The sequence below is a fragment of the Streptomyces sp. NBC_00457 genome (assembly GCF_036014015.1).
Classification (GTDB): Bacteria; Actinomycetota; Actinomycetes; order Streptomycetales; family Streptomycetaceae; genus Streptomyces.
The window spans coordinates 4,131,143-4,187,782 of record NZ_CP107905.1 but is presented as its reverse complement, the minus strand read 5'-3'; the positions used below and the strand labels follow the sequence as shown (position 1 = coordinate 4,187,782).

57 protein-coding genes and 2 pseudogenes (1 of these 59 running past the window's edge) are annotated in these 56,640 nt (G+C 69.0%); 39 read left to right on the top strand and 20 right to left on the bottom strand.

Annotation, left to right across the window (positions count from 1 at the left end; genetic code table 11):
- Positions 1–30 carry the 5' end (the start) of a chitinase gene (locus OG828_RS18850; protein ID WP_328501783.1) on the bottom strand. It extends 1,656 nt beyond the left edge of the window, so 30 of the gene's 1,686 nt are visible here — the first part of the coding sequence; its start codon is at positions 28–30; its stop codon lies beyond the left edge, outside the window.
- Between the two features lie 233 nt (positions 31–263).
- Between OG828_RS18850 and OG828_RS18845 the strand changes: the two genes are divergently transcribed.
- The 22 genes from OG828_RS18845 (at position 264) to OG828_RS49560 (ending at position 19,450) form a co-directional block, all read left to right on the top strand.
- On the top strand, positions 264–1,166 hold the full coding sequence (locus OG828_RS18845; protein WP_328501782.1) for a hypothetical protein: 903 nt from the start codon (positions 264–266) through the stop codon (positions 1,164–1,166).
- A gap of 55 nt (positions 1,167–1,221) precedes the next feature.
- A complete protein-coding gene (cpaB, locus tag OG828_RS18840) occupies positions 1,222–1,929 on the top strand; it encodes a Flp pilus assembly protein CpaB (protein ID WP_210577078.1) in 708 nt (235 codons plus the stop codon).
- A 9-nt stretch (positions 1,930–1,938) separates the two neighbouring features.
- Positions 1,939–3,180, top strand: coding sequence for an AAA family ATPase (locus OG828_RS18835; protein ID WP_328501781.1), 1,242 nt, complete (start codon positions 1,939–1,941; stop codon positions 3,178–3,180).
- A complete protein-coding gene (locus tag OG828_RS18830) occupies positions 3,177–3,545 on the top strand; it encodes a TadE/TadG family type IV pilus assembly protein (protein ID WP_328438795.1) in 369 nt (122 codons plus the stop codon). The genes OG828_RS18835 and OG828_RS18830 overlap by 4 nt, the downstream gene beginning before the upstream one ends.
- A gap of 1 nt (position 3,546) precedes the next feature.
- The gene (locus OG828_RS18825) at positions 3,547–3,909 is read left to right on the top strand and encodes a TadE/TadG family type IV pilus assembly protein (RefSeq protein WP_328438794.1); all 363 of its coding nucleotides are present in this window, start codon (positions 3,547–3,549) and stop codon (positions 3,907–3,909) included.
- Positions 3,910–3,921: 12 nt separating this feature from the next.
- A complete protein-coding gene (locus OG828_RS18820; RefSeq protein WP_328357854.1) occupies positions 3,922–5,259 on the top strand; it encodes a CpaF family protein in 1,338 nt (445 codons plus the stop codon).
- A gap of 10 nt (positions 5,260–5,269) precedes the next feature.
- On the top strand, positions 5,270–6,211 hold the full coding sequence (locus OG828_RS18815; protein ID WP_328357853.1) for a type II secretion system F family protein: 942 nt from the start codon (positions 5,270–5,272) through the stop codon (positions 6,209–6,211).
- 16 nt (positions 6,212–6,227) lie between these two features.
- Positions 6,228–7,115 (top strand): DUF5936 domain-containing protein, encoded by an 888-nt coding sequence (locus OG828_RS18810; RefSeq protein WP_328501780.1) that lies wholly within the window; start codon positions 6,228–6,230, stop codon positions 7,113–7,115.
- A 22-nt stretch (positions 7,116–7,137) separates the two neighbouring features.
- A complete protein-coding gene (locus OG828_RS18805; RefSeq protein ID WP_443062507.1) occupies positions 7,138–8,493 on the top strand; it encodes a sensor histidine kinase in 1,356 nt (451 codons plus the stop codon).
- Complete coding sequence (locus tag OG828_RS18800) at positions 8,463–9,272, top strand: response regulator transcription factor (RefSeq protein WP_328501779.1); 810 nt, start codon at positions 8,463–8,465, stop codon at positions 9,270–9,272. Before OG828_RS18805 ends, OG828_RS18800 begins: the two co-directional genes overlap by 31 nt.
- 112 nt (positions 9,273–9,384) lie before the next feature.
- Positions 9,385–9,573, top strand: a complete 189-nt coding sequence (locus OG828_RS18795; protein ID WP_328442649.1) for a Flp family type IVb pilin — start codon at positions 9,385–9,387, stop codon at positions 9,571–9,573.
- Positions 9,570–10,190: a pilus assembly protein TadG-related protein gene (locus OG828_RS18790; RefSeq protein WP_443060280.1), complete on the top strand. Its 621-nt coding sequence runs from the start codon at positions 9,570–9,572 to the stop codon at positions 10,188–10,190. Before OG828_RS18795 ends, OG828_RS18790 begins: the two co-directional genes overlap by 4 nt.
- Before the next feature lie 16 nt (positions 10,191–10,206).
- The gene (locus OG828_RS18785; RefSeq protein ID WP_328438790.1) at positions 10,207–10,791 is read left to right on the top strand and encodes a hypothetical protein; all 585 of its coding nucleotides are present in this window, start codon (positions 10,207–10,209) and stop codon (positions 10,789–10,791) included.
- Positions 10,792–10,799: 8 nt separating this feature from the next.
- Entirely contained in the window at positions 10,800–11,447 is a 648-nt protein-coding gene (locus OG828_RS18780) for an OmpA family protein (protein ID WP_328438789.1), read from the top strand.
- A gap of 100 nt (positions 11,448–11,547) precedes the next feature.
- Entirely contained in the window at positions 11,548–12,027 is a 480-nt protein-coding gene (locus OG828_RS18775; RefSeq protein WP_210577088.1) for a hypothetical protein, read from the top strand.
- 177 nt (positions 12,028–12,204) lie between these two features.
- The gene (locus OG828_RS18770; RefSeq protein WP_328438787.1) at positions 12,205–12,405 is read left to right on the top strand and encodes a hypothetical protein; all 201 of its coding nucleotides are present in this window, start codon (positions 12,205–12,207) and stop codon (positions 12,403–12,405) included.
- Between the two features lie 182 nt (positions 12,406–12,587).
- The gene (locus OG828_RS18765) at positions 12,588–12,992 is read left to right on the top strand and encodes an SseB family protein (protein ID WP_328357832.1); all 405 of its coding nucleotides are present in this window, start codon (positions 12,588–12,590) and stop codon (positions 12,990–12,992) included.
- Entirely contained in the window at positions 12,989–13,606 is a 618-nt protein-coding gene (locus OG828_RS18760) for a hypothetical protein (RefSeq protein WP_328501778.1), read from the top strand. Before OG828_RS18765 ends, OG828_RS18760 begins: the two co-directional genes overlap by 4 nt.
- Positions 13,606–18,393: a putative T7SS-secreted protein gene (locus OG828_RS18755; protein WP_328501777.1), complete on the top strand. Its 4,788-nt coding sequence runs from the start codon at positions 13,606–13,608 to the stop codon at positions 18,391–18,393. The genes OG828_RS18760 and OG828_RS18755 overlap by 1 nt, the downstream gene beginning before the upstream one ends.
- Positions 18,390–18,875 carry a hypothetical protein gene (locus tag OG828_RS18750; protein ID WP_328501776.1) on the top strand — a complete coding sequence of 162 codons (486 nt, stop codon included), beginning with the start codon at positions 18,390–18,392 and terminating at the stop codon, positions 18,873–18,875. Before OG828_RS18755 ends, OG828_RS18750 begins: the two co-directional genes overlap by 4 nt.
- A 156-nt stretch (positions 18,876–19,031) precedes the next feature.
- Positions 19,032–19,220 (top strand): DUF7919 family protein, encoded by a 189-nt coding sequence (locus OG828_RS49565; protein WP_443062417.1) that lies wholly within the window; start codon positions 19,032–19,034, stop codon positions 19,218–19,220.
- 122 nt (positions 19,221–19,342) lie between these two features.
- The gene (locus OG828_RS49560) at positions 19,343–19,450 is read left to right on the top strand and encodes a DUF7919 family protein (protein WP_443062416.1); all 108 of its coding nucleotides are present in this window, start codon (positions 19,343–19,345) and stop codon (positions 19,448–19,450) included.
- A gap of 186 nt (positions 19,451–19,636) precedes the next feature.
- On the opposite strand, the gene OG828_RS18745 is transcribed toward OG828_RS49560, so the two are convergent.
- Positions 19,637–19,828 carry a hypothetical protein gene (locus tag OG828_RS18745; protein ID WP_328501775.1) on the bottom strand — a complete coding sequence of 64 codons (192 nt, stop codon included), beginning with the start codon at positions 19,826–19,828 and terminating at the stop codon, positions 19,637–19,639.
- Positions 19,829–19,840: 12 nt separating this feature from the next.
- A complete protein-coding gene (locus OG828_RS18740; protein WP_328501774.1) occupies positions 19,841–20,692 on the bottom strand; it encodes a helix-turn-helix domain-containing protein in 852 nt (283 codons plus the stop codon).
- 282 nt (positions 20,693–20,974) lie between these two features.
- On the opposite strand from OG828_RS18740, the gene OG828_RS18735 reads away from it, so the two are divergent.
- Together OG828_RS18735 and OG828_RS18730 are read left to right on the top strand one after the other, a co-directional pair.
- Positions 20,975–21,484, top strand: coding sequence for an ATP-binding protein (locus OG828_RS18735; RefSeq protein ID WP_328501773.1), 510 nt, complete (start codon positions 20,975–20,977; stop codon positions 21,482–21,484).
- Between the two features lie 267 nt (positions 21,485–21,751).
- Positions 21,752–21,895, top strand: coding sequence for a hypothetical protein (locus OG828_RS18730; protein ID WP_328501772.1), 144 nt, complete (start codon positions 21,752–21,754; stop codon positions 21,893–21,895).
- A gap of 43 nt (positions 21,896–21,938) precedes the next feature.
- Here the strand turns inward: OG828_RS18730 and OG828_RS18725 are convergent, their stop codons facing one another.
- Positions 21,939–22,361: a winged helix-turn-helix transcriptional regulator gene (locus OG828_RS18725; protein WP_328501771.1), complete on the bottom strand. Its 423-nt coding sequence runs from the start codon at positions 22,359–22,361 to the stop codon at positions 21,939–21,941.
- Positions 22,362–22,449: 88 nt separating this feature from the next.
- Between OG828_RS18725 and OG828_RS18720 the strand changes: the two genes are divergently transcribed.
- The 3 genes from OG828_RS18720 to OG828_RS18710 all read left to right on the top strand — a co-directional run bounded on the left by OG828_RS18720 (position 22,450) and on the right by OG828_RS18710 (position 25,917).
- Positions 22,450–23,271, top strand: coding sequence for an NAD(P)H-binding protein (locus OG828_RS18720; RefSeq protein ID WP_328501770.1), 822 nt, complete (start codon positions 22,450–22,452; stop codon positions 23,269–23,271).
- An 88-nt stretch (positions 23,272–23,359) separates the two neighbouring features.
- The gene (locus OG828_RS18715; RefSeq protein ID WP_328501769.1) at positions 23,360–24,412 is read left to right on the top strand and encodes an alpha/beta hydrolase; all 1,053 of its coding nucleotides are present in this window, start codon (positions 23,360–23,362) and stop codon (positions 24,410–24,412) included.
- Between the two features lie 140 nt (positions 24,413–24,552).
- Positions 24,553–25,917, top strand: coding sequence for a cytochrome P450 (locus OG828_RS18710; protein ID WP_328501768.1), 1,365 nt, complete (start codon positions 24,553–24,555; stop codon positions 25,915–25,917).
- Positions 25,918–25,933: 16 nt separating this feature from the next.
- On the opposite strand, the gene OG828_RS18705 is transcribed toward OG828_RS18710, so the two are convergent.
- Positions 25,934–26,311 (bottom strand): DUF192 domain-containing protein, encoded by a 378-nt coding sequence (locus OG828_RS18705; protein ID WP_328501767.1) that lies wholly within the window; start codon positions 26,309–26,311, stop codon positions 25,934–25,936.
- A gap of 80 nt (positions 26,312–26,391) precedes the next feature.
- Here OG828_RS18705 and OG828_RS18700 point away from each other — a divergent pair, with 80 nt between their 5' ends.
- Both OG828_RS18700 and OG828_RS18695 read left to right on the top strand, forming a co-directional pair.
- Positions 26,392–27,270, top strand: a complete 879-nt coding sequence (locus OG828_RS18700; RefSeq protein WP_328501766.1) for an LLM class flavin-dependent oxidoreductase — start codon at positions 26,392–26,394, stop codon at positions 27,268–27,270.
- A 323-nt stretch (positions 27,271–27,593) separates the two neighbouring features.
- Positions 27,594–28,337: a class I SAM-dependent methyltransferase gene (locus OG828_RS18695; protein WP_328504891.1), complete on the top strand. Its 744-nt coding sequence runs from the start codon at positions 27,594–27,596 to the stop codon at positions 28,335–28,337.
- Positions 28,338–28,341: 4 nt separating this feature from the next.
- Here OG828_RS18695 and OG828_RS18690 read toward each other — a convergent pair whose 3' ends face one another.
- Positions 28,342–29,499, bottom strand: coding sequence for a winged helix DNA-binding domain-containing protein (locus OG828_RS18690; protein ID WP_328501765.1), 1,158 nt, complete (start codon positions 29,497–29,499; stop codon positions 28,342–28,344).
- A 686-nt stretch (positions 29,500–30,185) separates the two neighbouring features.
- Here OG828_RS18690 and OG828_RS18685 point away from each other — a divergent pair.
- The 4 genes from OG828_RS18685 (at position 30,186) to OG828_RS18670 (ending at position 35,251) form a co-directional block, all read left to right on the top strand.
- Positions 30,186–30,959, top strand: a complete 774-nt coding sequence (locus OG828_RS18685) for an isoprenyl transferase (RefSeq protein WP_328357758.1) — start codon at positions 30,186–30,188, stop codon at positions 30,957–30,959.
- Positions 30,960–31,283: 324 nt separating this feature from the next.
- On the top strand, positions 31,284–32,609 hold the full coding sequence (locus tag OG828_RS18680) for a PhoH family protein (protein ID WP_210577099.1): 1,326 nt from the start codon (positions 31,284–31,286) through the stop codon (positions 32,607–32,609).
- Positions 32,610–33,037: 428 nt separating this feature from the next.
- Positions 33,038–33,733, top strand: coding sequence for a transglycosylase SLT domain-containing protein (locus tag OG828_RS18675; protein WP_328357754.1), 696 nt, complete (start codon positions 33,038–33,040; stop codon positions 33,731–33,733).
- 141 nt (positions 33,734–33,874) lie between these two features.
- Positions 33,875–35,251 carry an AI-2E family transporter gene (locus tag OG828_RS18670; protein ID WP_328501764.1) on the top strand — a complete coding sequence of 459 codons (1,377 nt, stop codon included), beginning with the start codon at positions 33,875–33,877 and terminating at the stop codon, positions 35,249–35,251.
- A 54-nt stretch (positions 35,252–35,305) separates the two neighbouring features.
- On the opposite strand, the gene OG828_RS18665 is transcribed toward OG828_RS18670, so the two are convergent.
- The gene (locus OG828_RS18665) at positions 35,306–35,839 is read right to left on the bottom strand and encodes an alkyl hydroperoxide reductase (protein ID WP_328501763.1); all 534 of its coding nucleotides are present in this window, start codon (positions 35,837–35,839) and stop codon (positions 35,306–35,308) included.
- Positions 35,840–35,844: 5 nt separating this feature from the next.
- Positions 35,845–36,003, bottom strand: a pseudogene (locus OG828_RS18660) (peroxiredoxin); the annotation flags it as partial.
- Between OG828_RS18660 and OG828_RS18655 the strand changes: the two are divergent.
- Positions 36,004–36,282 (top strand): annotated as a pseudogene (locus OG828_RS18655) (LysR substrate-binding domain-containing protein); the annotation flags it as partial.
- Positions 36,283–36,433: 151 nt separating this feature from the next.
- Here the strand turns inward: OG828_RS18655 and OG828_RS18650 are convergent.
- The 5 genes from OG828_RS18650 to OG828_RS18630 form a co-directional block, all read right to left on the bottom strand.
- Complete coding sequence (locus OG828_RS18650) at positions 36,434–38,788, bottom strand: ABC transporter permease (protein ID WP_328501762.1); 2,355 nt, start codon at positions 38,786–38,788, stop codon at positions 36,434–36,436.
- On the bottom strand, positions 38,785–39,471 hold the full coding sequence (locus tag OG828_RS18645; RefSeq protein ID WP_328357743.1) for an ABC transporter ATP-binding protein: 687 nt from the start codon (positions 39,469–39,471) through the stop codon (positions 38,785–38,787). The genes OG828_RS18650 and OG828_RS18645 overlap by 4 nt, the downstream gene beginning before the upstream one ends.
- Positions 39,468–39,992 (bottom strand): PadR family transcriptional regulator, encoded by a 525-nt coding sequence (locus tag OG828_RS18640; protein ID WP_328357740.1) that lies wholly within the window; start codon positions 39,990–39,992, stop codon positions 39,468–39,470. Before OG828_RS18640 ends, OG828_RS18645 begins: the two co-directional genes overlap by 4 nt.
- A gap of 105 nt (positions 39,993–40,097) precedes the next feature.
- Positions 40,098–40,421 (bottom strand): hypothetical protein, encoded by a 324-nt coding sequence (locus tag OG828_RS18635; RefSeq protein ID WP_328357737.1) that lies wholly within the window; start codon positions 40,419–40,421, stop codon positions 40,098–40,100.
- Positions 40,367–41,296, bottom strand: a complete 930-nt coding sequence (locus OG828_RS18630) for an SPFH domain-containing protein (RefSeq protein ID WP_328501761.1) — start codon at positions 41,294–41,296, stop codon at positions 40,367–40,369. The genes OG828_RS18635 and OG828_RS18630 overlap by 55 nt, the downstream gene beginning before the upstream one ends.
- Before the next feature lie 253 nt (positions 41,297–41,549).
- Between OG828_RS18630 and OG828_RS18625 the strand changes: the two genes are divergently transcribed.
- On the top strand, positions 41,550–43,877 hold the full coding sequence (locus tag OG828_RS18625) for a transglycosylase domain-containing protein (RefSeq protein WP_328501760.1): 2,328 nt from the start codon (positions 41,550–41,552) through the stop codon (positions 43,875–43,877).
- A 143-nt stretch (positions 43,878–44,020) separates the two neighbouring features.
- On the opposite strand, the gene OG828_RS18620 is transcribed toward OG828_RS18625, so the two are convergent.
- The 4 genes from OG828_RS18620 to OG828_RS18605 all read right to left on the bottom strand — a co-directional run bounded on the left by OG828_RS18620 (position 44,021) and on the right by OG828_RS18605 (position 50,055).
- Positions 44,021–45,484, bottom strand: coding sequence for a catalase (locus tag OG828_RS18620; RefSeq protein ID WP_328501759.1), 1,464 nt, complete (start codon positions 45,482–45,484; stop codon positions 44,021–44,023).
- 99 nt (positions 45,485–45,583) lie between these two features.
- Entirely contained in the window at positions 45,584–47,602 is a 2,019-nt protein-coding gene (locus OG828_RS18615) for a SpoIIE family protein phosphatase (RefSeq protein ID WP_328357727.1), read from the bottom strand.
- A 302-nt stretch (positions 47,603–47,904) separates the two neighbouring features.
- The gene (gene fomD, locus OG828_RS18610; protein WP_328501758.1) at positions 47,905–48,597 is read right to left on the bottom strand and encodes a cytidylyl-2-hydroxypropylphosphonate hydrolase; all 693 of its coding nucleotides are present in this window, start codon (positions 48,595–48,597) and stop codon (positions 47,905–47,907) included.
- 72 nt (positions 48,598–48,669) lie between these two features.
- Positions 48,670–50,055, bottom strand: a complete 1,386-nt coding sequence (locus OG828_RS18605) for a class II fumarate hydratase (protein WP_328501757.1) — start codon at positions 50,053–50,055, stop codon at positions 48,670–48,672.
- A gap of 141 nt (positions 50,056–50,196) precedes the next feature.
- Between OG828_RS18605 and OG828_RS18600 the strand changes: the two genes are divergently transcribed.
- Complete coding sequence (locus tag OG828_RS18600; RefSeq protein WP_328501756.1) at positions 50,197–50,682, top strand: hypothetical protein; 486 nt, start codon at positions 50,197–50,199, stop codon at positions 50,680–50,682.
- A gap of 393 nt (positions 50,683–51,075) precedes the next feature.
- Here OG828_RS18600 and OG828_RS18595 read toward each other — a convergent pair whose 3' ends face one another.
- Complete coding sequence (locus tag OG828_RS18595) at positions 51,076–52,743, bottom strand: fumarate hydratase (protein WP_328501755.1); 1,668 nt, start codon at positions 52,741–52,743, stop codon at positions 51,076–51,078.
- A gap of 145 nt (positions 52,744–52,888) precedes the next feature.
- Here OG828_RS18595 and OG828_RS18590 point away from each other — a divergent pair, with 145 nt between their 5' ends.
- Both OG828_RS18590 and OG828_RS18585 read left to right on the top strand, forming a co-directional pair.
- Entirely contained in the window at positions 52,889–53,584 is a 696-nt protein-coding gene (locus OG828_RS18590; protein ID WP_328357715.1) for a DUF1707 SHOCT-like domain-containing protein, read from the top strand.
- A 174-nt stretch (positions 53,585–53,758) separates the two neighbouring features.
- On the top strand, positions 53,759–54,139 hold the full coding sequence (locus OG828_RS18585; protein ID WP_210577116.1) for a WhiB family transcriptional regulator: 381 nt from the start codon (positions 53,759–53,761) through the stop codon (positions 54,137–54,139).
- Between the two features lie 138 nt (positions 54,140–54,277).
- Here the strand turns inward: OG828_RS18585 and glpX are convergent, their stop codons facing one another.
- A complete protein-coding gene (glpX, locus tag OG828_RS18580) occupies positions 54,278–55,315 on the bottom strand; it encodes a class II fructose-bisphosphatase (RefSeq protein ID WP_328438754.1) in 1,038 nt (345 codons plus the stop codon).
- 127 nt (positions 55,316–55,442) lie between these two features.
- Between glpX and OG828_RS18575 the strand changes: the two genes are divergently transcribed.
- A complete protein-coding gene (locus tag OG828_RS18575; protein ID WP_328357709.1) occupies positions 55,443–55,964 on the top strand; it encodes a DUF4245 domain-containing protein in 522 nt (173 codons plus the stop codon).
- An 83-nt stretch (positions 55,965–56,047) separates the two neighbouring features.
- Here OG828_RS18575 and OG828_RS18570 read toward each other — a convergent pair whose 3' ends face one another.
- Positions 56,048–56,638 (bottom strand): malonic semialdehyde reductase, encoded by a 591-nt coding sequence (locus OG828_RS18570; RefSeq protein WP_328357706.1) that lies wholly within the window; start codon positions 56,636–56,638, stop codon positions 56,048–56,050.
- Positions 56,639–56,640: the final 2 nt, after the last annotated feature.

Genomic DNA, 56,640 nt, shown 5'->3' with positions numbered 1-56,640 from the left:
GAGTCGTATCGATCTTTTCTGTGGGGACATGACAACACGTTGGTCCAGACCAATTCTGTTGTCAAGAGGTGCTGCCGAGATGCTCAACCTGCCCCGTTTTGGCAGCTCTTGTGCATCGCCGGATGCTTCACAGCTACAGAAACGCTGTTCTCCGGTCATTGACGCGTGGTTACAGTGCTTTGGTAGTCACGCTGTGAAGTCGACTCGGTGCGTCGGGGTATCACCGGCGGGCCGACAGGGGCGGGTGAACCGGGGAGCTGCACGTGCCAACTGCCATTGCCGTGACCAGTGCCGACCTGGCGCTGCCGCCGCACGACGAGCGCACCGTGCCCGCGGTGGTGCTCCCGGACCTGGACCGGCAGCCGCTCGACCAGTCGCTCGCCGCCGTGCAGGCGCTGATCGACCAGCACGGTCATGTCATCGTCGTGTGCTCACAGGCGGTTCCCGCGGCCGTGACGCAGCGGCTGCACACCGTACGGTCCCTGCTGGAGAGCGACCGGATCGCCCTGTTCCGTCCGTCGCTGCCTCCGCTCGGACTCGCCGTCCTGGCCCGCCAGTTGAGGCAACTCGCCTCCTGCGACCTCAGCCCCGGCGTGCTCGCCTCCGCCGGCCGGCTACTCACGCACTACATCCACGCCGGCGCGCTGCTCGGCTCGGTCGCCCGTCTCGACCGCGTCCCCGTCGGCCTGAAGTCGCACGCCAAGTCCTGGGTGCCCGGCACCCACTTCGGGGTCGTCGCACATCCCGAGCCGCAGCTGGTGAAGCTCCAGCCCGGAGCCGCGCTGACCGGCCCGGAGTTCGCGACCTGGATGCTGTTCGCCAAGGGGCAGCTGCAGTCGGACTGGGTCACGGAGAGCCTGGCCAACTCCTGGCGGGTGCACGGGCTGCGGGAGGCCCCGCTGCCCGCCGAGTCCCCGCACTGGTGGGGGACCGGCAAGCTGATCGAGTTCTGCTCCTACCTGCCCGACCTCTCGGTCCTCTACCAACTGGTCACCTCGGTGCGGCAGAACGTCTGCCACTGGTGCGGCATCGACGTCATCGGCGACCGCTGCGTCTTCTGCTCCGCCACCCCGCCCGTCCTCGAGGAACAGCACCAGAGCCTGCAAAAGCCTCGGCAGCACAGGCAGATTCAGCACCAGAACCGGAAACAGATAACAGCCGGATGAGCCCGCACCACCCGACACCGCTCGACCCCCACCCCCCGATGAGGTTCTACGGTTCATGAACTCCCGTCAGCGCCGCGGCGTGATACTCCTGCTCCTGTCGGTCCTGTGCGCCCTCGGCGCGTTCGCCGGCGTCCTCTCCGTCGTCAACGACGTGGAGTCCAAGGTCGGTCCCGAGGTGACCGCCTACCGGGTCAAGTCGAACGTGGAGCCCTACGAGGCCCTCGGCGCGGGCCAGTTCGAGAAGGTCGAAATGCCGGAGCGCTGGCTGTCCGACACCGCCGTCACCGATCTGCGGCAGATCGAGGGCAAGATCGCCGTGACGACCCTGAAGAAGGGCTCCCTGCTGCAGAGCGACATGATCGTGGACCAGCCCGCGCTGCAGGCCGGGCAGCAGGAAGTCGCCATCATGATCGATTCGGCGACCGGTGTGGCGGGCAAGATCACGCCGGGTTCCACGGTCAACGTGTATGCCACTTTCGAGGGCGAGCGTGAGGGTGACCCCGATCAGTCCAAGATCATCGTGACCAACGCCAGGGTCCTCGACGTCGGCGATCTCACCCCGCTCGAGCCCGACGCCGACGACCGCACCCGGGAGGCCACCAAGGCCGTTCCCATCACCTTCGCGCTCTCCGCGCTCGACGCCCAGCGCATCACGTACGCCGAGTCCTTCGCCCAGCGGGTCCGGCTCGCGCTGGTCGCGCCGGGGGAGACCGGCACCATTCCCGAGCAGGACCGGACGTACGAACTCGCCAAGGACAAGTGAGAGGCCCGCATGCCCACGAGGATCCTCCCGGCGGTCGGCGATCCGGACGCGGTCCGGTCCCTCACCACCCTGCTCAGCCAGCTCCCGGACGCCGAGCCGGTCGCCCCGGTGGTCGACTCCACCCAGCTCGTCGACACCCTCTCCCGGCTCGCCGCCGAGTCGGTCGACGAACTGCCCGAGGTCGTCGTCGTCCACGAACGCATCGGCCCGGTCCCCGCCCTGGAGCTGATCCGCGACGTCGCCCTGCGCTTCCCGGCCGTCGGCGTCATCCTGGTCACCTCCGACGCCAGCCCCGGCCTCTTCCAGGCCGCCATGGACTACGGCGCCCGGGGCCTGGTGGCGCTCCCGCTGAACTACGAGGAACTGGCCAGCCGCGTCCAGGCGGTCGCCCAGTGGTCCACGGGCGTACGGCGCCATCTGGGCGGCGCGGTCGACGTGTTCACCGGTGTGGGCGGCACGGTGATCACGGTGAGCGGCGCCAAGGGCGGGGTGGGCGCGACCCTGACGGCGATCCAACTCGCCCTCGCCGCCCAGGCGTCGGGCCGGTCGGCCGCCCTGGTGGACATGGACCTCCAGGCCGGCGACATCGCCTCCTACCTGGACATCCAGTTCCGGCGCTCGGTCGTCGACCTCGCCATCATCACTGACATATCCCCGCGCGTCCTCGCCGACGCGGTCTTCCGCCACGACACCGGCCTCGCGCTGCTGCTCGCCCCCGGCGAGGGCGAACGCGGCGAGGAGGTCACCGACCGCGCCGCCCGGCAGATCGTCGGCGCCCTGCGCTCCCGCTACGAGGTCGTCGTCATCGACTGCGGCGCCCAGGTGAGCGGCGCGAGCGCGGCGGCGGTCGAGATGGCGGACAGGGCCCTGCTCGTCACCACCCCGGACGTGGTCTCCGTCCGCGGCGCCAAGCGCACCGTCCGCATGTGGGACCGGCTCCAGATCCGCAAGGCCGAGGAGACGACGGTCGTCGTCAACCGCCACACCCGCGGTACGGAGATCCAGCCCTCGCTGATCCAGAAGATCACCGGTACGGCCGTGGCCGCCACGGCCGTCCCCGCCAACTTCAAGGAACTCCACGCCGCGGTCGACGCGGGCCGCGTCCACGAACTCGACGGCAGAAGCACGGTCAAGCAGGCTCTGTGGGCGCTCGCGGCCGAACTCGGCCTGGTGAACGCCCCCGAAGGCGACGTCCGGCGGGGCGGGCGGGGGGCGGTCGGCTTCCGGCGGCGGAGGGACGGTGGGGGATGAGAGTCCGCACGCGCGACGAAGGCCAAGTCACCATCGAGTTCCTCGGGATGACCCCGCTGATCATCCTCACGCTGGTGCTGGTGTGGCAGTTCGTGCTGCTGGGGTACACGTTCACGCTCGCGGGGAATGCTGCGGACGAGGCGGTGCGGGCGGGGACGGCTTCGGAGGGGCAGGCGGCCTGCGAGGAGGCGGGGCGCCGGAATCTCCCGAGCGCGTGGCAGGGAGGTGCGACCGTGGCATGCAGCGCGAGCGGCGGCTATGTCACGGCCGATGTGCACCTTGAGGTGCCCGTCCTCTTCCCGGGCTCGATCGGCTTTCCGTTCACAGTGGATGGCCATGCGGGTGCCGTGCAGGAGGAGGACTGAGATGTCGTACCGACTCTTCTACGGCCGTAACGACCGCGACCGCGGCCAAGTCGCCATCGAATACCTCGGGTTCATCCCCATCCTGCTCCTCGTCGCACTGGCCGGCGTACAGGTCGGGCTGATCGCCTACGCCGCCCAGCAGGCCGGTACGGCGGCGCGGGCGGGGGCGCGGGCCGCGTCGCTCGACAACAGCGCCCAGAGCGGTTGCGTGAACGCGATCAGCGACTGGCTGTCCGTCTCCTGTTCCGAAGCGGGTGGTGGCGACGAGGTCACCGTCACCGCCACGGTCCAGATCCCGTCGATCGTCCCCGGCTGGGACTTCGACCCGGCCACCAAGACCGCCACCATGCCGGTCGACCACTGAACGAGGTATCCCATGAGCCTGCGGTCCCGCATCAACACCCCGGAGGAGAACGGCAGCCGGGGCGAGGACGGGCACCTCGTCGCCTCGTACCGGGCCAAGCTCCTGGAGGAGATCGACCTCGCGGAGATGAGCTCGCTGGCGGCGGCCGAGCGCAGGGCACGCCTGGAACGCGTCCTCGGGCACATCATCAGCCGCGAGGGCCCGGTGCTGTCGACGGTCGAACGTTCGCAGCTGATCCGGCGGGTGGTCGACGAGGCGCTCGGGCTCGGCATCCTCGAGCCGCTGCTGGAGGACGCGTCGATCACCGAGATCATGGTGAACGGCCCGGACGCGATCTTCGTAGAACGCGGCGGCCGGGTCGAGCAGTTGCCGCTGCGCTTCCCCTCCCACGACCAGCTGATGCAGACGATCGAGCGGATCGTGTCCACGGTCAACCGGCGTGTCGACGAGTCGAATCCGATGGTCGACGCACGCCTGCCGTCCGGCGAGCGTGTGAACGTGATCATCCCGCCGCTGTCGCTGACCGGCGCCACGCTCACCATCCGCCGCTTCCCGCGCTCGTTCACGCTCCAGGAGCTGATCGGTTTCGGCTCGCTGGACGAGCACATGGTGTATCTGCTGGCGGGGCTGGTGCAGGCCAGGTGCAACATCATCGTGTCGGGAGCGACGGGCACCGGAAAGACGACGCTCCTCAACGCCCTGTCGGGGCTCATCCCCGAGAGCGAGCGCATCATCACCATCGAGGACTCGGCGGAGCTCCAGCTCCAGCAGTCGCATGTGATCCGCCTGGAGTCCCGTCCGCCGAACGTGGAGGGCCAGGGGCAGGTCACCATCCGCGATCTGGTGCGCAACTCCCTCCGGATGCGCCCGGACCGCATCGTCGTCGGTGAGGTCCGCGGCGGCGAGTCCCTGGACATGCTCCAGGCGATGTCGACGGGCCACGACGGCTCGCTCGCGACGGTCCACGCCAACAGCGCGGAGGACGCGCTGATGCGGCTGCAGACCCTCGCCTCCATGTCGGACGTGGAAGTCCCCTTCGTGGCGCTGCACGACCAGATCAACAGCGCCGTCGACGTCATCATCCAGCTCACCCGCTTCGCGGACGGCGCCCGCCGCGTCACCGAGATCGCGGTCCTCGACAGCCACGGGGGCGAGCCGTACCGCATCGTGACCGTGGCCCGCTTCGACGCCCAGCCGATGACCCACGACGGCCGGGTGCACGGCAGCTACGTCCACTTCCCGCTCCCGCGCCGCACCGCCGACCGCCTCTACATGGCGAGCCAGCCCATCCCGCAGGCCTACGGCGTCGCCCACACCCCAGCCCAGCTGTCGACCCGAGAAGCCAGGTAGGACCACCCCGATGGAACTCGACAACCTCGTCACGCTCACCACCGGCATCACCCTGCTGACCTGCGTCCTCTTCGTGGTGGGCCTGCACTCCTACGCGGCGGGCAGGGCGCAGCGGGCGGCCCTCGTGGAGCGTCTGTCGGCCGCCGGCCAGGTCCCCGTCGGCCGCCGGCGCCGCTTCCGCAACCTGGACCGCCGGGTGCGCCGTACGAAGGTGGGCAAGGATCTGGAACTCCGGCTGGCGGCGACGGGCCTGGACGTCACCCCGGGCGAGTTCTTCGCCTACATGCTCGCGTCGGTCGCGGGCCTGTGGCTGATCGGCCAGGCGACCCTGGCGCCCTTCTTCGGGCCGCTCGCCGGTGCGCTGGGGATCTGGGTGGCGATCCAGTTCCTCAACTGGCAGCGGCAGAAGCGGATCGAGAAGTTCATCAACCAACTGCCCGAGCTGGCCCGCATCCTGGCGAACGCGACGCACGCGGGGCTCGCCCTGCGTACGGCCATCGGGATGGCGGCGGAGGAGCTGGAGGCACCGGCCGGGGAGGAACTGGCCAAGGTGGCCAACCAGTTGGCGGTGGGCGCGTCGATGGACGACGCGCTGGGCGAGCTGGCGGACCGGTTGCCGTCGCGGGAGCTGGTGGTGCTGGTGACGACCCTGGTGCTGTCGAACCGGGCGGGCGGACAGGTGGTGACCGCGTTGCGGAATCTGACGGAGACGCTGGAGGAGCGGAAAGAGACCCGCCGCGAGATCCGCACCCAGCTCTCCCAGGTCACCATGACGTCGTACGCCGTCCCCGTGCTCGGCATCGGCTCGCTGCTCCTGATGAACGGGGTGCAGGAAGGCTCCCTGGACCGCATGACGGGCTCACCGGTGGGACAAGGGGCGGTGATCCTCGCGTTCGCGCTGTACGCGATCGGCTTCATCATGATCCGCCGCTTGTCCCGGATCGACGTCTGAGGCGGGGGAGACGGACATGGCACTCCTCCTGGCCCTGGTGATGGGCATCGGCGTCTGGGGCATCTTCGCCGGCATCCGCATGTACCGTGCCGACGCCAAACTCCCCAGCGACCTCGCGCTGGCCCTGGAGGTCGGCGCGACCCGGACCGGCGCGGTCGACTCCCTGATCGACCGCATGGGCATGCGGTACGCGCCCGCGGTCCTCCGGATGATGGGCCCGAAGCAGGTCGCCAAGTACCGCCGCAAGATAGACCTGGCGGGCAACCCGGGCGGTCTCACGATCGACCGCTACGCCGCACGCCGGGCGGTGTACGGCGCGCTGGGCGGCGTGGGCTGCCTGGTGTTCGTACTGCGCGGCCAGTACCTGGTGGCGCTGCTGCTGCTCGCCTTCGCGGCGTTCTGGACGGAGGTGGGCATCTGGTCGGCGATCCGCATCCGCAAGGACGTGATCGAGCGGACCCTGCCCGACTTCCTCGACGTACTGGCGGTGGTGGTCAGCGCGGGCCTGGGCTTCCGGCAGGCCCTGGACCGCGTCGCCTCGAAGTACGAGGGCCCCTGGGCGGACGAACTCCGCATCACCCTGCGCCAGATGGACCTCGGCATGAGCCGCCGCCAGGCCTTCGCGGAACTGCGGCGGCGCAACGACTCCGAGCAGGTCGCGATGTTCGTGACCGCCTTGCAGCAGGGCGAGGAGCTGGGCGCCCCCATCGTCGACACGCTGGTCGCCCTGGCCAAGGACATGCGCAGGACCGACGCGCAGAACGCCCGCCGCAAGGCCGCACGCGCCGTCCCCAAGGCCACGCTGATGATCACCACCTTCATGGTGCCGGCCACGATGATCCTGCTCGTCGCCGGGCTGCTGCTGGGGTCGGGGACGGACTTCGGGACTGTGACGGGGGAGTAGGGGGGAGGGATCAGCGATGGCGATGACGAGGGCGGGCAGGGCGGGCCTGAGGGGCGAGGCCCGCGGTCTGCGACGCCGTCGGCCGGTTTCCGCCGCCGAGCCACCCCCGCAGACACCACCCGAACCCGCGCTCCCGCTCCAGGTGAACGCCCTTCAGGCCATGTGCCGCCAGGTCTTCGGCTTCCGCCTCGCCATGATCGCCCTGGCCGCCCCCTCGGCACTTCTCAACGCCAACCCGGGCTGGGGCACCCGCCTCGTAGGCAGCGCCGTGGTCGTCACCTTCATGGTCTCGTACGTCCTCTTCCGGGACTGGGAACGCTTCGGTCCCCTCCTCCTGCGCCACCCCACCCTCCTCGCCCTGGACACCCTCTTCGGCTCGCTCCTCCTGATCTCCGCGGGCCCTGACACCACCCTCGCCTACGTCAGCGTCTGCACGCCCCTGCTCGCGGGCATCGTCTACGGCTGGCGCGGCGCCGCCGTCTTCGCCTCGCTCCAGTCCCTGATCCTCCTGCTGGCCCACGCGACGCTGCGGAAGGGTCACGTGGACCTCGCGGAGTCCCTGCTCCTACCAGGGTTTTGCGTCATCAACGGTGCGCTCGGCTCGGCCCTGCGCAACCTGATGCTCCGCTTCGGCACCGCCACCCAGGCCCTGACCACGGTGAAGGCCCGCCTCGCCGTCACGGAGGCGGTCGACGCGGAACGCGCCCGGCTGGCACGGGAGATGCACGACTCGGTGGCCAAGACCCTGCACGGCGTGGCCCTGGCGGCGGACGGCCTGGCGAACTCGGCGAGCGCACCGGACACGGACCCCGCCCTGATCAAACAACAGGCGGAACTGATCGCGAGAGCAGCACGCAGGGCGGCGGCCGAGTCCCGCGAACTCCTGGAGGACCTGCGCCAGGAATCCGACCCGAGCCCGACGACCGACATCCTCACCCAACTTGCCACCTACACCAGCGACTTCACGAGGCGTACGGGGCTGCCGGCGACGTTCCATCCGCCGGCCGACGCCGACGATCAGCCACTCTTGACAGCGCACGCAGTGGCTCGCCAACTCCTCACGATCGTCGGCGAGGCCATGGAGAACGCCCACCGCCACGCGTCCGCGACCCAGGTGACCGTACGCGCAGGCGTCCAAGACGGCGCGCTGCGCATCAGCGTGTACGACGACGGACGCGGCCTGCCTCCCGGCTCCACCGTCGAACAGCTCCGCGACTCCGGCCACTTCGGCCTGCTCGGCATGGTTGAACGGGCAGAGTCGATGGGCGCGCGCCTGCACTTCGGCCGAGGCGACGACGCACGAGGCACGGAGGTCCGCCTCGAAATCCCCCTGGCGGCCCTGACGCCATGCAGCAGCAAACGAAAGGAGGCCGCCTGATGCCCCAAGCCCTCCCGCACGTACGGGTATTGGTCGCGGACGACAACCCAGTGGTCCGAGCAGGCCTCACCGCGCTGCTGTCCGGCCGAGAGGACATCACCGTGGTCGCGCAGGCCGCCGACGGCCGCGAGGCCTGCGAGGCGGCGGACCGACACCGCCCCGACGTGATCCTCCTGGACGTCCGCATGCCCGAACTGGACGGCATCTCGGCATTGCCGCACCTGGCCTCCATCGCCCCGGTCATGATGCTGACGTACAGCACGGAACCGGCGACCGTCCGGGAGGCATTGCGTCAAGGGGCGGTCGGCTATCTGGTCCACGGCGAGTTCACGGCGGACGAGCTGGTCACCGCGGTGCGGGACATCCGGGAGGGCCGACGGCACTTCACGCGCACAGCGGTGAATGCGACTGCATACGGTGAGAATTCACCTGCCCGTCGTCCGAAGCTACCGGAACAACTCGCTCCACCAGGCCAGTTAGCCACTGCGGGCAGCGTACCCACGCCCACTTTCGGGAAAGGGCTTTCGCAACTGCAATCGTATATGGGACAGTCGTTGGACCGGTCGCGGTTCCGACTGAGCATGAGGGAGGCGGAGATCATGGACCTCATCGCAACTGGCCTGAACAACCAGCAGATCGCCGCCGCCTGCTTCATCAGCGAGAAGACCGTCAAGAACCACATCAACCGCATTTTCGCCAAACTCCACAGCACCAGCCGCGCCGAAGCCGCCGCGAAGTGGCTGGGCACGGCACCGAGTTCCGCGACAGGACTGGGGTGACCTGCGGTGACGTCCTGGGGGAACAACAAGGCGAGCATCCGACTCCGCAGCCGGGTCCGGATTTGGGCCCTGGGGCCCTCGGCAACCCGGGGTGTTCCTGCATACACTCCGCGTGCCGAAGGCGACGACACCGGAGGGGTGCGGCATGCGGATGCGCGACAACGACAAGGGGCAGACTGCGGTCGAGTACCTGGGGATCATCGCGGTGGTTGTGGCGATTGTGTTGGCGATCACTGGGACGGACATCGGGCAGACGATCTACGACGCCATCACCACGCAGATCGCGAATCTCACCGGCTGACGTCAGCCCGTAGATTCGGCGACGCAGGGCAGGCTTTCCCCATCTACATCACGGTGGTCGGGGGCCTGCTCTTTCTCGCGTTCGTTTACCTGGCGGTTGGCCAGGCGGCCGCGAACCGGAACGGCGCTCAGACGGCAGCGGACGCGGCCGCGCTCGCGGCTGCCCTCGACACCCGCGACAAGCTCACGGACGAGTGGGTGGACAACGTTCTCGACCCGACGAAGTGGCGGGACATCCTCGACGGCGTGGATGTGGAACTCGACGGGTGCGGGCGGGCTCACGAGTTGGCAGCGCAGAACGATGCAACGGCGGCCTGCGACCCGATGCCCGGGCTGCCGCCGGGCTATGAGGTCACTGTTACGACCACGAAGTCCGTCGGCGACTCCATCGTGCCCGGCACGGAGAACACATACTCAAAAGCCTCCGCCGCCGCCGTGATCGAGCCGCTGTGCGACTTCGATCCCCCGGGTGAGGATGCCGGGGACGACGTACTGCCGGAGCTCAACTGCGAGGACGACGTGAACTGGGAGCTGGACCCGGACGATCTCGGCGATCTCCCGGGCCCCGAGGACCTCTTCGACGTCCATCTGGCCGACGCGCAAGCGAATGACGAGTGACGAAGGAAGCAGAGCGATGAGCATTCGGTTCACTGCGAAGGCCCGCAGGGGGATGGTCGCGTTGACGCTGGCGGCCGGTCTGGCCGTCGGTGTGTCCGGCTGCGGCGGCGGTGGTGGCGGCGACGACGAGAAGCCGAAGGCGTCCGCATCGGCTTCCAAGGACGGCGGATCCGACCCGAGTACTCAGGAGGGCCAGTCGGACACGCCGATGGCTGAGTTGAAGGGCTCGAACGGACTGCTCCTCCAGATCGCCTCTGCTCAGCGTGACGCCGGCGGCTTCGTCACGGTGAACGCCGAACTGAAGAACGACGGTGCCGAGAGCGTCACGGTGCCCGCGGCGCTGAGCGGAAACGAGACCGAGATCGTCCGAAACGGCAGGTCGCTCGGGGGCGCCACGCTTGTCGACTCAAAGGGCAAGAAGCGGTACTACGTACTGCGCGACACCGATGGCCGCCCGCTGACGACCACGGGTTTCTCGATCCTCAAGGCCGGCGACAGCCTGGCGGTGTTCATGCAGTTCCCGGCACCGCCCGCGGACACGACCGAAGTGGCGTTCCAGTTGCCGACGTTCGCCTCCGCCACCATCCAGATCTCCGGGTGAGGCCGACGATGACCGCCACCTCGACCTGGGGCGTGCCTCCCCGTCTCGCCCTGACCCTCGGCGCCACGTCCGTCATGGTCGCCGCCACCCTGCTGGCCCCGACGCATGCCCGCGCCGCCGACGGCCCCAGCGTCCCGCCGGGCACCGAACCCTCCGCTTCCGCGCCCGTCGAGGTCGACCCCAACGACCCCGATCTCAAGCTCCCGGAAGGGGCCACGCTCGCCGCACCCAAGGTGCTGGACATCAAGCAGGTCGTCGAGGACCAGAGCGGCGACGAACGCCGGGAGGACACCAACGCGGACGTGAAGTTCGCGCTCCAGGCGGAGGTCCTGTTCCCGAAGGACAGCGCGAGACTGACGGGCGAGGCGAGGTCCCGCCTCTCCGCGATCGCGGACGAGATCAAGACCCAGAACGCGACACGGATCCGCGTCTTCGGCTTCACGGACAACCTCGGTTCCTCCGCCCACGGCGACGTCCTCTCCAAACAGCGCGCCAACGCCGTACAGGAAGTCCTGGACGAGGAACTGAACGACCCCAACATCACCTTCGAGGTCCGCGGCTACGGCGAGCAGTACCCGATCGCCTCGAACGCCACGGAGGAGAGTCGCAGGAAGAACCGACGGGTGGAGGTGACCTTCCCCCGCTCCGAGAACTGACCGTGGGGCCGCCCGCTTCTTGGCCAGTGGGTCCGAGCTGGCCCTCCGCCCCTCTTTTGGGTGATGGCGCCAGGGCGAGTTTCGAAGTAGTTTCAAAGTTGTGGGTACCGAGAATGCAGCCGTGAACTTCTCCGAGCTGGTGAACAAGAACAAGCAGACGCTTGCCCGGCTCCAGGAATCGCCGAGACTGCTCCTGCACCGCAGAGATGGCGAGGACCTGGTCCTCACCACGGCGGCGAGGGCCGAGCAGGACCAGACCGTGGTGTCGGCAGCCACCCGAATGCTCGCCGCGATGGCGCGCCGGGAGCCAGGCAGCATGGAACTGCTCCTCGACATACTGCCGGACGCCTTCCCGTGGGTCCGTTTCCTGCCCGAGCCGGATCTCCACGCCTTCGCCGTCGAACTGGTCGACACCATGCGTGCCGCCGACTCGCTCGGCAACAGCGCGTCCGTCGCCCAACTGCTCATCGCCTGGCAGCACACCGCCGAGGTCTACTCCGACCCGGAACTGCTGGCCGCGCTGACCAGGGACCACGGCGACGACTACGGCCCGGTACCGGACCCGCGGGGCGCCGCATGACCGCGGGCCGTGGCGACCGCGCCGCACCACCGGCACCAGAGGGCCACTGGGAAGTCCGCTTCGCGGACGCGGCCGCCGCCAAGGGCTGGGAAAGCCTCGCCCAACAGGCCCGAGAGAACACCTACCGCGCCTGGATCGCGTGCGGGGATCGTGGCCCACGCGGGCGTACTGCTGGACGTGTTCCGCGTCATTGACGACGACTACGCGATGGCCATGACCGTCGCCGAACTGCTGCGCGACGGTGTCACCTGCGGTGTCGCCGCAGCCGTACATGTCGCGCGACCGAACCCGATGCTTCCCGACGGAGCACTGGTTGCCACGGTCGCACCGGAGGCCTATGCCGGGCTGCATGTCGGGGTCATGGACCTGAACCGCTGACAGGCGTGTGGACTCCAGCGCCTGCCTCGATCTGGACGGCACCGGCCTTCAAACCGACTTACTGCTGTGCCGAGTAATGACACGCCTGGGCTGAGAACCGTCGTGGCTGCAGGTGCCCAACTGGCTAGGCTGGTCGTTCGCTTGTGCGATGACCGGTGATGTCTATGACGGGGGTGGCCAACGTGAGCACCGATGCGTTGCTGCAGGCGCGGTTGGCGGATCTGGCGGCGTCCGGGCGGGGCGACCTGCGGGCGGTGGTGGGGGAGTTCCGGCGCGGTGAGGTGCTGGTGCCGGTGGTGGACGGGGCGTTGTTGTCGCTTGAGGCGGGCGGTATCCGCTGGTTGTTGGTGTTCACGGGTGATGCGGCGCTGGAACGTTTCGCTGGGGCGCGGGGGGTGACTGTGCCCGAGACGGTGGCGGTGTACGGGGCGCGTTTGCTGGATCAGGTGATCCCAGAGGCGGCGCAGGTGGGTGGGCCGGTGGGGATCGCGGTGGATGCGGGGAGCGAGGCGGGGATGGTGTTGCCTCCGGTGGCGGGGATCGTGCCGGACGCGGTGGCGCTGGACGCGCAGGGGGCGAACCTGTGAGTGGGGGTGGTTACCAGGTCGATCCGGAGGCGCTGGCGCGGATCACCCGGGGCATCAACCAGGCGATGGACGAGCTCAAGGAACTGGGCTTCGACATCGAGGCGAACCTGGGCCGCGGCTTCGAGGAGCTGGAGCTGGCGGGTCTGGAGGTGGGGGACGCGAACCTGCGGCAGGTGTTCGCCGACTTCTGTGAGCGGTGGGGCTGGGGCGTGCGCTCGCTGATGCAGGACGCGAACGAGTTCGCGGGGCGGCTGAATCTGTCAGCGGGGATCTATCACGAGCAGGAGGAGTACGTCTCCGGCACCCTGAAGACGGCCTGGACGGCGGCCGCGGGCAACCCCTACCTGACGGCGGAGGAGGCCGGGCAGCGTTCCTGGTCGGACACGCTGAAGGACAACACCGTCTCGCACGTCGCCGGCGCGGATTACAGCGCGGAGTCCTTCGCGGCGGGCGGCCAGGCGGCCCAGCAGGCCTGGGCGCAGGCGGCGCAGGACGTGGAGAGTTCGACGGTGACCCCGGACGCACTGCTCGACCCGGACACGGACTGGCAGTGGAGCGGCCCACCCGAGGCCCAGGCGTCCGGTGAACAGGCGTCCGGGGAGGCTGAGCGCTGATGGGCATAGGGGATGCGCTCAACAGCCTCGGGGACGGCCTGGAAAGCGCCGTCGACGGCGCGAAGGAGGGCGTCGGCGAGGCCGTCAACTGGGGTGCGGACCGGGCGGCGGACGGCCTGTCGGCGGTCGGCGCGGACGGCGTGGCGGAGGGGGTCCGCGACTTCGGCGAGGGGGTGAACAACCGGCTGGGCGGCGACGTCGCCGAGCGCGGGCTGGGCGAGAGCGAGGACCCGAAGGAACTGGTCCACGGCAGCCCGGAGGCGCTGGAGGCGCGGGCGAGGCATCTGCGGGACTTTGCCCGGGCGTTCGAGAACGTCGGCCAGGGCATGCGGTCGCTGGGCGCGGGGGATGGCTGGCAGGGGCAGGCAGCGGACGCCTTCCGGGCGAAGTTCGAGATGCAGCCCAAGCAGTGGCTGACCGGCGCCGACGCCTGCGGGGCGGCGGCCGGGGCGCTGGAGGCGTACGCGGACACGGTGCGCTGGGCACAGCGGCAGGCGCAGGTGGCGATCGACGCCTTCCGCTCCGCGCAGGAGGCATACCGCCAGGCGGCGGACGCGCACAACGCCCGCGTGGACGCGTACAACCAGGCCGCCGACCGCTACAACACCGCGCTTGCGGCAGGCCGGGATCCGGGCCAGAGGCCGACCGAGCCCGGCGCCTTCACCGACCCGGGGGTGGCGGGCCGACGCGAGGCCGGCGAGATCCTGGCCGAGGCCCGCCGCCAGCGCACCGACGCCGCCCGCGACGCACAACGCCGGATCGCCACCGCCCTGCAGACGGCCCCGCCGAAGCCGGAGTTCACCGACCGGCTCGGCGCGAACGCCGCGGACGCCTTCGTCGGCACCCAGCTGAACTCGGTCCATGTGATGGGCGGCCTGCTCAAGGGCGGCGCGGACATGGTCAAGCTGGCCCGCACGGTCAACCCCATGGACCCCTACAACCTCACCCACCCCGGCGAATGGCTGGGCCACTCCAACATGCTCCTGGCCGGCCTGGTCGGCACCGCCGCCCACCCCGAACGCCTGCCGATGTCGGTCCTGGGCAGCGGCTGGCGCAGCGATCCCGGCGATGCGATGGGGTACCTCGCCTCGAACCTGATCGGCGGCAAAGGAGCGGGCGCCGCGGGGAAGGGGGCGCTGCGCGGGGCCGCCAAAGGGGCGGCGACGGGAACAGCCCGGGAAGGTGTCCGCGCCGGACTGCGAGACGTCGCGCGGAAGCTGTGGTGCAAGACCTTCGGCGGCGACCCCATCGACATGGCCACCGGCCGCATGTCGCTGCCCCAGACCGACGTCACCCTGCCCGCCAGGCTGCCCCTCGTCTTCACCCGGCAGTTCGAGTCCTCCTACCGGTCCGGCCGCTGGTTCGGCCCCACCTGGACCTCCACCGCCGACCAGCGCCTGGAGATCGACGCCGAGGGCGTCATCTTCGTCCGCGAGGACGGCTCCCTGCTGGCGTATCCCCACCCCGCACCCGGCGTGCCGGTGCTGCCCGTGGACGGCGACCGCCACCCGCTGACCGTGAACGAGTGGGGCGACTACACGGTCACCGACCCCGAATCCGGCCGCACCTGGTACTTCGCGGCCCCGGGCGGCGACGGCAACGGCATCGCCCTGCTGGAACAGATCACCGACCGCTCGGGCAGCCAGTGGCTCACCTTCGAATACGACGAGCAGGGCGCCCCGACCGGCATCGTCCACTCGGCCGGCTACCACCTGAAGATCACCACCGAGGCAGGGCGCATCACCGCCCTCCACCTGGCGGACACCGACCACGCCACCGAACTGGTCCGCTTCGGCTACGACGACCAAGGCCACCTGTCGGCGGTCACAAACTCCTACGGCACACCGACCCGCTTCACCAACGACAATCTGGGCCGCATCACCGCCTGGACCGACACCAACAACTCGTCGTACCACTACACCTACGACGAGCAGGACCGCTGCACCTTCCAGACGGGCGACGCGGGCCACCTGCGCAACACCTACACGTACGACGAGACAGCCCCGGAGACCGGCCACCGGATCATCACCGCGACCAACTCCCTCGGCCACACGACCCGCTACCTGGTCAACGACCGTTTGCAGGTGGTGGCGGAGACCGCTCCGGACGGCGCGACGACCCGCACGACCTACGACCGCAACGACCGCCCGCTGACCATCACCGACCCACTCGGCCACACGACCGGCTACGCCTACGACGGGGCAGGCCGCATGCTGATGGTCGTCCGCCCGAACGGCCGTTACACCAGCGTCGGCTACAACGACCAGGGCCTGCCGGTCTCCATACGCAGCGCCGACGGCACCCACATCACCCAGCAGTTCGACGAGTACGGCAACCTCACGCGGGTCACCGACGCCTATGGCGCCCCGACCCGCTTCACGTACGACGACCTCGGCCACCTGGCGGCGACAACGGACGCCACGGGCGCGACGACCACCGTCTGCTGCAACCCGGCGGGCCTGCCCCTTGAGATCGTCGACCCACTGGGCGCCACCACCCGCTACGAGCGAGACGCCTTCGGCCGCCCAACGAAGGTCACGGACCCCATGGGCTCGATGACCCGCCTGGAATGGACGGTCGAGGGCCGCCTGTCCCGCCGCATCGCCGCCGACGGCACCACAGAGTCCTGGACGTACGACGGTGAAGGCAACTGCACCAGCCACACGGACCCCATGGGCGCCGTCACCCGCTACGAATACACCCACTTCGACTTGCTGACGGCCCGCACCGGCCCGGACGGCGTCCGCTACACCTTCGACCACGACACCGAACTACGCCTGACGAAGGTCACCAACCCCCAAGGCCTGACATGGAGTTACGAGTACGACCCGGCAGGACGCCTGGTCACGGAGACAGACTTCGACAACCGCACCCTCACATACGCGTACGACACAGCTGGGCGTTTGGCCTCACGCACGAATAGCCTCGGCAAGACCATCACCTTCGAACGCAATGAACTCGACCAACTGACCCGCAAGGATGCGGCGGGCCAGATCACGACATACGCGTACGACACTACTGACCAGTTGGCCCAGGCCACCGGCCCGGACGGCACCACTCTGACCGTGCTGCGGGACCACTTCGGCCGCGTCCGCTCCGAGACGGTCGATGGCCGCGAACTGACACACACCTACGATGAAATGAGCCGCCGAGTCGGCCGTACAACACCGGCCGGCGCGACGACCACGTGGTCGTACGACGCGGCGGGCCGCCGAACCGACATGGTGGCGTCGGGCCGCACCATCAACTTCACGTACGACGTTGCGGGCCGCGAACTGACCCGCCACATAGGCGAAACGGTCGCTCTTCAGCACTCCTTCGACGCACTCGGCCGCCTGACATCCCAATCGGTCAGGGGCGCGGACAACCACACGGTCCAGTCCCGGTCGTACACCTACCGCGCCGACGGCATCCTGACCGGCATCAACGACCAGCGCTCCGGCTCCCGTCGCTTCGACGTGGACGAGGCGGGCCGGGTGACGGCCGTCCACGCCGTGAACTGGACCGAGCGGTATGCCTATGACGAGGCAGGAAACCAGACGCAGGCCTCCTGGCCGGAGACCCATCCGAGCCAGGAAGCGACAGGCACCCGCACGTACACCGGCACTCGCATCACCCGCGCAGGCAACGTCCGCTACGAACACGACGCCGCCGGCCGCATCACCCTCCGCCAGAAGACCCGCCTGTCCCGCAAACCCGACACCTGGCACTACGAGTGGGACCCCGAGGACCGTCTCACCTCGGTTACGACCCCGGACGGCACCCGCTGGCGCTACACCTACGACCCCCTGGGGCGCCGCACCGCGAAACTCCGCCTCGCCGATGACGGTGAGACGGTCGTCGAACGGGTGGATTTCACCTGGGACGGCACCACTCTGTGCGAACAGACGACGACATCCTCAGACCTGCCCAACCCGGTCACTCTCACCTGGGACCACCAGGGGCTACGCCCCATAATCCAGACCGAACGCATCACCGCAGCAGGAGCCCCGCAGAAGGAAATCGACTCCCGCTTCTTCGCAATCATCACCGACCTGATCGGCACCCCCACCGAACTCGTCGGCGAACAGGGCGACATCGCCTGGCGCACCCGCAGCACCCTGTGGGGCACCACCGCCTGGGCCGCCAGAAGCACGACTTACACTCCCCTCCGCTTCCCCGGTCAGTACTTCGACCCCGAAACCGGCCTCCACTACAACTACTTCCGTCACTACGACCCCGAAACCGCCCGCTACCTCACTCCCGATCCTCTTGGACTCACCCCCGCACCCAACCCCACCACCTATGTCCACAACCCCTTGGAGGAATTTGATCCTGAAGGACTCATTCCTTGTCGTCAGAATGTGGCGGATGATTTCAATGTCCCACGCAGAGCTGTGGTTGAGCCCCGAGTCGTATATCGAGGAGATGCACGCCCTCCCGAGGAAGTATTCCAAAACGGTTTCACTCCGAAGGGAATCAATGAGGACATCGGCAAATATGCACTCCATGACACTCCTTCCAACTGGGTTGGCACAAGCAAGAGTGCCAGCCAGGCAGGCAATTTCCCGCAGTCGGCTCAAGGCCGCGGCACCTGGGTGTACGAGATACGTGGCGCCGGGTACGGTGTAGATGTGAACCGGGCACTAGGTGGCGCCATTCGTTCCTGGATAAAAGGAACGGGCTTCCCTTCCGAACGAGAGGTTATTTTCAGGAACATCGATCCGAGCAATATTGCTCGCGCGGAACGATGGCGCTATGGAATGCCAACAGGAGAGATCATCGAGAACCCAGGGTACACAGGATGAACGAAGAGATCCCAATCCGTGTCCAACTTGACGGCCAGGAAAATACATGGAGGATGCTGGTCGAAGGAGATGGCCCATGGAACCTGCGCCTGGAATCTCCCGATGCGATTGAATCAACAGCAAGCGGCAACAATGTATTTGAAGCGCTGCGGTCCATGCGAGCCGAACTCTCTTCACGGCATATTGTCATATGCTGCAATGGGGCGCGGCCCGATGTGCGACCTTCGGGCCTTTCAGCATCACATGGCGCTTGGATGGTCTACGTTCTGCACATGTGGCGCCCATCGACAGTGCGCGATCTCGTTCCAATCTTTGGCTACGCGCCACCCGGCAAGATCGCCTCAGTGGAGGAGCAGGATGCCTACTGGGAACGCCATCTTAAGAACAGGAAAAATGCACTGAACTTCGTCAACCCAATTTGGTGGATTTATTTCCTGACATCCTCACTCGGGAAACCTAAGCAGCAAAAGTTCCCAGCATGACACTTCCCCGTACTCCGCACCCTCCGCGCTCTGAGTCGCAATACAACCCGTCATCCCGCAGGTCAGCGGACCCGTCTCTGTAAGATCCAATGAGACGGGAACAGACAGGCGCGGGCGGCTTCCCCGATGGCACTTGCTGTTTGAGGAAAGTCATTCATGATGCACTTTGAAGATCTATCCCCATACCAATATATCAGCGTCTCCGTCCCGTGCGGAGTGACGGCCGTCAACGTAGGATGGTTGGAAGCGCGCAGGGATTTTCCTCAAGAGGATGTCCCTGAAGAATTCATCGACGCTCTGTCCAGCATTGTGAAGTCCCATCGCCAAGCGAAAACGCGTGGATAGCACAGGTGTCAACTCCCCCACGCGGGAGATGAGGCAGCCTACCCCGCAGCTGTTGAAATTGACGGCCAGTGGGTCTCGCTCGGCGGAGCGGAAGTTCGAGTTGTTTCGGCGCTGGGGTTTGGATGATCGCCCCGGATCTGATCCTCCACTATGTGGCAGATCACTCATACCGACCGCCAGAGGATTTCATTGAGGCCGTGATGAGGAAACGTATCGCTCCCTCTTCGTGAAGTTTCATGGAGTGCGCCGCGCGCACCATAATCGGAACGCGGGGACGGATGTCGAGGCGAGCGAGGATATCCACAGCAACAGGAAGACGAGCGGCTCCCACCGTCCCGCAACGTCGCTTCCGTAGGTTGGGCGGCCCTTCCCCGCGAAAGCACGGCACTGCAAAGCAGGGGCGGCCAACGCCGGCCCTACAGCAGATGGTCGGCCTTCCCGGCCTTGATCTCGAGGATGAGGTTACGCAGGGCTTCCCGGCTGTCAGTAAGGTGGCGATCTTCCTGCCCCGCAACGGCGATGTAGGCGTTGCCCTCGGAGTCGGTGCCTATGCGGAAGCAATTGTTACCTTCGGCGCAGAACGGCTCTTCCCAGGTGATCTCGGTCATGGTGGAAGCTCCTCAGAGTTGGCTGGCGATGCTGTGGATGAAGTCCCGTGAGGCCTGCGGTGCCAGTGAATTGGCGTGCCACCAGTCCATGTGGGCACGGTACTTGGCGAGTTGGGCGTCCGCGTGGGTGAATTCGCCGCCGTGCGCGGAGTCGAGCTGCACAGTGTCGAGTTGGGGCACCGCGCCGTCGGCGTACAGCACTGCGTGGCCCGCCCCAGGGAAGGCGCCTACCTCGACTGGGAGGACCCGCAACTCGACGTTCTCCCGCTCCGATACCTCGCACAGGTGCGTCAACTGCTCCCGGGTCGCGCGTAGGCCACCGAACTGCATGTGCAAGGCCCATTCGTGGACGTACGCGATGTACTGGACAGGGGTGTCCCGTTCCAATACCTGCTGTCGCCGCATGCGCTGGGCCACCCGCAGTTCCACCTCCGACGTCGGCAGCGGCGGCAGGGCCGAGTCGAAGATGGCGCGGGCGTACCCGCTCAGCTGCAGCAGCCCGGGTACGTGCACGGTCTGGTAGCTGCGCAGCCGGACGGCGTGCCACTCCAACTCGGCGACATCGAGGAGACCTTGGGGCAAGTTGCCCCGATACTGCTCCCACCAGCCCTGCTTGCGGGAGTCGGCCATCGTGGCCAGCGCGTCGACGTAAGCCTGGTCGGCGCACTCGTAGTTGCTGGCGAGTGTCCGGACGCGGTCGGGGGAGATGGCGCGGACGCCTGACTCCATGTTGGACACCTTCGTACGGTCCAGCCCGAGCAGCCCGGCGGCGTACTCCGTGGTCTGTCCGGCTGCGAGCCGCATCTTGCGCAACTCGGCGCCCAAACGCCGTTGGCGCTCGGTGGGCGTGGACCGTGTGGGCATTGCGCCCCTCCTCCGCAAGTGGTCGGCGTCAGTCTGCCTCCTTGCCCGCCCCACGGTCCAACCGTTGGGAGGCAATAAATCGAAGCATGTGGCACGTGTGCCACCTTGTGCTCTACATTCAGTGACGGGTCGACTACGAACCAGCCGACCTCTCCGCCGTACCGGAAGCGCATCGCGCGAGCCTGCCCGCAATCTCCTCCCCTGGGAGGGGTGGGCCCGCGTCAGGGAGACAGGCCACCGGACGGAGCCCCAATCCACCGGCGCACCAAAGGAGTTGCCGCCATGCCCGAAACCTTCACGACCTGCCCGCCCACACCCGGCACCGACCTGCATCCCATCCCGCCCACCCCGGAATCCCTGGCCTACAGCCTCACCCTCCCTGCCGCCCCCCAAAGCCCGTCCATCGCCCGCGCGGCCACCCGCACGATCCTGCGGGCCCACGGCCTGGAGGACGTAGCCGAAGCAGCCGTACAGGCAGTAAGCGAACTCGCAGCCTGCGCCTGTCGTTTCACCACAGCAGCGGAGGTCTACGTCTCTCTCCGCTACAGGGAGGACGCCCTCCGCGTGATCCTCTACGACGCCCACCCCCGTCACATCAACCCCCGCCTCTCCGCCGCCTGCGACGCCCGACGTCGCGCCTCCCTCCGCCTGCTGGCCTGCGTTGTACGCACCTGTGACGGCGACTGGGGCTTCGGGGAGGCCCGCGAGCCGACCGGCGGTACGCGTATGTGGGCGGTCCTGCCGCGACAGGGGGCCCGCACGTATCTGAGCGAAGGTCGCACGGATGGGTGACGCGGCTCGCGAAACGGGAGGCTTGCCTCGTGGCGGTGCCTACGTTCCACTGGTGGGATCGGGAGGAGCTGTGAACCACGCACGCTGGAAGCTGTCGCGTGAACGGAAGGCCGCCAAGGGTTACGTCGAACCGCCCGAGGTGATCGCCGAGCGTGAGCAGATTCGGCTGGCTCACGAACTGGGACAGCTGGTGCACGACCGGCGTGCGGCTCTGAGGCTGACGCAGGGTGGTTTGGGGGGAGCGACTGGGTGTGACCGCCGAATGACGTGGAGGCCATCGAGCTGGGCGGCATGCTTCCCATCACTGCAGACCTGCTGGTCAGGCTGGCGGTAGCGCTGGAGGTCGCGGTGGACCTGCATGTCGTCGCCGACGGGCGTAACACCGTGGTGTTCGAAGAGCGCGTTGCGTAGCAGCAAGCAGCACGGCCACACCGGACTGCGTCAGCGTGATCCGTTACCGGATGTCGTGGTCGGGGTGCGTCTCGTCGTACTCACGACGAGCCTCCGCAATGACTCCCCGATGGCTGAGGGACCAGTCGGCGAGTGCCTTGACCAGGTGGGTCAGGCCGGCCCCGGTGTCGGTCAGGCGGTAGTCCACGTGGGCCGGGACGGTGGGGTAGACGGTGCGCAGGACGAGTCCGTCGCGTTCGAGTCTGCGCACGGTGAGCGTGAGCATGCGCTGGGAGATGCCGTCGATGGCGCGCTGCAGTTCGCGGAAGCGGCGTGGCCCGCCGGCGAGTTCGACGATCACGAGTACCGACCACTTGTCGCCGATCCGGTCCAGGACATCGCGGATCCCGCAGTCCGGGTGGTCTTCGCGCCCGCAGGGGTCGAGGTCGGCGGGTGCGGTGGTTACCTCGGTGTGCGTGGGTGACATCAAACTGCCTTCTTGTGGCCGGTATGCGGGCGGTTCAGGATCAAGCGTAGTTACCGAAGAGAACCACCGACGGAAGACTACGACTGACATGATTCTGGTGACCGGAGCGAACGGGAACCTCGGCTCTGCCACTCTCGCGGCGCTGCACGCCCGCGACGCGACAGCGACAGGCGGCAGCCGCACTCCGAACGGCGAGTTGCGGCGGCTCGATTTCGACGATCCCTCCGGCATGGACCTCGCCGGTGTGTCCACCCTGGTGCTGATCTCCGCCGGCTATGCCGAAGACGACCAGGTCATCGGGCGGCACGCCGCCGTGCTGGACGCTGCCGTCCGCGACGGCGTCCGGCATGTCGTCTACACGAGCCTGACCGGTGCCGGTGAGCACCTCGGTTTCGCGCTGGCGCACCGCGCGACCGAACGGCTCGTGCACGCTTGCGGTTTGCATTGGACGGTTCTTCGCAACGGCCTCTACGCCGAACTCTTTGGCGGACTCCTGATGTGGGCCGACGGCGGCGTGGAGTCCGCGTTCGGCGACGGCGCCCTGGCCGCGGTCGCCCGGGCCGACCTGGCCGAAGCCGCCGCGGTCGTCGCGGCGGATCCGGTCCCGCACAGCGGCCGCACCTACGACCTCGTCGGCACGCCGATCACGGCAGCGCAGGTAGCCGACCGCCTCGGCGTCCCGCACCGCACCATCGGCCTGGCCGAGTACCGGCGCAGGCTCCTCAGCCAGGTGCCGGAGCTCCTGCCGTTCCAGCCACCCATGCTCGCCTCGATCGCGACCGGCATCAGGCATGGCTTTCTGGGCAACACCAGCCCCGACCTGGCTGACATCCTTGGCCGTCCACTCGACGACCCACTGGCTACGGCTGTCGCAGCCGCGGCGGCCACGAGACCGTCGGCAGGTGGATGACGGCGGTGTGTGGGTGTCGGTAGGTCCACCATCCGCCGGGTGGGCAGAGCCATGTCGGGGAACAGCGGGCGTTCATAGCCTCTTAGCCATGGCTGACAAAGAGAGCAACGAGAGCAACGAGAGCAACGAGAACAAAGAGAGCAACGAGAGCAACGAGAAGGCCGCCACCTCGCGGCGACAAGCATTGCGACGCATCGCCGCAGGCGCCGGTGGGGCGGCCGCGCTCGCCGTCGGTGTGGGTGCGGGGACCGCGCGGGCGACCGACGTCGAACGGGCCACGGCACGGACCCGGCGCGGCATCCGCACGTACGTCCTCGTCCACGGCACCCATAGCGCAGGCGCCTTCTGGACGGCGGTCGGCAGGGAGCTGGCGCTGCGCGGGCACCGTGTCGTCACGGTGGACCAACCGCTGCACGGGACCGAGAAGTTCATCCCGAGGGCGTATCAGACGCAGGACTTGGGTGCCCTCGCGACGGAGGCCTCGCCGGTCGCCGCGCTCACCCTGGACGACTTCGAGCGGCGGGTCACCGGTGTCGTACGACGCGCCGCGCGGCTCGGTGGGCCCGTGGTGCTGGTCGGGCACAGTATGGGCGGGCTCTCGGTGAGCAGGGTGGCGAATGCCGTGCCTGAACTGCTGGCCCATATCTGCTACATGGCGGCGTTCTGCCCGAGCCGCAGCATGCCGTCACTGAACGACTGCGCGGGCTCGCCGGAAGGGCAGCTCGCCATCAGCCCGCTGGAGCAGATCGTCGGCGACCCGGGGAAGCTGGGTGTGCTGCGCCTCAACTGGCGTACCTCCAGCCGCCGTGACCTCGCCGTCTTCAAGGAGATGACCTGCGCGGAGTACACGGATGCCGAGTTCCTGCGGGTGCTGGAGGGATTGCAGGCGGACGAGTCGATGACGGCGTACGCGGGCCGGGCCGTCGGGCGCGCGGAGACGTGGGGGCGGATTCCGCGTACGTATCTGCGGTTCGGCAAGGACAGGACCGTCGCCACGGAGCTCCAGGACCGCATGATCGCCGAAGCCGACGAACTCACTCCGCACAACCGCTTCACGGTCCACAACTTCCCTGGCACCGGCCACATGGGCCCCACGGACCCGACTCGCGTGACGGACCTCCTGCACGGGCTCCGGCTGTAACGGATCACCGCACGGTGCCGTTCGCTGATCCGGATTGTGAACGGCCACGTGGGCTGCACCACACCGGGATTGCCCTGCCCACGGATCCGGGAAGAGATCACGGCGCTGTCTCCGTGAGACTCTGCGAAGGGATCCCACCCGTGACCACCGCGTCTCCCCCCATGCCCAAGGCGCCGGGCTCATGGCCGCTGCTGGGCCACGCGATACCCCTCCTGCGCGACAACCTCGCCTTCATCGCCTCGCTCCGCGCCTACGGTCCGCTCGTAGAGATCCGCCTCCAGCCGCAGCAGCCCACCGTCGTCGTCAACGACCCCGCCCTGATCCGCACGATGCTGGTCGACGCCGCCCCCACCCTCGACAAGGGCCGCTTCTTCGAGAAGATGGGCCAGCTCCTCGGCGACAGCGTCGTCACCGCCGCCGGCACGGAACACGTCCGCAAACGCCGCCAACTCCAGCCCGCCTTCCGCCAGACCGAGATCACCCGCTACGTCGACCTGATGCGCGAGCAGGTCACCGCGGCCCTGGCCGACTGGCGCCCCGGGCAGGTCCTGGACGTCCGCGAGGTGATGGTCAAACTCTCCCTCGACATGCTCGCCTCGACCGTCTTCTCCGGCAGCATCGACGGACACGCCTTCCAGCGGCTGCGCCGCGACCTCAGCGTCGTCATGAACGGCGTGGGCACCCGCATCATGCTCCCCGACTGGGCGGAGAGACTCCCGCTGCCCGCCAACCGCCGCTTCACCGCGGCCCGCGACGCCGTACGCGCCACGATCGACGCCGCGGTGGCCGAGCTGCGCGCCTCCGAACGCGACACGGGAGACATGCTCTCCCTGCTGCTCCGGGCCACGGACGAGTACACCGGCCGCCCCCTGACGTCGTATCAGATCTGCTCGGAGATCCTCACCCTCGCGGTGGCCGGTACGGAGACCACGGCCTCCGTCCTCTCCTGGATCCTGTACGAACTCGCCCGCGCCCCGGAGATCGACGCACGCCTCCAGACGGAACTGACCGACGTCCTCGGCGAACGCCCGGTCACCTTCGACGACTTGCCCCGCCTGCCCTACCTGAACCGCGTCATCCAGGAGGCCACAAGGCTGCACCACACCGGCTGGCTCGTCACCCGGCGCACCCTCGAACCCCTCCGCCTCGGCGACTGGGACATCCCGGCCGGCACCGAACTGGCGTACTGCCAGCACGCCCTGCACCGCGACCCGTCCCTCTTCCCCGACCCCCTCACCTTCGACCCCGACCGCTGGCTGGACACCGCCCAGCCCCCGCCGACCGGCGCCTTCCTCCCCTTCGGCGCCGGCAAGCACAAGTGCATCGGCGACCGCTTCGCCCTCACGGAACTGGCCACCGCCATCGCCACGATCACTCGAGAGATCCGCCTCGAACTCCCCCCGGGCCGGACGGTGCAGCCGGTGGCCCGTGCGACGGTACGGCCGCGGACGCTGCTGATGACGGTGCGGCCGCGCGAGCGAGCAGGGGCGGCGGCGGGAGCGTAGGGACAGCCCCCAGGGACTACTCCGCCCCCTCGATCTCCACCCGAATCCCGACCCGCAACCCCCACCCCGCCATGACCCCCGCCTCCGCCTCCACCACATGCCGCGCACGAAGCCGGGGCATACCGAGTCGCCCCGGCTTCATGGTCGTCACGGCGATGACCTCGAGGTGGCGGTCGAGGTAGGCGACGTCGATGGGGATCCGCATCCGGAAGGTGTGCACGCTGTTGGCGGGGGAGAGCAGCATCGCCCCGTCAATGGCGTCCCGCCCCAACAGCCCTTTGGTACGGGCACGATACGAGGCGGCGATCTCCAGAGGTACGGAGACGGCATCCGCACGGCCGCCGCCTCCGGGCACGACCAACGTCCCCTGTCCGTCCCGCCAACGACGCCGCATTCCAGCAGGGTGACACAACACCGCAGACGCGCGGGAAAAGGTGTTGTTCATGGTGTCGCGGCCCGGGTAGGAAGGGCCGTATGACGACTGGACTCGGTGCCGTGTTCCGCCCTCAGCTGCCGCCCGAGCGACTGCGGGAGATCGCCCGGCTCGCGGACGCTACGGGACTTGAAGAGCTCTGGCTGTGGGAGGACTGCTTCCGCGAGGGTGGGTTGTCGACCGCGGCCGCCGCTCTCGCCTGGACCGAGCGGGTGCGCATCGGGGTCGGGCTGCTGCCCGTGCCGCTGCGGAACGTGGCCATCACCGCGATGGAGGTCGCCTCGCTGCACCGGATGTTCCCCGGGCGCCCGATCGTCGGCGTCGGGCACGGCGTGCAGGACTGGATGGGGCAGGTGGGCGCCCGGGTCGAGTCGCCCGTGACCCTGCTGCGCGAGCACCTGCTCGCCCTGCGGACCCTGCTGCGCGGTGAGCGGATCACGACCGACGGGCGGTACGTCAAGCTCGACGACGTCGCGCTCGACTGGCCCCCCGCCGATCCCGCGCCGCCCGTCCTCGCCGGTGCCACCGGGCCCCGCTCGCTGCGGCTGGCCGGTGAGGCGGCCGACGGGACCATCCTCACGGCGAGTACGCCCCCTGAAGGCGTCCGGCGTGCCCGGCAACTCATCGACGAGGGACGGGAGTCAGCGGGCCGTACCGAACCGCACAAGGTCGTCGTCTATCTCCTCACCGCCACCGGTCCCGGCGCCGCCGCACGGCTCCGCGCCGAGCTCGACGCCGAAGGTGAGGCATCCGTCCCGGACCTCGGCGTCGCGGGAGACGCCGGAGCCGTCGCCAAGGCCGTCCAGCGCCTCGCCGACGCCGGCGCCGACACGGTCGTCCTGCAGCCGACCGGCGACGAACCCGACCCGGAGGGGTTCGTACGGTTCGCAGCGGAAGAAGTACGACCCCTGGTCCCGTGAGCAGCCCGACGCCGGGCGCCTCCCGCACCGACGAGGGCCGCGCCCACGAGGGCGGCATCGACGAAGACCGCGCCCACGAGGGCGGCATCGACGAGGGCCGTGCCTACGAAGGCGGCATCGACGAGGGCCGTGCCTACGAAGGCGACATCAACGAGGGCCGCGCCCACGAGGGCGGCATCGACGAAGACCGCGCCCACGAAGGCGGCATCGACGAGGGCCGTGCCTACGAAGGCGGCATCGACGAAGGCCGCACCGACGAAGGCGACATCAACGAGGGCCGCACCCACGAAGGCCGCACCTACGAAGACCTCGTCGAAGAAGCCATGGCCCACCCCACCGACGGCTGGGACTTCTCCTGGTTCGAGGGCAGGGCCACGGAGGCGCGGCCCTCGTGGCGTTACGCGGAGTCCATGGCCGCCCGCCTCCGCGGCACCGCCGCCGTGCTCGACATCCAGACCGGCGGGGGAGAGGTCCTCGACTTCGCCCTGGCACGCGCCCAGCCGGATCCGCCCGTCCTCACCGTCGCCACCGAAGGCTGGCCCCCCAACGTCGCCAAGGCCACCGCCCTCCTCCGCCCCCGCGGCGTCGCCGTCGTCGCCTCCCCCGAGGACGCCGCGCTCCCCTTCGCGGACGCGACGTTCGACCTCGTCGTCAGCCGGCACCCCGTACGCCCCCACTGGCCGGAGATCGCCCGCGTCCTCCGCCCCGGCGGCACCTACTTCGCCCAGCACGTCGGCCCCAGCAGCGTCGTAGAACTCGTCGAATACTTCCTCGGGCCGCAACCCGAGGAGCAGCGCAACGCCCGCCACCCCGACCGCGAGCGCGCCGACGCCCAGGCCGCCGGGCTCGAAGTCGTCGACATACGTGCGGAACGGCTCCGTATGGAGTTCTACGACATCGGAGCCGTCGTCCATTTCCTGCGCAAGGTGATCTGGATGGTCCCCGACTTCACCGTCGAGGCCTACGAGCCCCGACTCCGCGCCCTGCACGCCGAGATCGAGGCACACGGCCCCTTCGTCGCCCACAGCACCCGCCACCTCTTCGAGCTGCGCAGGCCGCCGGGCTGAGTCCCTACGCGTGCGGGCCCGACGTCACCGTCCCGATCACCAACTCCGGCCGCGCCTCCAGCACTTCCCCGACCCGCTCCACCTGCTGCCCCAACTCCCGTTCCTGCCGCGCCGTCAGCCGCCCCAGCGGCTCCACCGTGACGGTCGTACGACGTCCCTGGCGCCGTTGGTGCCACACGCCCGCCACCACGCCGTCGACCAGCAGCACGGGGTAGTTGCCGGCCTGACCGCCGGCCAGAGCCCTCTCGTACGCCGGACCCCGGAACAGTCGCTCACGCGGCTGGGCGGCGATGCCGTACGCGTCGAAGTACGGCAGCAGCCGGACGCCGCCGGCCCGGCGGCCACCCTCCGGAAACCCGATGTCCCCCGCCGCCACCCACGCCGGCCCGCCCTCGAAGTCCACCTCCTCGATCTCCCCGGCCTCCGCGAGCGTGCCGAACAGCGCGCCCGCCCAACCCCCAGGAGCAGCAAGCCATTTCGCGAAGTGCCGCGGGGTCGCGGGCCCGTACGCGCGCAGATACCGGCGTACAAGCATCCCCAGCGCCCGCTCCGGCGGCAGCGGATCGAAGGCCGGCGGGCGGGTGTACGTCACCTTGCGACCGCGGTTCGGGCCGAAGCACAGGGCACCCGACTGCCCCGCCCGGTGCATCACCTGACGCCAGCGCGGCCACATGTCCTGGAACGCGGGCATCACCCGGTCCCCGGCCCAGGGCCCCGTGCGCGCCACGACCTCCTCGCTCAGCTCGTCCACCGTCAGGCATACGCCGTCCAGCGCGTCGCCGATCGCGGCCACGACCTGCGCCACCTGCTCGTCCGTCATACGCGCACCGGGCGCGAAAGGGCTCGGGCCCGACGGGATCACCGTCAACGCGGCGCTCCAGAGGGGAAGTTCGTCCGCCGGGAGCAGATGCACCGTTCCGCGCGGGCCGTGCGTCTTCACGAGCGAGCGGTCCTCCCAGAGCGCGGCCCGCACATCCGTCCGGGTCACGCCGACCGTCCGCACCCCCACCGACAACTCCGCCGCAGACAGCACCTGCGCATGCGCGCCCAGCATGGCGGAGACCACGGCGGCCACGTCCCCACCCGCCTGAGCAGGGTTGGCCAGGAATTGCCGTTCCAGCCGACGTGCGCTCGCCTCGTCCCAACCGATCCTCAAGGTCATGGGACGACGGTAGGGCGGAAGTAGGCCGGAAGCTGTCCGCGATGCCGAGGAGATAGGGAAGGCAAGTATGCGCAAACCGGTCTATTGGTGCTTTTCTAGAGATTCGCCCTTCGTATTGATGGATCATGCACAGTTTCCACATTGTTATCGCAGGTGGCTCGCACCCGGCCGACACCTCACGTAAGTTCAGACCAAGGCAATTCGCGCCAGCAAAGCTGCGCGGCCGGTACCGCGCAGAGGAGGGGGCTGCGCGGTACCGCGCCCCGTCAAGCGAACGTTCACTGACGGGGTCACCCGCCCGGGGGATGCACGCCGACTCGCCGAGCCGTCCACATCGCTGCAATCCGGCCACGACCCCGCCCGGAACAGGGCTATTTGCCGCCATCGTGCCGTCGCCACCCGACTCCGGAGAGTAGTTGTGGCACGCCGATGCACCCAGCATCACTTACAAAGGGTTATGGTGGAAACCCCCCCTCGGGCCGGTCCGTCTCCCCCCCACGGACCGGCCCGTTTTTTTGTGTGAGTGAGGGCACCTCCCGGCGCAGGCCTGCTGCAACGTCCGCAAGGGGCGCGGGGAACTGCGCGACCAGCCCCCAACAACCCGCACCCGGAATACAGGCCCCCACCCCCACGGCGGTACCCTCGCTCCGCGGGGACCGCATCCGCACGGAGGGGCTGACAATCACGTGAACCTGCGCGACAAGCTGCGCAGCCTGCTCGTCAGGCTGTACGCACGCCGGGTGGAAGGCCACCTGGACCACGCTCAGGTGCCCAAGCACATCGGCGTCATCATGGACGGCAACCGACGCTGGGCAAAGGCAGCGGGCTCCACCACCGTGCACGGTCACCGCGCCGGCGCGGAGAAGATCGAGGAATTCCTCGGCTGGTGCTCCGAGACGGACGTCGAGGTCGTCACCCTCTGGCTGCTCTCGACGGACAACTTCGACCGCCCGCAGGAGGAACTCGTCCCGCTCCTCGGCATCATCGAGGACGTCGTACGGACCCTCGCCACCGACGGCCGCTGGCGCGTCCACCACGTCGGCACGCTCGACCTGCTGCCGCAGCAGATGCAGACCACCCTCAAGGAAGCCGAGGAGACCACGGCCGGCATCGACGGCATAGTCGTCAACGTCGCCATCGGCTACGGCGGTCGCCAGGAGATCGCCGACGCGGTCCGCTCGATGCTGCTGGAGGCCTCCGACAAGGGCATCTCGCTGGAGAAGCTGGCCGACACCGTCGACGTCGAGACCATCGGCCGGCACCTCTATACCGGCGCCCAGCCCGACCCGGACCTCGTCATCCGCACCAGCGGCGAGCAGCGGTTGTCCGGATTCATGCTCTGGCAGACGGCCCACTCGGAGTACTACTTCTGTGAGGTCTTCTGGCCGGCCTTCCGTAAGGTCGACTTCCTGCGCGCCCTGCGCGACTACGCCGCGCGCCACCGGCGTTACGGCGGCTGAACCGCCGTACCCGAGGAAGTAAAAGTCACCCTCTCTGGGGCGGAAGTAACAAAGAGTTCACCAGCGCGCCGTCATATGCCGTGGCATGGCATCGCACGTTCGAGGGCATAAGCCAGTCAGGTCGACACCCGAACCACGGGTGTCGGATCTCAGCGGACGGCACGGGGCCGTCCGCCCGGGAGGCCCTTTGCACCAGCCCGATCGTGCGTTCACCGCGCGGACGAAGCAGCGGAGGGCCGGTTCTCGGCCCGTGCAATGCGGCCGTCGACCGGTCCAGCTCCTCTCCGTCGCTCCCCGACCTCTTCCGAGGGGGTACGTCCTTCCGTGGTGACCAGCACAAAGCGCCGCAAGCCCGACCGGCGCACTTATGTTCTCGACACCAGCGTCCTGCTGGCCGACCCGAACGCCCTGAACCGCTTCGACGAGCACGAAGTCGTGCTGCCGATCGTCGTGGTGACGGAGTTGGAGGCCAAACGGCACCATCCCGAACTCGGGTACTTCGCCCGGCAGGCGCTGCGCCTGCTGGACGACTTCCGGGTGCGGCATGGCCGTCTCGATGCTCCCATCCCGATCGGGGACCTCGGCGGCACCGTCCGTGTCGAGCTCAACCACTCGGACCCCAGCGTTCTGCCGTCCGGCTACCGCCTGGGGGACAACGACTCCCGCATCCTCGCGGTCGCCCGCAATCTGCAGGCCGAGGGGTTCGACGTCACCGTCGTGTCCAAGGACCTCCCGCTCAGGATCAAGGCGTCCTCGGTCGGTCTCCTCGCCGAGGAGTACCGCGCCGAGCTTGCCATCACGGACGCCTCCGGCTGGACCGGAATGTCCGAACTGACCCTGCCCGGCGAGCAGGTGGACATCCTCTTCGAGGAGGGGACGGTCTATGTCCCCGAGGCGTCCGAGCTGCCCGTGCACACCGGTCTGACCATCCAGTCCGAGCGCGGCAAGGCGCTGGGGCGGGTGACGCCCGAGGGCAACATCCGGCTGGTGCGCGGGGATCGGGAGGCGTTCGGCGTCAAGGGCAGGAGCGCGGAGCAGCGGATCGCGCTGGACCTGCTCCTCGACCCGGACGTCGGGATCGTCTCGATGGGCGGGCGGGCCGGCACCGGTAAGTCGGCGCTGGCGCTGTGCGCGGGCCTGGAAGCGGTTCTGGAGCGCCGTCAGCACGAGAAGATCATGGTCTTCCGTCCGCTGTACGCGGTGGGCGGGCAGGAGCTCGGCTATCTGCCGGGTTCCGAGTCCGAGAAGATGAGCCCCTGGGCTCAGGCGGTCTTCGACACGCTGTCCGCGGTCACCAGCCGCGAGGTCATCGAGGAGGTCAGCGCGCGCGGGATGCTGGAGATCCTGCCGCTCACCCACATCCGCGGACGCTCGCTGCACGACGCGTTCGTGATCGTGGACGAGGCGCAGTCCCTCGAGCGGAACGTACTGCTGACCGTTCTGTCCCGAATCGGCGCCAATTCGCGGGTGATTCTCACCCATGACGTGGCCCAGCGGGACAATCTGCGGGTCGGCCGGTACGACGGTGTCGTCGCCGTCGTCGAGAAGTTGAAGGGGCATCCGCTCTTCGCGCATGTCACGCTCACGCGGTCCGAGAGGTCGCAGATCGCCGCGCTTGTGACCGAAATGCTCGAAGACGGGGTGGTCTGAGAGGTCTGCCAGCCGATGCCCAATTAGGGCCGGTTACCTGGCAGTTGGCGCCGTCCAACAAAGGCTCAGAGCCTAGTTGGGCGGCGCCTTCGCGTGTTGCGGTTTCTCAGAATCCCCTGGGTCAAACGGGATGTGAGCTTTCACACGCAACTCAGAATTGCCACCCGGCGTCCGGTTACGGCAGAGTCTCAGTCCTGTCAGGCCCCGCATACGACACACCTGTACCCCCAGCGGTACGGCACCACAGCTACACCAGCCAACTGCATAGTCGACGTCGTATGCCGCCCGCGCACCAAGCGGCGCTCCCCTCACGGGAGTTGCCCACCGGGCCCGTGCCTCCCGTGACCCCGCAGTTGGGAGGCCAGCGTTCAGGGGCACGATTGCGTCCGCGAGGGTCACCTAAGCGGGCGATGCTGGAAGGAAACCGTGTGAGCCGGATCTCGGTCCGGGGATTCGCAGTGGCTTCGGCCACCGCGGTCACCGCTGTCGGAAGTGTCGTCGGCGTTGCCTCGGGCAGCACCGCACAGAACAACGACGCCGAAGCCGCGGCAGCCGACCTGACGCTGCTCGCGGACATACCCGCGGGCCAGCAGGCCCAGGTCCAGACCGCATCCCTCACTCAGCAGGCCGAGACTCAGGCCATCGCCGCGGACGCTACCGCCAAGAAGGACGCCGAGGAGGCTGCCCGCAAGGCCGCCGCCCAGTCCGCGGTCGAGAAGAAGGAAGCCGCCGAGAAGGCGGCGCAGGCGGCCAAGGAACGCGCGGAGGCGGAAGAGGCGGCGAGCCGCAGCGCCACGCGTGACGCCTCCGACTTCGCTCCCCAGAGCTCGTACTCCATCGCGGAGATCCAGGCGATGGCGCAGTCGATGGTGTCGAGCGACCAGTTCCAGTGCTTCAGCAACATCGTGGACCACGAGTCCGACTGGAACTACAAGGCCGTCAACCCCTCCTCCGGTGCCTACGGCCTCTTCCAGGCTCTGCCCGCCGGCAAGTACGCGTCCGCCGGCTCCGACTGGCAGACCAACCCGGCCACGCAGATCAAGTGGGGCCTCGGCTACATGAACGACCGCTACGGCAGCCCGTGCGACGCCTGGGCTTTCTGGCAGGCCAACAGCTGGTACTGAGCCCTTCCGTTCGCTCAACCTTTCCGAGCCCCTCACCGTCCTTCGGTGAGGGGCTTTCGGCTCTCAGCAGCAGGCCATGTACGGTCGGACCGGACGACTCCGGGGGGAGCGGTGGGGACAGACGGGGGCAAGGGACGGATCATGTCGCGAGTACCAGGGTGGCTCAGTCGGCTGGGTGCCGGACTGACCGAGATCGGAGAGCGGCTGGACCAGCGCCGCGCCGAGGTGGAGCGGGCCGACGTCGGGCCGGTCGCTGCCGACAGTCCGTCCAAGAAGACCTCGGACAAGACCTCGGACAAGACCTCGGAGAAGACCCTGGAGAAGGTCCCGCCACCGCCCGACTACGCCCCCGAGGTCGCCACCCGCCCCGACCGTCCCGAGCCCGCGCTCGCCGTGCCCTGGGGAGTACGGGTCGCCGCCGAGGCCGGCTGGCGGCTGCTGGTCCTCGCGGGCACGCTCTGGGTGCTGATGCGGGTCATCAGCGCCGTCCAGCTCGTCGTGCTGTCCTTCGTGGCCGCGCTGCTGATCACCGCGCTGCTGGAGCCCGCCGTGACGCGGCTGCGGCGGTACGGCGTACCGCGCGGCATCGCCACCGCGCTCACCGCGATCCTCGGCTTCGTCGTGATCGGGCTCATCGGCTGGTTCGTGACCTGGCAGGTCATGGAGAACATCGACAACCTCTCCGACCAGATCCAGGACGGCATCGACGAGCTGCGCAACTGGCTGCTCAACAGCCCGTTCCACGTCACCGACAAGCAGATCAACGACATCGCCGAGAATCTGCGCGAGGCGATCGGCGCCAACACCGACGAGATCACCTCCGCGGGCCTGGAGGGCGTGACGGTCATCGTCGAGGCGCTCACCGGCATACTGCTGGCGGCCTTCTCGACGCTGTTCCTCCTCTACGACGGCAAGCGCATCTGGGAGTGGACGCTGAAGCTCGTGCCGGCGGCCGCCCGTCCCGGTGTCGCCGGGGCCGGCCCGCGCGCATGGCGGACGCTCACGGCGTACGTCCGCGGCACGGTGCTGGTGGCCCTGATCGACGCCGTCTTCATCGGCATCGGCATATATTTCCTGGACGTGCCGATGGCCGTCCCCCTGGCCGTCTTCATCTTCCTGTTCTCCTTCATCCCGCTGGTGGGCGCGGTGGCCTCGGGCGCCCTGGCCGTCGTGGTGGCACTGGTGACCCAGGGCGTCTTCACCGCGGTGATGACCCTGGCGGTCGTGCCCGCGGTCCAGCAGATCGAGGGTCACATCCTGCAGCCGTTCATCCTCGGGCGGGCGGTCCGCGTCCATCCGCTGGCCGTGGTGCTGGCGGTGGCGGCGGGTGGCCTGGTCGCGGGCATCGGCGGCGCGATCGTCGCGGTGCCGCTGGTGGCGGTGACGAACACGGTCGGCAGCTATCTGAAGGCGTACTCCCAGGAGGCCGCTCTGCGGCACTCTCCGCGTCCCCGGGGAGCCACCGCCATGGACGTGGCGCCGGTGCAGCCCAGGGACACGCCGCCGCAGCAGTCGTAGAACCGAAAGGGCCCCGCTCACCGCTGAGGTGAACGGGGCCCCGACAGCCGGGTGTCACTCGGAGAGCACCGCTTCCGCGTCCAGCGTCACGCCGACCGCCTGGATCACCGAGGCGATCTTGAAGGCCTCCTGGACGACCTCGCGGTCCACGCCCGCCTTGCGCAGGACCTGCTCGTGGGAGTCGAGGCACATGCCGCAGCCGTTGATGGCGGAGACGGCGAAGGACCACAGCTCGAAGTCGACCTTGTCGACGCCGGGGTTGCCGATGACGTTCATCCGGAGGCCGGCGCGCAGGGTGCCGTACTCGTGGTCGGAGAGCAGATGGCGGGTGCGGTAGAAGACGTTGTTCAGCGCCATGACCGCGGCGGCGGACTTGGCCGCCGTGTACGCCTGAGGCGAGAGGTTCGCCTTCGCCTCGGGGGCCAGCTGGCGCAGGACGATCGGGGAGCGGGAGGCGATGGCGGTCGCGAGGACGGTGCCCCAGAGCTGCTGCGCCGGGAGGTCCGAATTGCCGATGACCGAGCCCAGGTTGAGCTTCAGGTCCTTGGCGTAGTCCGGTATGGCGGACTTGAGGGTGTCGAGGGACATGTCACTCACTCTCCGGCAAGCAGCTTGACCGGGTCCAGTGTGCCCTCGCCCTTGGTCCAGTTGCACGGGCACAGCTCGTCGGTCTGCAGGGCGTCCAGGACCCGCAGGACCTCCTTGGGGCTACGGCCGACGGAGCCGGCGGTCACCATGGAGAACTGGATCTCGCGCCGGTGACCACCACGACCGCCGGGCTGTCCACCCTCGTCCAGCTCGTCGCGGGCGGACTCGGCGTGACCCTGCTGCCGCGCACCGCCGTCAAGGTCGAGACGACCCGCAGCAACCAACTCCTCACCGGCTACTTCGCCGACCCCGCCCCGACCCGCCGAATCGCCCTCACCATGCGCTCGGGCGCGGCACGCGTCGCCGAATACGAGGAACTGGCCGCAGCGCTCCGTGAGGCGCTGCGGCCGCTTCCCGTGCGGGTGGTGGAGAACGGTGACTGAGCAGGTCGGGTGAAGTCCGCTGCGGTTCGGCAGCGCCCCGAAGGGGCGCGGGGCTGTATCAATGTGCGGCTCCGCCGCGCGGGCGCGACCAGCCACGACGGCGCCGCAGACGACCGACGGCACAGCGCGGCCCTTCCAGCTCAGCGCTCAGCTACTCCGTGCGCAGTCCGTCCGGTCGCATCAGTCGCAGCAGTGGTGGGAGGCTGAGCAGGGTGACGGCGACGACGACTGCCGCGCCGGCGCCGATCATCACCAGGACGCTCGACCAGTCGACGGTGATCGCGGTCTCCGTCATCTTGAGCAGTACCGCGCCCAGCGTGAGGCCTACCACCGAGGCCAGGACCAGGCCGAGGGCGATCGGGATCGCCGTCTGCCACAGCACCGACAGGCTCAGCGTGCGCCGCCGGGTGCCGAAGGCGACCAGCGCCGACAGCAGCTTCTTGCGCTCCCGCAACTGCTCCAGCTGCGACACCAGCAGGCTCGCGCCGATCAACGCCAGGACACACGCGGCGCCGACGAACAGGCCGGTGCGGATGGAGTCGTAGCGCTCGGCGGTCTCGGTGGAGGCCCACATCATCGGCTCGTTGATCGGGTCGAACGTGGCCGTCGTGTTCCGGACAAGGTCGTACACGTCCGGTACGGACTCGTCGAGGTTGAGGTAGATCTGGCCGCTCATGCCGGGCACGGCGCCCGCGGGCAGCGCCTTGGGGGTGACCATGAGGCCGTCCCGCTCCGAGCCGGTCATGTCGACGCGGGCCTGAGCCTTCTTCAGCGTCGACGGCAGGGTCCAGGCGAGTGGCTCGGTCTTGGGCCCGCCCTCGTACCCCGAGTCGAAGTACACCGTGCGGCCGGGCTTCGCCAGCTCCTCCGTGTTCACGCCGTTGTCGACCGTGTTCTCGCCGTTCTCGGCGCCCTGCACGGCGAAGATGTCCCCGTCACGGCACGACGGCAGGCTCGCCACCTCGCGCAGCGAGGCGCAGTCGCCCACGGTGACCCGGGAGTTGAGCTCGCCGTCCATGGCCTTGTCGCTGACGTATCCCTCGGTGTAGGCGTAGACCTTCCGCACCCCGTCGGTGTCCCGGAACTTCGACGCGGACTGCGCGAGAGGCACCCCGTCCGGCAGGTTCACCTGCATCTGCACCCGGGTGACATCCTGGCCCGTCGGCTTGGTGTAGTCGCTCTCGACCCCGGCGAACAGCATCTGCAGCGCGATCGCCCCGGCCACCGCGACCGCGATGCCGTTGACCATGCGGGCCGCCGTGCCGCTGCTCAACTGGAGCCTGCGCACGGCCAGTTGCCAGGCGATGCCGCCCGAGCCGAGCTTGCCGACCACCGTCTCGACGATCCACGGCAGCAGCGCGGTCACACCGACGAGCAGCAGCATCACACCGCCGATGACGAGGTACTGGTTGAAGTCCCCGTCGTCGCGGCCCTGGCCGATCATCGGGTAGAGCATCGCAAGCCCGGCCAGCGGCAGCAGCAGCCGCCACCACAGCCGGCGCCGCGCGGGCTTCGCCGTACGGACGACACCCAGCGGCTCGATGACGACCCCCCGCAGCGCGAGCAGCGTGACCAGCACCGCGGCCGCCGGCACGAGGATCGCGACCAGCAGGGCCAGCGCGGGCGAGGGGTTGAGGTAGCTCGGGAAGACGCTGACGTCGAACACCTCCGTGGAGCCCGCGATCTCACGGCCGACCAGGAAGAAGCCCGTGCCGAGGACCAGCCCGACAGCGGCCCCCGCGAGAGCCTCGCCCGCCGCCACCCGCTTGGTCATCCGGCTGTCGGAACCGACCAGCCGCAGTGCCGCGAGCCGCCGGTCCCGCCGCTCGCCGCCGAACCGCACGGCCGCGGCGATGAACACCCCGACCGGCATCAGCAGTACCACGAAGACGACGAGGACCAGCAGGAGCAGGACGGGGTCCAGCGGCTCCGAGCCCTGGCTCTGCCGCCCGTACTCATCGATCCGCACCACCCCACCGCTGGTCAGCTGCGCCGCAAGGCCCTCGCCGCCCCGGTAGAAGGAGAGGTCGGTGGGGCCGATCAGCCCGCTGTCCCCGATGGTCCCGACGATCTTCTGCGGCAGCCGCTCCCGCAGCAGCTTCCCCTCGTCGGAGCCGAGCAGCTTCTTCAGCGCGGGGGAGACCACCATCTCGCCGGCCGCCGGAAGCTTCTCGACGCCCGGCGGCAGCGGCGCCTTCGGACCCTCGGGCTGCACGTCCCGCCCGCGGATGGTCTTGTCGCGGAAGGTCGTACCGCTGGCCGCGACCAGCAGAGTGTTGTCCGCCTTCGGCATTTCATCGCTGCCGTAGTTGATGTCCGACCGGGCGGCCTCCCGGGCGCTCCGGGCGTCCAGCGCGCTCGGCAGCGCCGTCGTCAGCAGCAACAGCGCCACCCCGAGCCCGACGCCGACGCCCGTCAGCAGGACCCGGACCCAGCCCTCGCGCCCCCCGGCGAACGCGAACCGGACCCCCATGCCCAGGTCCCTCGTCCACTGCCGCACGTTCATACGACGCGCTCCATGTCCCGGGACTTGCCGTCCCGTACGACGATCTCGCGGTCCGAGTACGCGGCCACCCGGGCCTCGTGCGTGACCAGCACGACGGCGGCGTTGGTGGACCGGGCGGCGTCCGTGAGCAGGTCCATCACACGCTCGCCGTTGAGCGAGTCCAGCGCGCCGGTCGGCTCGTCGGCGAACAACACACGCGGGTTGGTCACCAGCGCGCGGGCGACGGCGACCCGCTGCCCCTGACCGCCGGACACCTCGCCGGGCCGCTTCTTGCGCAGATCGTCGACCTCCAGCCGCTCCATCCAGGACAGGGCGGCCTTCTCGGCCTCCTTGCGGCTCGTCCCGTTGAGCCGCAGCGGCAGGGCGACGTTCTCGACGCAGGTGAGTTCGGGCACCAACTGGCCGAACTGGAACACGAACCCGAACTCGCTCCGCCGCAGCGCACTGCGCTCGGCGTCGCCCATGGTGGCCATCTCACGGCCGTTGTAGGTGATCGACCCGGAGTCGGGCGGCACGATGCCCGCGAGACAGTGCAGCAGAGTCGACTTTCCTGAGCCCGAGGGGCCCATGACGGCGACGACCTCGCCGGGGTGGATGGAGAACTCGGCGCCGTCGAGCGCCGTGGTCGGACCGTACGCCTTGCGCAGATCGGTCGCGACGAGCAGGGAGCCTGCGGGGGTCATCGGGTCACCGCCTCGGCGAGCTTGTCCAGACGCGCGGCCGTCAGCTCCAGCCAGCGCAGATCGGCTTCCAGATGGAACAGGGCGTGGTCGCAGATCAGCTGGTCCGCGAGATCGCCCTTGCGCTTGCGGTCGGTGAGGATCCGCATCAGCCGCAGATGCTCCGAACGCTGGGTGTCGAGGATGTCGGCGGCGTTCCGGTGCGTCAGCAGCGCGAGAACGACCTTGGTGTACAGGGTCGACTGCAGATACGGCTCCGGCTTCTCCGGCGTCGCCAGCCATTGCTGTACGTCGGTGATGCCGGCCTCGGTGATCGCGTACCGCTTGCGTTCCGGACCGCCGCCGGGCTCGATCCCGTCGACTTCGACGAGCCCGTTCTTCAGCAGCCGGGACATCGTCGAGTAGACCTGGCCGTAGTGCAGCGGCCGGTCGTGACCGAACTTCTCGTCGAAGGCCCGCTTCAGGTCGTAACCGTGACGCGGGCCGGACTCCAGGAGCCCCAGGAGGGTGTGACCGATGGACATGAGGAGGACTGTACACAGCGCGTATACCCCGCGTGTATACGTCGAGTGTGTAGGGCGCCACGGGGCGTACGGCGGTGCAGGTGGGGCGTGATTGTCACGGTTCTGCTACTGCTGCGAGGGCGGACGTCCACGACGCGGAATCGGACGTGCCTCACCCGGCAGCCGGCCCGCCTCCGCCAGCGCCTTCCGCAGCAGGAACTCGATCTGCGCATTGGCCGACCGCAGTTCGTCCCCGGCCCACCGCGCCAGCGCCTCGTACACCGACGGGTCCAGCCGCAGCAGCACCTGCTTGCGCTGCTGCGGCCGCCGCTTCTCCGAGGAGGCCTCATTCGTCGAGGAGGGCTCGTTCTTCGAGGAAGCCTCAGAAGGATCCGTCACTGGTAAAGGGTCCCCGTGTTGAGCACCGGCTGCACCGAGCGGTCCTCGCACAGCACGACCATCAGGTTGGACACCATCGCCGCCTTCCGCTCAGAGTCCAGCTCCACGATGTCCTGCTCGGTGATCCGGGCGAGCGCCGCCTCGACCATCCCGACCGCCCCGTCCACGATCTGCCGCCGCGCGGCGACGACCGCGCCCGCCTGCTGCCGCTGGAGCATCGCCGAGGCGATCTCCGGCGCGTAGGCGAGGTGCGTGAAGCGGGACTCGATGATCTGGACGCCGGCCGCCTCCACGCGCGCGTGCAGCTCGACAGCGAGCTTCTCCGTGATCTCCTCGGCGTTGCCGCGCAGCGACAGCCCTTCCTCGTCATGGGCGTCGTACGGGTACTCGATGGCGATGTGCCGGACGGCCGCCTCCGTCTGCGTGGAGACGAACTCGAAGTAGTCGTCGACCTCGAAGGTGGCCTGGGCGGTGTCCTGCACCTTCCATACGACGACCGCGGCGAGTTCGATCGGGTTGCCGTAGGCGTCGTTGACCTTCAGGACCGCGGTCTCGTGATTGCGTACCCGGGTCGAGATCTTGGTGCGTGACGTCAGCGGGTTCACCCAGCGCAGCCCGTCCTGCCGGATCGTCCCCCGGTACCGCCCGAAGAGCTGGACCACGCGGGCCTCGCCGGGCGCCACCATGTTCAGCCCGCACATCGCGAGGAACGCGGCGATGGCGACGACGATGCCGCCGACGATCAGCGCGGCCTTGCCGCCGGCCCCGGAGACCGCCGTAGCGGCCACGATCATCCCGATCCCGCCCAGCAGCCCGACGAGACCGAGCAGCAGCGCGAGCCCGCCGCCGATGCTGTGCGCGGCGAATTCGCGGACGCGCGGTTCGGGCATGTCGGGGAGGTCGGGTGCGGTGTCGTGCGTGGTCATGGGTGTTCCCCCGGTTCTCGATGGAGCTGTTGCTCGCTTAGCTTCGTCCTATCTAACTGATATCAGATTACCCCACGACAGCAACCCTAACCGCCTCTCAGTCGTCGGTTCTGTTGGGACAGGTGCTGATTCTCACGTCCGTAAAAGCCCGGATCGCACGCCCTTTGTCACATACGGCGGTGTTAGCTTTCTGAGCTGACCTGAGCGTGCAACCTGTGTGACAGCCGACGACGGAAGCGGAGCAGACGGAGCCATGGGACGAGCGGAAGAGAGACGAGCGCGGCAGCGCGGTGGCCACCGCGCCGCGCCCAGGCGCCGCTCGCGTCGAGCGCCCGGGAAGAACGACGGCAAGAGCTTCATACGCCGGTTGTTCACGTGGAAGAAGCTGCTCGGCACGTTCCTCGGCGTCTGCCTGCTCGGCATCGGCGGCTTCATCGTGCTGTACCTGGTCGTCGACGTCCCCGACGGCAACGCGGCGGCGCAGGCCGCGAAGCTCCAGAGCAACGTCTACAAGTACAGCAACGGCGATGTCCTGGCCCGCGACGGCAAGGTCAACCGCGAGATCGTGGACCTGTCCGAGGTGCCCAAGGACGTCCGGAACACCTTCGTCGCCGCCGAGAACAAGACCTTCTACAACGACGCCGGCATCGACCTGAAGGGCACGGCCCGCGGTGTGTTCAACACGCTGTCCGGCAAGGGCGCCCAGGGTGGTTCGACGATCACGCAGCAGTACGTCAAGAACTACTACCTGAGCCAGGAACAGACGGTCTCCCGCAAGCTGCAGGAAATCGTCATCTCCCTGAAGGTGGACCGCCAGATGTCCAAGGACGACATCCTCGCGGGCTACCTCAACACCAGCTACTTCGGCCGCAACGCCTACGGCATCCAGGCCGCCGCGCAGGCGTACTACCGGGTCGATGCCGAGGATCTCTCGGTCGAGCAGGGCGCGTACCTCTCCGCTCTCCTCCAGGCCCCGAGCACCTACGACTGGGCCGTCGCCTCCGAAACCGGTAAGAAACTGGTGAAGGAGCGCTGGAACTACGTCCTGGACAACATGGTCGAGATGGACTGGCTGGACTCCGCCAAGCGCCAGGCCATGGAGTTCCCGGTGCCGGAGCCACCGAAGGCCGCCGCCGGTCTCGAGGGGCAGAAGGGCTATCTGGTCGAGCTCGCCAACACACAGCTCGAGAACCAGCTGATGAAGCAGGAAGGTCTCTCCCGCTCCGAGGCGGAGTCCCAGGTGAAGGGACAGGGCTGGACCATCACCCTGAACATCGACAAGAAGAAGCAGGCGCAGCTGGAGAAGGCGGCCAAGACCCAGCTGATCAGCAAGCTGGACCCCGAAAAGCGGCCCGTCGACGCGGACATCCAGGCGGGCGCCGTCTCCGTCGATCCCAAGACCGGCAAGATCGTCGCCCTCTACGGCGGTGCGGACTACTTCAAGCACTACCGCTCCAACGCGACGAGGACGGACTACCAGCCCGCGTCGACGTTCAAGCCGGTGATCCTCGCCGCCGCCCTGGAGAACAAGGCCAAGACGCAGGACGGCACGACGATCGGCGCGCGCACGGTCTACGACGGCACGAGCAAGCGGCCCGTCGTGGCCGACGGCAAGAAGATCGGTTTCGCCCCGCCGAACGAGGACGACGTCGACTACGGCGACGTCACCGTGCAGACGGCGACGAACAAGTCCATCAACTCGGTGTTCGCGCAGATGGGCATCGACGTCGGCCTGGACAAGATGATGGAGACGGCCACCAAGCTCGGCATGGACACCGCGGATCTGACGCCGCGGGCCTCACACACCCTCGGCACCATGGGCGCCAGCCCGCTGCAGATGGCCGGGGTCTACGCCACCCTCGACAACCACGGCAAGAAGGTCACCCCGACCCTCATCGCGTCGGCCGAGCAGAACGACCGGACGATCAAGATGCCGGACCCGATCGGCGAGCAGGTGATCAGCCGGGAGGCCGCCGACACCGTGACCTCGGTGCTGACCGGCGTGGTCGACGACGGTACGGCCCGCAAGTCGGTGCGCGACAACCCGGCCCGCGACGGCCAGGAGGTCGCCGGCAAGACGGGTACCTCCGACTTCGGCAAGTCGGCCTGGTTCACCGGCTACACGCCGGACCTGGTGACCTCGGTCGGCATGTTCGGCGAAGCCGCCAAGACCCGCGGCAAGATCAAGGAGGGCAACCAGGTCGACATGAAGGGCGCGACCGGCACCCTGCCGGGCAAGGGCAGGGTCAACGGCGGCGGGATCCCGGCCCAGATCTGGGCGGCGTACATGTTCGGCGTGACCAAGACGGACGCCGAGTTCGACCTGGACACCACCCAGGGCGCGGGCGTGGAGCCGACTCCGACCCCGACGCCCACCCAGCAGCCCACCGAGACCCCGAGCGACGAGCCGACGTCGGAGGAGCCGACCAGCGAGGCCCCGCCCTCTCAGACTCCGAGCCAGACACCCTCTCAGACCCCGAGTCAGACGCCCTCTCAGACCCCGAGCCAGACACCCACGACGTCACCACCACCGCCGGACGGCGATCCGGAGGACCCGATAGACCCGGATCCGGGACTTTAGGCAGGGGGCGCCCGGCAATCGCTGGGCGCCCCGACCGACTTAGGGGCGCGGGGCTGTATCGATATGCGGCTCCGCCGCGTGGGCGCGACCAGCCCCCACGACCCGCCGCCGCACAACAACACTGCGCCCCCCGAACAGAGCGCCTACCTCCCGTTGACCTCGTGCGCGATCCGATCCCCGATCTCCTTGTCGATGTTGCGCCAGTACTGCACAGCACGCTCCACCACCGGCCGCGTAACCCCCTGCTTCAGGTGCCCGCTGACATTGGAGACCAGCCGCCCGCGGGCCGCATCGTCCAGCACCTGCCGAACCATCGTCCCCGGCTGGCCGAAGTCGTCGTCCTCGCGGTGCAGCTTGTACGCCTCCCGCACCATCTCCCCCGCCGCCTGCCACCCGGCGACATCACCGAACTGCTGGACCGCCGCGGCCGGACCGCCGTACGAGTTGGGCGCGTACGGAGCACCCGTGCGGGCGGGCTCGTACCGCATCGGGCCGTCCTTCGCGTACGAGTTGACCGCCGAGCGGGGCCGGTTCGGCGGCAGCTGCGCATAGTTGGGGCCGATGCGATAACGGTGCGTGTCCGGGTACGAGAAGAGCCGGCCGAGCAGCATCTTGTCCGGCGACGGACCGATGCCCGGCACCAGGTTGGACGGCTCGAACGCGGCCTGCTCGATATGGATGAAGTAGTCCTCGGGGTTCTCGTTGAGGGTCATCCGGCCGACCTCGATCAGCGGGTAGTCGCCGTGCGGCCACACCTTGGTCAGGTCGAACGGGTTGAACCGGTAGTCGGGGGCGTCCTCGAACGGCATCACCTGCACATGGACCGTCCAGGACGGGTGCTCGCCGCGCTGGATCGCCTCGAACAGATCGCGGCGGTGGCAGTCGGCGTCCTCGCCCGCGAGCCGGTCGGCGTCCGCCTGGGTGAGGAAGTCGATGCCCTGGTCGGTCTTGATGTGGTACTTGACCCAGAACTTCTCGCCGCCGCCGTTGACCCACATATAGGTGTGGGAGGAGTACCCGTTCATGTTGCGGTACGTCTTCGGGATGCCCCGGTCGCCCATCAGCCACGTCACCATGTGCGCGCTTTCGGGGGAGAGGGTCCAGAAGTCCCACTGCATGTTGTTGTCACGCAGCCCGTTGTCCGGGCGGCGCTTCTGGGAGCGGATGAAGTCCTGGAACTTCTGTGGATCACGGACGAAGAAGACCGGCGTGTTGTTGCCGACCAGGTCGTAGTTGCCGTGCTCGGTGTAGAACTTCAGCGCGAAGCCGCGAGGGTCGCGCCAGGTGTCGGGGGAGCCGAGCTCACCCGCGACGGTCGAGAAGCGCGCCAGCATCTCGGTGCGCCTGCCGGGCTGGAACAGGCCGGCCTTGGTGAACTGGCTGACGTCATTGGTCACTTCGAAGGTGCCGTATGCGCCACTGCCCTTGGCGTGCACCACACGCTCCGGGACCCGCTCCCGGTTGAACTGGGCCATCTTCTCGATGAGGTAGTGGTCCTGGAGCAGGATGGGACCGTTGGACCCGATGGTCAGCGAGTGCTCGTCGCTCTCCACCGGGATCCCATGGTTGTCCGTGGTGTACGGAACCTGCTGGGGTGTCTGCGTCACGAGCGTCCTCCCGTCTTGCATGGGGGATCGGTCAGGTCGCTTCGCTCACGCCAGCCAGTCAACTCCGTCGTCGGGACAACGGCAACATTTGGATCTGGTCTAAGTCCGGTTCAGCTCGAACCAGACCACCTTCCCCGTGCTCAGCCGCGTCGCACCCCAGCGCCGGGCCAGCCGGTTCACCAGATACAACCCGCGTCCGCCCTCGTCCGTGGCCCGCGCCTGCCGCAGCCGCGGCAGCTGCGGCACATCGTCACCGACCTCGCAGCGCAGTACGTCGGTGCGCAGCAGCCGGAGCGTGATCGGCCGGGTCGCATAGCGCACGGCATTGGTCACGACCTCGCTGACCAGCAGCTCCACCGAGTCGGTGAGCTCCTCCATGTCCCAGCGGGCGAGTGCGCGCCGGGCCAGCCGCCGGGCCTTGCCGGGCGCCATCTCCTCCGGCTCCAGGAACCAGTACGCCACATCGTTGGGTGCGATCCCGTCGAAGCGGGCGGCGAGCAGCGCGATGTCGTCGTCCCGGTCGCCGGGGCCGAGCATGTCGAGCACCTCGTCGCAGAGCGCCTCCAGCGGCGGCGGATGGTCGGGCCCGGTCAGCTGCGCGGTCGCGGCGAGCTTCTCGCGCAGCTGCTCTATGCCGGTCCACACGTCCCGCAGCCGGGACTCGACCAGCCCGTCCGTATAGAGGAGCAGGGTCCCTCCGGCTGGCGCGTCCAGCTCTACGGCTTCGAAGTCGACGCCGCCGACACCGATGGGCGCGCCGGGCGGCACCCGCAGCACCTCCGCCCGACCGCCGAGATGCAGCAGCACGGGCGGCGGATGGCCGGCGTTGGCGATGGTGATGCGGTGCGACACCGGGTCGTAGACGGCGTACAGGCAGGTCGCCATGCGGTCGGTGCCCAGGCGCTGGGCCTGTTCGTCGAGGTGGTGCAGGACCTCCTGCGGCGGCAGGTCGAGCCCGGCGAGGGTCTGCGCCGTCGTGCGCAGCTGGCCCATGATCGCGGCGGAGGTCATGGAGTGCCCCATGACGTCGCCCACCACGAGCGCCACGCGGCTGCCCGGCAGCGGGATGGCGTCGTACCAGTCGCCGCCGACGCGTGCGGTCTCGGCGGCCGGGAGGTAGCGGGACGCCAGCCGTACGCCGGTGGCCTTGGGCAAGTTTTCGGGCAGCATGGTGCGCTGCAGCTCGTCGGCGATGTACGCCTCACGGCCGTACAGCACCGCCTTGTCGATGCCGAGCGCGCTGTGCGTGGCGAGCTGGGCGGCGACGAGGAGGTCGTCGGGCTCGAAGGCCATGCGTTCCGGGCGGCGCAGGAAGAGCGCGGCGCCGATGACCCGGCGCCGGCCGCGCAGCGGGGCGAGGATGGCGCGCTGGCCGCCGGGTACGGCCACGTCGTCGCCGAGGAGTTCGGGCAGCGCGGCGCGGGCCGCGGGGGCGTCGGCGAAGACCGGGCGCACGCCGCGCAGCACCTCGTTCAGCGCACCGCCGGGCAGTACCTCGCACAGGTCCGCGCCGGCCGGCGTGAGATCCGTCGGCTCGGCCTGCGGCACGGGCGCGAAACCGCCCTCGGTGTCCCGCTCCTCCGGGATCCGGTCGGTACGGCGCAGCCGCAGCACCACCGGGCCGGTGGGCCGCTCGTCGCCGACCGGCAGCGGGTCGCGCAGATAGACCAGGATCGCGTCCGAGAACGTCGGTACGGTCGCCCGGCACAGCCCCATCACGATCTCGTCGAGGTCGATACCGCGGGCGATCCGCCGGGTCGCGGCGCCGACGAAGCGCAGCCGGTCCCCGTCCCGCCGCATCGGCGTGGGCCGGCCGGGTGCCACCCCCTGGCCGGTACGGCGGTCCTGGCGGGACATGTCGTCTTCGGTGCCGTGCTGAACAGCGACCCCCTCGGGAACGGGCCGCGGACGGTGGTGATCCGGCTCGACGGCTGCGGGCTGGGAGTGCTCCGTGTCACCGACAGGCGTGCCCGCGGGCGGCGTCTCGCCGGTGCGGGCCTGTGCCGGTAAGGCGGAGGCGCGCGCCCCCGCGCCGGGGGTACGCAGGAGCGCCCCGCGGGGGTCCGTGGGGCCGGCGCCGGTCTCAGGGCGCTCGAAGGAGGTCGGCTGCTCCGTCACGCGTGTCGAATCCGTCCGTCCGGGGCCATGACTGCGCGCCAGGCGCGCAATGCGTCCCGCCGAAATGCCGATACCCGGAATACGTGCCCCAGGAACGGAATTCCCGCGTGATGAAAGGCTGTTCCTGTGCCACCGGCGGACGGACCATGGTCCGTACCGGTGTTGCCCTCGTACCCCTCGCTCACGTCCTGCCGCCCCTCGGTGACGTATGGTCAGGCCCGGCGCATGTGCCGGGAGTTACTGCTGTAAATCACTTGTGGAGGACGATCCTACGGTTGTGGCCCGGGGGCGCATCAAGGGTCTCATGTGGACACGTGCGCGGGCGTGCAGTGCCAGTCCTCCGGCAGTGACGGTACAGCCCACGACGGATCCGGGCGCCAGTGCTGCCAGCCGTCCGAGAACGGCGGCCCCCAGGCGCGGATCGTCTCCACCGCGGCCCGGCCCGCCGCCCGTACCCGCTCGGCGCCTTCGGCGTCCATCAGTCCGTCCCGCTGGGCCTGCGCGAACTCGTCCTCGTCCCGCCAGTGCCAACTGCGGTCCGGGTGGACGGAGATGTCCAGAAAGTGGTCCTCGGAGTCCACCCCGCCGTCCCAACGCGCCAGCGGCTCTTCGAGGTTGACGTACCAGTTCTTGAACCGCCAGCCCGGCTCCCAGAACAGCCACACCGACCAGGGCTCGCCCGGCCGCGCCAGCTTCAGCACACCGGTGCCGAACCAGCGGTCGCGCTGTACGGTCCGCGGCTTGGTGTAGCGCGACCGCAGCGGCTCCTGGTGGACGGGAGTCCCGTCCGCGAGCACCGGCCTGACACACTCGGTGCCGGGCGCCAGCCAGACGGCGAGGACGTCCGCGTCGTCCCGGACGACGGTCACGGGGCGGGCGATGTGGAAGCGGTCGCCGGCGTTCTCCCGGTAGCGCCACAGGATCCGGCTCCCGGGCGCCCAGAAGGCCGTCGTACCGTCCGCTTCCACTCGTCTCACCGCTCCGTCGTCTGGCATGCACAGATATTAGGTGTCACAGGCATACGACGCTGCGGTGCGCGTCACGGTTCACGCGGGCGGAACCTTTGGTTACGGGTGCGTCATGCGCAGCACGTCCAGCGCTTCGTCCAGCTGCTCCACGGTCAGGTCGCCCCGCTCCACATATCCGCTCTCCAGCACCACTTGACGGATCGTCTTCCGTTCCGCGAGCGCCTTCTTGGCGACCTTGGCGGCCTCCTCGTACCCGATGTACTTGTTCAGCGGGGTGACCACGGAGGGTGACGACTCGGCGTACTCGCGCGCCCGCTCCCGGTGCGCGACGATCCCGTCCACGGTCCGGTCGGCGAGCAGCCGGGAGGCGTTGGCCAGCAGGCGGATCGACTCCAACACGTTCTTGGCGATGACCGGCAGCATGACGTTCAGCTCGAAGTTCCCGGCGGCCCCGGCGGTGGCGACGGTGGCGTCATTGCCGATGACCTGGGCGCTGACCATGAGGACGGCTTCCGGAATGACCGGGTTGACCTTGCCCGGCATGATCGAGGACCCGGGCTGCAGGTCGGGCAGGCTGATCTCCGCGAGCCCGGTCCGCGGCCCGGACGCCATCCACCGCAGATCGTTGGCGATCTTCGTGAGCCCCACGGCGATGGTCCGCAGCTGCCCGCTCGTCTCCACGATCCCGTCCCGCGCGCCCTGCGCCTCGAAGTGGTCGCGGGCCTCGGTGAGCGGAAGCCCGGTCGCCCTCGCCACTTCCTCGATGACGGCGGCGGAGAAACCGGGCGGGGTGTTGATGCCGGTGCCGACGGCGGTGCCGCCGAGGGGCAGTTCGGCGAGGCGGGGGAGGGAGGCGTACAGCCGCTCGACGCCGTACCGGATCTGGGCGGCGTACCCGCCGAACTCCTGCCCCAGGGTCACGGGCGTGGCATCCATGAGATGCGTCCGCCCCGACTTCACGACATCGGCGAACTCCTCCGACTTGCGGGTGAGGGAGGCCGCGAGGTGTTCGAGGGCGGGGACGAGGTCGCGGGTGACGGCGGCGGTGGCGGCGATGTGGATGGAGGACGGGAAGACGTCATTGGACGACTGCGAGGCGTTGACGTGGTCGTTCGGATGCACGGCCTTGCCCAGCCGCTCACTCGCCAGCGTGGCGATGACCTCGTTGGTGTTCATGTTGGACGAGGTCCCCGAGCCGGTCTGGAACACGTCGACCGGGAAGTGCTTGTCCCACCGTCCCTCGGCGACCTCACGGGCCGCCTCCTGGACCGCCTCGGCGACGTCCTCGTCGAGCACCCCCAGCCGCGCGTTGACCTTCGCCGCGGCCCCCTTGATCCGCGCGAGCGCCTCGATGTGCGCGCGCTCGATGCGCTGCCCGGAGATGGGGAAGTTCTCGACGGCGCGCTGGGTCTGGGCCCGCCACTTGGCGTCCGCCGGGACGCGGACCTCGCCCATGGAGTCGTGCTCGATGCGGTAGTCGCTCATACCGGCTATAGCGATCGGGGGCGCCGCGATGTTCCGGGCCTGGGGCCGGGCGGCGACCCGGCTGCTCACCGGGCGAGCACGGAGTGATGGTCGGACAATGAAGGGTCGAGGGGGGATCCACCACCCCACAGGAGGCAGGACATGCGCCCCAACCTCAGGCGACTCGCCACGTTCGGGACCTGCCTGTTCGCAGCCGTCGCTCTCGGCGCCTCACACCCCGTGTCCGCCACCGACGGAGACGAGGACTTCACGCTCTACGCCAGGGAGGTCCCCGCCCAGGAGGACGGCGAGGGCGGACCGCCCAGCCTCGGAGACGCCTTCTCCTTCGCCGACGACCTCTATCGCACCAAGGGCGGCGAAAAGGTCGGCCGCGACGGCGTGACCTGCACGGTAGTCCGCCTCGGCAACCCGGCCGACCTTCAATGCACCGGCACGTTCGCAGTACCCGGCGGCCACCTCACCGGCCAGGCCCTCATGCAGTTCGACCCGACGCAGGAGTCCGAGGAACTGCCCACCTTCGACATCGCCATCACCGGCGGAACCGGCGACTACGACGAGGCACGCGGCTCCATCCACGCAACCGACGACGGGGACTACCAGAAGCTGGAATTCCGAGTCAGGGACTGACCGGATCCTCAGCGCCTCCGGCGTTTGAGGGGCGGGGGAGCGCCGGGGTGCAGGGGGCGGAGCCCCGGTGGGGTCCAGGGGGACGGAGCCCGTGGCGGGGTGCAGGGGCGGAGCCCCGCGGGGGTCCAGGGGGAGCCCCTGCGGGGTGCAGGGGCAGGGCCCCGCGGGGGTCCAGGGGGAGCCCCTGCGGGGTGCAGGGGCAGGGCCCCGCGGGGGTCTAGGGGCGGTGCCCCGGTGGGGTCCAGGGGCAGAGGCTCGGCGGGGTGCAGGGGCGGAGCCCCGCGGGGGTTCAGGGGGCGGAGCCCCCTGGCGGGGTTGAAGGGGCGGAGCCCCTGGGGGATGGGACGGGTAGGGGCGGCGGGGGCGAGATTCTTCCCCGCCGCACCGGAGTCGCTACGCCAGCCCCGGTCCCCGCACGGGGATCGACGTGAATGTCGGCGCCGGCGCCGGGTCCTGGAAGAAGTCGTTGCCCTTGTCGTCGACGACGATGAACGCCGGGAAGTCCTCGACCTCGATCTTCCAGACGGCCTCCATGCCGAGCTCCTCGTACTCGACGACCTCGACCTTCTTGATGCAGTCCTGGGCGAGGCGGGCGGCCGGGCCGCCGATGGAGCCGAGGTAGAAGCCCCCGTGAGCGTCACATGCGTTGGTGACCTGCTGCGAACGGTTGCCCTTCGCCAGCATCACCTTGGACCCGCCCGCCGCCTGGAACTGCTCGACGTAGGAGTCCATGCGCCCGGCGGTGGTCGGCCCGAAGGACCCGGACGCGTACCCCTCGGGCGTCTTCGCCGGCCCCGCGTAGTACACCGGGTGGTCCTTCAGGTACTGCGGCATCTCCTCACCCGCGTCAAGCCGCTCCTTGATCTTGGCGTGCGCGATGTCACGGGCGACCACCAGCGGCCCGGTGAGCGAAAGCCGGGTCTTCACCGGGTACTTGGTCAGCTCGGCGAGAATGTCGTCCATCGGCTGGTTGAGGTCGATGCGCACCACGTCGGAGGCCTCGTCGAGATGCTCGTCCGTCGTCTCCGGCAGGAACCGCGCCGGGTCCGTCTCCAGCTGCTCCAGGAAAACACCCTCCGCGGTGATCTTCGCGACGGCCTGCCGGTCGGCCGAGCAGGACACGGCGATGGCGACCGGGCAGGACGCACCGTGCCGCGGCAGCCGCACCACCCGCACGTCATGGCAGAAGTACTTCCCCCCGAACTGCGCCCCGATCCCGATCTTCTGCGTCAGCTCGAAGACCTTCTCCTCCAGCTCCTTGTCCCGGAACCCGTGCCCGAGCGGCGAGCCCTCGGCCGGGATCTCGTCCAGGTAGTGCGCGGAGGCGTACTTGGCGGTCTTGAGGGCGTACTCCGCGCTCGTACCACCCACCACGATCGCCAGGTGGTACGGCGGACAGGCGGCCGTACCCAGCGAACGGATCTTCTCCTCCAGGAACTTCATCATGGAGGCCTCGTTCAGGACGGCCTTCGTCTCCTGGTAGAGGAACGACTTGTTGGCGGAGCCGCCGCCCTTCGCCATGAACAGGAACTTGTAGGCGCCGCCGTCGGTGGCGTACAGCTCGATCTGGGCGGGGAGGTTCGACCCGGTGTTCTTCTCGTCCCACATGGTGAGCGGAGCCATCTGCGAGTACCGCAGGTTGAGGTTCAGGTACGCGTCGTAGATGCCGCGGGAGAGTGCCTCTTCGTCGCCCCCCTCGGTCAGCACGTTCTGCCCGCGCTTGCCCATCACGATCGCCGTACCGGTGTCCTGGCACATCGGCAGCACGCCCGCCGCCGCGATGTTCGCGTTCTTCAGCAGGTCCAGGGCCACGAACTTGTCGTTGCCGGACGCCTCGGGGTCGTCGATGATGCGCCGCAGCTGGGCGAGGTGCGCGGGCCGCAGATAGTGCTGGATGTCGTGGATGGCCTCCTCGGCGAGCTTGCGCAGCGCCTGAGGCTCGACCTTGAGGAAGGTGCGCCCGTCGGCCTCGAAGGTGGAGACACCCTCTGAGGTCACCAGCCGGTAGGGGGTGGTGTCCTCTCCCATGGGGAGCAGATCGGTGTACGCGAACTCAGGCATGTCGCCCATTCCTCACTCGACAGACGCGACGGCTGACCTCCATCGGCAGCGCCCACCAGCGTAGAACCTGCGTCGGAGGCAGAGCTTGTGAGGTAATCCTCAGTTGGGGTAGTCGCGATCTATCGCGTTTGGGTACGCTGCTGTCGTGGACCTTCAGAAGCACACCGCGCCCGCGCAGAACGCGCCCGCCGCCACCGAGCTCCGTGCCTCCGACGCCGACCGCGACCGGGTCGCGGACATCCTGCGCGAGGCGCTCGCCGAGGGCCGCCTCACCGCCGACGAGCACGCCGAGCGGGTCGAGGGCGTGCTGGCCGCCAAGACCGTGGGCGAGCTGGACGTCTTCATCCAGGACCTGCCCGCCGCCCACCAGCGCCGGGCGGCCCCGGCCGCCGCCCCCAACCGCCCCACCGCCGGCGCCATCCCGGTCGACCCCGATGACAACGTGGTCGCGGTGTTCAGCAGCGCCGTCCGCAAGGGCCGCTGGCGCGCGGGCCGCCGTATCCATGCGTACGCGATCTTCGGCTGCGTGGAGATAGACCTCAGTGAGGCCCTCTTCGAGTACCAGCAGGTCGTGATCAAGGCCATCTCGGTCTTCGGCACCGTCGAGGTCCGCGTCCCGGAGAACGTGTCGCTGCGCGGCACCGGCGGCGGTGTCCTCGGCAACTTCGAGGTGGACACGCTGGATTCGACGGAATCGCAGGCGCCGGTCGTCTACGTCGACGGCTGGGCCGTCCTCGGCAACATCGAGGCAAGGCCCAAGCGGGGCAAGCTGGTTGCCGACATCCTCGACCGGGTCCACCGCAAGGTCGACAAGGGTTTGCGCAAACATCTGGATCATTGACGGTTGTGAACCGGCGCCTGATCCAAGGGGATTCGATCAGTCTCCGGCGCCGCACGGCATCGCGCACGAAGCGCCGTATTCCAGCGGTTCGGAACACAGTGCATAGGCGTGCGCACAGCGGGTATCCCTTGCTGCATCGTCTCTCGCTCGCGAAGCCGTCGTCAGGAGTAGACCGTGCTGCAACCGCCGCATTCGTCCCTGCAGGTAGCTGCCGCTCCGGCGCCGCGGGTGCCAGTGCGAGACAGGGACCAAGACGCGCCTTGGCACACCGAGGCGGTGTGCCGGCGCGACGAGGCCGGCCTGTTCTTCGCCCCCTCCAAGGAACCCACCGCCGCACGCCTCTCCCGCGAGGAGGCCGCCAAGCGCGTCTGCGCCCGCTGCCCCGTCATGGTCGAGTGCCGCGAGCACGCACTGCTGCAACCCGAGCCCTACGGCGTCTGGGGCGGCCTCACCGCCGCCGAACGCCGCGTGGTCCTGGCAAGGCGCCGCCGCCGCGACATGGAACTCAAGAAGGCAGCAAGGACAACAACGGACCGCATAGCCCAGGCAGGCTGAGCAACAAAGAGGGGCGCCCCCACCGCACCGGGGGCGCCCTTTCTGGCTCCGGGGAGTCAGCCGACCTATAGGGGCGCGGGGAACTGCGCGACCAGCCACAGCGCACCCGCACCCGCGAACGCTCCAAAGCCCCCCGAGCTATTTGGCCCGATCGAAGTCAATCGCGCTATAAGCCCGCAGCTTGCTCAACCGATGCTCAGAATCAATCCTCCGCACCGTCCCCGACTTCGACCGCATCACGATGGAATCAGTCGTCGCGTTCTCCGACCGATACCGCACCCCCCGCAGCAACTCCCCGTCCGTGATCCCCGTCGCCACAAAGAACACGTTCTCCCCGGACACCAGGTCGTCGGTCATCAGCACCCGGTCCAGGTCATGCCCCGCATCCACCGCCCGCCGCCGCTCCTCGTCATCCTTGGGCCACAACTTGCCCTGAATGGTCCCCCCGAGGCACTTCACCGCACAGGCCGAGATGATCCCCTCCGGCGTACCGCCGATACCGAGCAGCATGTCGACCCCGGTGCCCTCACGCAGCGCGTAGATCGACCCCGCGACATCCCCGTCCGAGATCAGCTTGATCCGCGCACCGGCGTCCCGGATCTCCTTGATGATCCCCTCGTGCCGCGGCCGGTCCAGGATGACCACGGTCACATCCTCCGGCGTGGACCGCTTCGCCTTGGCGACCCGGCGGATGTTCACCGAGACGGGCGCGTCGATGTCCACGAAGTCGGCCGCCTCGGGCCCGGTGACCAGCTTGTCCATGTAGAAGACGGCGGACGGGTCGAACATCGAGCCGCGATCCGCGGCGGCGAGCACGGCGATCGCGTTCGGCATGCCCTTGGCGGTCAGCGTGGTCCCGTCGATCGGGTCGACGGCGATGTCGCACTCGGGTCCGGTCCCGTCACCGACGCGCTCCCCGTTGAAGAGCATCGGGGCCTCGTCCTTCTCACCCTCGCCGATGACGACGACGCCGTTCATCGACACGGTGGAGACGAGGGTCCGCATGGCGCGCACGGCCGCACCGTCGGCGCCGTTCTTGTCGCCGCGCCCGACCCAGCGGCCGGCGGCCATCGCCGCGGCTTCGGTGACCCTGACGAGTTCCAGGGCGAGGTTGCGGTCGGGGGCCTCGGAGGGGACTTCGAGTTCGGACGGCAGATGATGATGATTCTCGGTCATCGACACGCACCTTTCTGATACGACGACGGCCGGATGAGGGTATGGCGACGACTCTATCGCCCGACCGACAGAATGAGCAGGGGACCCCACGGATGAGCAGGCCAGGGCACCTGCGACGATAGGGGGCGTGGCAGGTTCGAACGGAAAGCAGAAGACGGTCCGGGACATGGTTCTCTCCCTGGGCCTGATCGGGATCATGGCGGGGGTCATCTACCTCTTCATCCCGCACGACGACTCGGAGCCCGACCTCAAGCGGGTGGACTACCGCGTCGAGCTGCTCACGGCACGTCGTGCGGCGGCGTACCCGGTGGTCGCGCCGGAGGGCCTGCCGAAGACCTGGAAGGCGACCTCCGTCCGCTTCCAGGGGGACGAGTTCGACACCTGGCATCTCGGCTTCCACACTCCCGACGGTGAGTACGTGCAGGTCGAGCAGTCGACTCAGAAGCCGTCGGAGTTCATCGACGACGCCACGCAGGGCTCGGAGGCCGCGGACAAGAAGCAGGAGATCGGCGGCCGGACCTGGACCCGGTACACCGGCGGCCGGTACGACGCGCTCGTGCACCAGGCCGACGGGGCGACGACCGTGGTGGCGGGCACGGGCTCGTTCGAGCTGCTGACGGAGATGGCGCAGGCGCTCAAGACGAAGTGAACGTACGAAGGCCCCCGGCGGTGGTGATGCCGGGGGCCTTCGTCATGTCTGGGATGTCTGCACGACGTCTGCCGTGCCGTCCGTCAGACGGTGGTGATGACCTGCTCGTACGGCAGTCGCGGGGAGCGCGGGAACCAGGCGTCGTCGCCCGGCTTGCCGATGTTGACGACCATCAGCGGGGTGTGGTCGTCGTCCAGGAACTCCTTGCGGACGCCCTCGAAGTCCAGGCCGGTCATGGGGCCTGCGGCCAGACCGGCGGCGCGGACGCCGATGATGAAGTACGCGGCCTGGAGGGCGGCGTTGAGACCGGCGGCACCCTCACGAGCGGCGCGCTCGGCGAAGAAGACGTCCTTGGCCTGCGGGAAGTGCGGGAAGAGCTCGGGCAGCTCCTCGTGGAACTCGTTGTCCGCGGCCAGGATCGCGACCAGCGGGGCGGTGGCCGTCTTCGGCTGGTTGCCCTCGGCCATGTGCTGCACCAGGCGCTCGCGGGCCTCGGCGGAGCGGACGAGGGTGACGCGCAGCGGGCTCTGGTTGAAGGCGGTCGGGCCGTACTTGACCAGGTCGTAGATCGCCTGGACCTGCTCGTCGGTCACCGGCTCGTCGGTGAAGGTGTTCGCGGTGCGGGCCTCGCGGAACAGCAGGTCCTGGGCGGCGGGGTCAAGAACGAGAGTCATAC

Excerpts from the sequence above, each read along its gene's own strand:
- OG828_RS18625 (WP_328501760.1), top strand. The coding sequence starts at position 41,550 with ATGGGACGAGCGGAAGAGAGACGAGCGCGGCAGCGCGGTGGCCACCGC.
- OG828_RS18645 (WP_328357743.1), bottom strand. The coding sequence starts at position 39,471 with ATGACCCCCGCAGGCTCCCTGCTCGTCGCGACCGATCTGCGCAAGGCG.
- OG828_RS18750 (WP_328501776.1), top strand. The coding sequence starts at position 18,390 with ATGAACGAAGAGATCCCAATCCGTGTCCAACTTGACGGCCAGGAAAAT.
- OG828_RS18780 (WP_328438789.1), top strand. The coding sequence starts at position 10,800 with ATGACCGCCACCTCGACCTGGGGCGTGCCTCCCCGTCTCGCCCTGACC.
- OG828_RS18820 (WP_328357854.1), top strand. The coding sequence starts at position 3,922 with ATGAGCCTGCGGTCCCGCATCAACACCCCGGAGGAGAACGGCAGCCGG.
- cpaB (WP_210577078.1), top strand. The coding sequence starts at position 1,222 with ATGAACTCCCGTCAGCGCCGCGGCGTGATACTCCTGCTCCTGTCGGTC.
- OG828_RS18810 (WP_328501780.1), top strand. The coding sequence starts at position 6,228 with ATGGCACTCCTCCTGGCCCTGGTGATGGGCATCGGCGTCTGGGGCATC.
- OG828_RS18800 (WP_328501779.1), top strand. The coding sequence starts at position 8,463 with ATGCAGCAGCAAACGAAAGGAGGCCGCCTGATGCCCCAAGCCCTCCCG.
- OG828_RS18715 (WP_328501769.1), top strand. The coding sequence starts at position 23,360 with ATGGCTGACAAAGAGAGCAACGAGAGCAACGAGAGCAACGAGAACAAA.
- OG828_RS18835 (WP_328501781.1), top strand. The coding sequence starts at position 1,939 with ATGCCCACGAGGATCCTCCCGGCGGTCGGCGATCCGGACGCGGTCCGG.
- glpX (WP_328438754.1), bottom strand. The coding sequence starts at position 55,315 with ATGACCGAGAATCATCATCATCTGCCGTCCGAACTCGAAGTCCCCTCC.
- OG828_RS18830 (WP_328438795.1), top strand. The coding sequence starts at position 3,177 with ATGAGAGTCCGCACGCGCGACGAAGGCCAAGTCACCATCGAGTTCCTC.
- OG828_RS49565 (WP_443062417.1), top strand. The coding sequence starts at position 19,032 with ATGATGCACTTTGAAGATCTATCCCCATACCAATATATCAGCGTCTCC.
- OG828_RS18785 (WP_328438790.1), top strand. The coding sequence starts at position 10,207 with ATGAGCATTCGGTTCACTGCGAAGGCCCGCAGGGGGATGGTCGCGTTG.
- OG828_RS18735 (WP_328501773.1), top strand. The coding sequence starts at position 20,975 with ATGCCCGAAACCTTCACGACCTGCCCGCCCACACCCGGCACCGACCTG.
- OG828_RS18720 (WP_328501770.1), top strand. The coding sequence starts at position 22,450 with ATGATTCTGGTGACCGGAGCGAACGGGAACCTCGGCTCTGCCACTCTC.
- OG828_RS18755 (WP_328501777.1), top strand. The coding sequence starts at position 13,606 with ATGGGCATAGGGGATGCGCTCAACAGCCTCGGGGACGGCCTGGAAAGC.
- OG828_RS18700 (WP_328501766.1), top strand. The coding sequence starts at position 26,392 with ATGACGACTGGACTCGGTGCCGTGTTCCGCCCTCAGCTGCCGCCCGAG.
- fomD (WP_328501758.1), bottom strand. The coding sequence starts at position 48,597 with ATGCCAGACGACGGAGCGGTGAGACGAGTGGAAGCGGACGGTACGACG.
- OG828_RS18570 (WP_328357706.1), bottom strand. The coding sequence starts at position 56,638 with ATGACTCTCGTTCTTGACCCCGCCGCCCAGGACCTGCTGTTCCGCGAG.
- OG828_RS18805 (WP_443062507.1), top strand. The coding sequence starts at position 7,138 with ATGACGAGGGCGGGCAGGGCGGGCCTGAGGGGCGAGGCCCGCGGTCTG.
- OG828_RS49560 (WP_443062416.1), top strand. The coding sequence starts at position 19,343 with ATGATCGCCCCGGATCTGATCCTCCACTATGTGGCAGATCACTCATAC.
- OG828_RS18745 (WP_328501775.1), bottom strand. The coding sequence starts at position 19,828 with ATGACCGAGATCACCTGGGAAGAGCCGTTCTGCGCCGAAGGTAACAAT.
- OG828_RS18605 (WP_328501757.1), bottom strand. The coding sequence starts at position 50,055 with ATGAGCGACTACCGCATCGAGCACGACTCCATGGGCGAGGTCCGCGTC.
- OG828_RS18695 (WP_328504891.1), top strand. The coding sequence starts at position 27,594 with ATGGCCCACCCCACCGACGGCTGGGACTTCTCCTGGTTCGAGGGCAGG.
- OG828_RS18640 (WP_328357740.1), bottom strand. The coding sequence starts at position 39,992 with ATGTCCATCGGTCACACCCTCCTGGGGCTCCTGGAGTCCGGCCCGCGT.
- OG828_RS18725 (WP_328501771.1), bottom strand. The coding sequence starts at position 22,361 with ATGTCACCCACGCACACCGAGGTAACCACCGCACCCGCCGACCTCGAC.
- OG828_RS18665 (WP_328501763.1), bottom strand. The coding sequence starts at position 35,839 with ATGTCCCTCGACACCCTCAAGTCCGCCATACCGGACTACGCCAAGGAC.
- OG828_RS18600 (WP_328501756.1), top strand. The coding sequence starts at position 50,197 with ATGCGCCCCAACCTCAGGCGACTCGCCACGTTCGGGACCTGCCTGTTC.
- OG828_RS18630 (WP_328501761.1), bottom strand. The coding sequence starts at position 41,296 with ATGACCACGCACGACACCGCACCCGACCTCCCCGACATGCCCGAACCG.
- OG828_RS18595 (WP_328501755.1), bottom strand. The coding sequence starts at position 52,743 with ATGCCTGAGTTCGCGTACACCGATCTGCTCCCCATGGGAGAGGACACC.
- OG828_RS18705 (WP_328501767.1), bottom strand. The coding sequence starts at position 26,311 with ATGCGGCGTCGTTGGCGGGACGGACAGGGGACGTTGGTCGTGCCCGGA.
- OG828_RS18650 (WP_328501762.1), bottom strand. The coding sequence starts at position 38,788 with ATGAACGTGCGGCAGTGGACGAGGGACCTGGGCATGGGGGTCCGGTTC.
- OG828_RS18740 (WP_328501774.1), bottom strand. The coding sequence starts at position 20,692 with ATGCCCACACGGTCCACGCCCACCGAGCGCCAACGGCGTTTGGGCGCC.
- OG828_RS18815 (WP_328357853.1), top strand. The coding sequence starts at position 5,270 with ATGGAACTCGACAACCTCGTCACGCTCACCACCGGCATCACCCTGCTG.
- OG828_RS18690 (WP_328501765.1), bottom strand. The coding sequence starts at position 29,499 with ATGACCTTGAGGATCGGTTGGGACGAGGCGAGCGCACGTCGGCTGGAA.
- OG828_RS18670 (WP_328501764.1), top strand. The coding sequence starts at position 33,875 with ATGTCGCGAGTACCAGGGTGGCTCAGTCGGCTGGGTGCCGGACTGACC.
- OG828_RS18825 (WP_328438794.1), top strand. The coding sequence starts at position 3,547 with ATGTCGTACCGACTCTTCTACGGCCGTAACGACCGCGACCGCGGCCAA.